The sequence below is a fragment of the Streptomyces sp. NBC_00442 genome, assembly GCF_036014195.1.
In the GTDB taxonomy this organism is placed as follows: domain Bacteria; phylum Actinomycetota; class Actinomycetes; order Streptomycetales; family Streptomycetaceae; genus Streptomyces.
In genome coordinates, this window is sequence record NZ_CP107918.1 from 3,473,870 (window position 1) to 3,531,540 (window position 57,671).

At 68.6% G+C, this 57,671-nt stretch carries 51 protein-coding genes, 4 tRNA genes and 1 other RNA gene (2 of these 56 running past the window's edge); 20 read left to right on the plus strand and 36 right to left on the minus strand.

The genetic code is table 11. The features are described 5' to 3' along the window. Positions 1-742, plus strand: partial view of an MFS transporter gene (locus tag OG432_RS15685; RefSeq protein ID WP_328315122.1) — the end only. Its footprint begins 743 nt before the window's first position; only the last 742 of its 1,485 coding nucleotides appear in the window; its start codon lies beyond the left edge, outside the window; its stop codon occupies positions 740-742. Positions 743-799: 57 nt separating this feature from the next. Here OG432_RS15685 and purL read toward each other — a convergent pair whose 3' ends face one another. The 3 genes from purL to purS are packed head-to-tail and all read right to left on the minus strand — an operon-like array spanning position 800 to position 3,983. Then, a complete protein-coding gene (gene purL / locus OG432_RS15690; RefSeq protein WP_328311554.1) occupies positions 800-3,049 on the minus strand; it encodes a phosphoribosylformylglycinamidine synthase subunit PurL in 2,250 nt (749 codons plus the stop codon). Continuing rightward, positions 3,046-3,726: a phosphoribosylformylglycinamidine synthase subunit PurQ gene (gene purQ, locus OG432_RS15695; RefSeq protein WP_267058456.1), complete on the minus strand. Its 681-nt coding sequence runs from the start codon at positions 3,724-3,726 to the stop codon at positions 3,046-3,048. The genes purL and purQ overlap by 4 nt, the downstream gene beginning before the upstream one ends. Beyond that, complete coding sequence (gene purS / locus OG432_RS15700; protein ID WP_078966365.1) at positions 3,723-3,983, minus strand: phosphoribosylformylglycinamidine synthase subunit PurS; 261 nt, start codon at positions 3,981-3,983, stop codon at positions 3,723-3,725. Before purS ends, purQ begins: the two co-directional genes overlap by 4 nt. A 315-nt stretch (positions 3,984-4,298) precedes the next feature. Between purS and OG432_RS15705 the strand changes: the two genes are divergently transcribed. The 8 genes from OG432_RS15705 to OG432_RS15740 all read left to right on the plus strand — a co-directional run bounded on the left by OG432_RS15705 (position 4,299) and on the right by OG432_RS15740 (position 8,886). Next, positions 4,299-4,616 carry a histone-like nucleoid-structuring protein Lsr2 gene (locus tag OG432_RS15705; protein WP_328311556.1) on the plus strand — a complete coding sequence of 106 codons (318 nt, stop codon included), beginning with the start codon at positions 4,299-4,301 and terminating at the stop codon, positions 4,614-4,616. A 125-nt stretch (positions 4,617-4,741) separates the two neighbouring features. Further along, positions 4,742-4,813: transfer RNA gene (locus tag OG432_RS15710), tRNA-Gly, on the plus strand. Positions 4,814-4,890: 77 nt separating this feature from the next. Beyond that, positions 4,891-4,963 (plus strand) — tRNA-Gly (locus OG432_RS15715). A gap of 172 nt (positions 4,964-5,135) precedes the next feature. Then, complete coding sequence (locus OG432_RS15720) at positions 5,136-6,098, plus strand: ABC transporter ATP-binding protein (protein WP_328311557.1); 963 nt, start codon at positions 5,136-5,138, stop codon at positions 6,096-6,098. Next, positions 6,095-6,916: an ABC transporter permease gene (locus tag OG432_RS15725; RefSeq protein WP_328311558.1), complete on the plus strand. Its 822-nt coding sequence runs from the start codon at positions 6,095-6,097 to the stop codon at positions 6,914-6,916. Before OG432_RS15720 ends, OG432_RS15725 begins: the two co-directional genes overlap by 4 nt. Positions 6,917-6,932: 16 nt before the next feature. Continuing rightward, positions 6,933-8,150, plus strand: a complete 1,218-nt coding sequence (locus OG432_RS15730) for a sensor histidine kinase (protein ID WP_328311559.1) — start codon at positions 6,933-6,935, stop codon at positions 8,148-8,150. Positions 8,151-8,176: 26 nt separating this feature from the next. Further along, on the plus strand, positions 8,177-8,788 hold the full coding sequence (locus OG432_RS15735) for a response regulator transcription factor (RefSeq protein ID WP_328311560.1): 612 nt from the start codon (positions 8,177-8,179) through the stop codon (positions 8,786-8,788). A gap of 22 nt (positions 8,789-8,810) precedes the next feature. After that, positions 8,811-8,886: transfer RNA gene (locus tag OG432_RS15740), tRNA-Gly, on the plus strand. 55 nt (positions 8,887-8,941) lie between these two features. Here OG432_RS15740 and OG432_RS15745 read toward each other — a convergent pair. From OG432_RS15745 to ffs, 6 genes are all read right to left on the minus strand, one after another. Next, positions 8,942-9,841, minus strand: a complete 900-nt coding sequence (locus OG432_RS15745) for a phosphoribosylaminoimidazolesuccinocarboxamide synthase (protein ID WP_328311561.1) — start codon at positions 9,839-9,841, stop codon at positions 8,942-8,944. A 130-nt stretch (positions 9,842-9,971) separates the two neighbouring features. Continuing rightward, positions 9,972-11,474 (minus strand): N,N-dimethylformamidase beta subunit family domain-containing protein, encoded by a 1,503-nt coding sequence (locus OG432_RS15750; protein WP_328311562.1) that lies wholly within the window; start codon positions 11,472-11,474, stop codon positions 9,972-9,974. A 295-nt stretch (positions 11,475-11,769) separates the two neighbouring features. Beyond that, entirely contained in the window at positions 11,770-13,464 is a 1,695-nt protein-coding gene (locus OG432_RS15755) for a hypothetical protein (RefSeq protein ID WP_443058392.1), read from the minus strand. A 287-nt stretch (positions 13,465-13,751) separates the two neighbouring features. Next, the gene (gene purD, locus OG432_RS15760) at positions 13,752-15,008 is read right to left on the minus strand and encodes a phosphoribosylamine--glycine ligase (RefSeq protein WP_328311563.1); all 1,257 of its coding nucleotides are present in this window, start codon (positions 15,006-15,008) and stop codon (positions 13,752-13,754) included. Positions 15,009-15,066: 58 nt separating this feature from the next. After that, positions 15,067-17,622, minus strand: a complete 2,556-nt coding sequence (locus OG432_RS15765; protein WP_328311564.1) for a DNA polymerase III subunit gamma and tau — start codon at positions 17,620-17,622, stop codon at positions 15,067-15,069. 124 nt (positions 17,623-17,746) lie between these two features. Continuing rightward, positions 17,747-17,845, minus strand: an RNA gene (gene ffs, locus OG432_RS15770) — signal recognition particle sRNA small type. A 72-nt stretch (positions 17,846-17,917) separates the two neighbouring features. On the opposite strand from ffs, the gene OG432_RS15775 reads away from it, so the two are divergent. Then, positions 17,918-18,005 (plus strand) — tRNA-Ser (locus OG432_RS15775). 63 nt (positions 18,006-18,068) lie between these two features. On the opposite strand, the gene OG432_RS15780 is transcribed toward OG432_RS15775, so the two are convergent. From OG432_RS15780 to OG432_RS15855, 16 genes are all read right to left on the minus strand, one after another. Beyond that, on the minus strand, positions 18,069-19,352 hold the full coding sequence (locus OG432_RS15780; protein ID WP_328311565.1) for a tyrosine-type recombinase/integrase: 1,284 nt from the start codon (positions 19,350-19,352) through the stop codon (positions 18,069-18,071). A gap of 26 nt (positions 19,353-19,378) precedes the next feature. Beyond that, a complete protein-coding gene (locus tag OG432_RS15785; protein ID WP_328311566.1) occupies positions 19,379-19,603 on the minus strand; it encodes an excisionase family DNA-binding protein in 225 nt (74 codons plus the stop codon). Positions 19,604-19,864: 261 nt separating this feature from the next. After that, complete coding sequence (locus OG432_RS15790; RefSeq protein ID WP_328311567.1) at positions 19,865-21,415, minus strand: YfjI family protein; 1,551 nt, start codon at positions 21,413-21,415, stop codon at positions 19,865-19,867. Next, entirely contained in the window at positions 21,412-22,338 is a 927-nt protein-coding gene (locus tag OG432_RS15795) for a bifunctional DNA primase/polymerase (RefSeq protein ID WP_328311569.1), read from the minus strand. Before OG432_RS15795 ends, OG432_RS15790 begins: the two co-directional genes overlap by 4 nt. 85 nt (positions 22,339-22,423) lie before the next feature. After that, complete coding sequence (locus OG432_RS15800) at positions 22,424-22,714, minus strand: hypothetical protein (RefSeq protein WP_328311570.1); 291 nt, start codon at positions 22,712-22,714, stop codon at positions 22,424-22,426. 12 nt (positions 22,715-22,726) lie between these two features. Then, positions 22,727-23,029 (minus strand): hypothetical protein, encoded by a 303-nt coding sequence (locus OG432_RS15805; protein ID WP_328311571.1) that lies wholly within the window; start codon positions 23,027-23,029, stop codon positions 22,727-22,729. Then, positions 23,026-23,631, minus strand: coding sequence for a hypothetical protein (locus OG432_RS15810; RefSeq protein WP_328311572.1), 606 nt, complete (start codon positions 23,629-23,631; stop codon positions 23,026-23,028). Before OG432_RS15810 ends, OG432_RS15805 begins: the two co-directional genes overlap by 4 nt. Beyond that, entirely contained in the window at positions 23,628-23,828 is a 201-nt protein-coding gene (locus tag OG432_RS15815) for a hypothetical protein (RefSeq protein ID WP_328311573.1), read from the minus strand. Before OG432_RS15815 ends, OG432_RS15810 begins: the two co-directional genes overlap by 4 nt. 3 nt (positions 23,829-23,831) lie before the next feature. Next, complete coding sequence (locus OG432_RS15820) at positions 23,832-24,113, minus strand: hypothetical protein (RefSeq protein ID WP_328311574.1); 282 nt, start codon at positions 24,111-24,113, stop codon at positions 23,832-23,834. Positions 24,114-24,253: 140 nt separating this feature from the next. Continuing rightward, positions 24,254-26,419: a cell division protein FtsK gene (locus tag OG432_RS15825; protein WP_328311575.1), complete on the minus strand. Its 2,166-nt coding sequence runs from the start codon at positions 26,417-26,419 to the stop codon at positions 24,254-24,256. A 106-nt stretch (positions 26,420-26,525) separates the two neighbouring features. Continuing rightward, positions 26,526-26,738, minus strand: coding sequence for a hypothetical protein (locus OG432_RS15830; RefSeq protein ID WP_328311576.1), 213 nt, complete (start codon positions 26,736-26,738; stop codon positions 26,526-26,528). Continuing rightward, the gene (locus OG432_RS15835) at positions 26,735-27,076 is read right to left on the minus strand and encodes an RRQRL motif-containing zinc-binding protein (RefSeq protein ID WP_328311577.1); all 342 of its coding nucleotides are present in this window, start codon (positions 27,074-27,076) and stop codon (positions 26,735-26,737) included. The genes OG432_RS15830 and OG432_RS15835 overlap by 4 nt, the downstream gene beginning before the upstream one ends. Next, complete coding sequence (locus OG432_RS15840) at positions 27,076-28,173, minus strand: conjugal transfer protein (RefSeq protein WP_328311578.1); 1,098 nt, start codon at positions 28,171-28,173, stop codon at positions 27,076-27,078. Before OG432_RS15840 ends, OG432_RS15835 begins: the two co-directional genes overlap by 1 nt. Beyond that, positions 28,173-28,817 carry a GGDEF domain-containing protein gene (locus tag OG432_RS15845; RefSeq protein ID WP_328311579.1) on the minus strand — a complete coding sequence of 215 codons (645 nt, stop codon included), beginning with the start codon at positions 28,815-28,817 and terminating at the stop codon, positions 28,173-28,175. Before OG432_RS15845 ends, OG432_RS15840 begins: the two co-directional genes overlap by 1 nt. Next, positions 28,814-29,002, minus strand: a complete 189-nt coding sequence (locus OG432_RS15850; protein WP_328311580.1) for a hypothetical protein — start codon at positions 29,000-29,002, stop codon at positions 28,814-28,816. Before OG432_RS15850 ends, OG432_RS15845 begins: the two co-directional genes overlap by 4 nt. Continuing rightward, positions 28,999-29,319: a hypothetical protein gene (locus tag OG432_RS15855; protein WP_328311581.1), complete on the minus strand. Its 321-nt coding sequence runs from the start codon at positions 29,317-29,319 to the stop codon at positions 28,999-29,001. The genes OG432_RS15850 and OG432_RS15855 overlap by 4 nt, the downstream gene beginning before the upstream one ends. Before the next feature lie 567 nt (positions 29,320-29,886). Here OG432_RS15855 and OG432_RS15860 point away from each other — a divergent pair. Together OG432_RS15860 and OG432_RS15865 are read left to right on the plus strand one after the other, a co-directional pair. Then, on the plus strand, positions 29,887-30,657 hold the full coding sequence (locus tag OG432_RS15860) for a helix-turn-helix domain-containing protein (protein WP_328311582.1): 771 nt from the start codon (positions 29,887-29,889) through the stop codon (positions 30,655-30,657). Beyond that, on the plus strand, positions 30,654-31,127 hold the full coding sequence (locus tag OG432_RS15865; protein ID WP_328311583.1) for an NUDIX hydrolase: 474 nt from the start codon (positions 30,654-30,656) through the stop codon (positions 31,125-31,127). The genes OG432_RS15860 and OG432_RS15865 overlap by 4 nt, the downstream gene beginning before the upstream one ends. Here OG432_RS15865 and OG432_RS15870 read toward each other — a convergent pair. Both OG432_RS15870 and OG432_RS15875 read right to left on the minus strand, forming a co-directional pair. Beyond that, complete coding sequence (locus tag OG432_RS15870) at positions 31,115-31,684, minus strand: HD domain-containing protein (protein WP_328311584.1); 570 nt, start codon at positions 31,682-31,684, stop codon at positions 31,115-31,117. The two genes, OG432_RS15865 and OG432_RS15870, sit on opposite strands and share 13 nt — an antisense overlap. Before the next feature lie 11 nt (positions 31,685-31,695). Further along, complete coding sequence (locus OG432_RS15875; RefSeq protein ID WP_328311585.1) at positions 31,696-32,142, minus strand: GntR family transcriptional regulator; 447 nt, start codon at positions 32,140-32,142, stop codon at positions 31,696-31,698. A 2,461-nt stretch (positions 32,143-34,603) separates the two neighbouring features. On the opposite strand from OG432_RS15875, the gene OG432_RS15880 reads away from it, so the two are divergent. Beyond that, a complete protein-coding gene (locus OG432_RS15880) occupies positions 34,604-34,801 on the plus strand; it encodes a hypothetical protein (protein WP_328311586.1) in 198 nt (65 codons plus the stop codon). Between the two features lie 893 nt (positions 34,802-35,694). Then, positions 35,695-40,590 (plus strand): DEAD/DEAH box helicase, encoded by a 4,896-nt coding sequence (locus OG432_RS15885; RefSeq protein ID WP_328311587.1) that lies wholly within the window; start codon positions 35,695-35,697, stop codon positions 40,588-40,590. Between the two features lie 281 nt (positions 40,591-40,871). Here the strand turns inward: OG432_RS15885 and OG432_RS15890 are convergent, their stop codons facing one another. The 3 genes from OG432_RS15890 to OG432_RS15900 all read right to left on the minus strand — a co-directional run bounded on the left by OG432_RS15890 (position 40,872) and on the right by OG432_RS15900 (position 43,652). Next, positions 40,872-42,650 carry a tyrosine-type recombinase/integrase gene (locus OG432_RS15890; RefSeq protein WP_328311588.1) on the minus strand — a complete coding sequence of 593 codons (1,779 nt, stop codon included), beginning with the start codon at positions 42,648-42,650 and terminating at the stop codon, positions 40,872-40,874. Next, positions 42,647-42,943, minus strand: coding sequence for a helix-turn-helix domain-containing protein (locus OG432_RS15895; protein WP_328311589.1), 297 nt, complete (start codon positions 42,941-42,943; stop codon positions 42,647-42,649). Before OG432_RS15895 ends, OG432_RS15890 begins: the two co-directional genes overlap by 4 nt. Positions 42,944-43,112: 169 nt before the next feature. Next, positions 43,113-43,652 carry a helix-turn-helix transcriptional regulator gene (locus OG432_RS15900; protein WP_328311590.1) on the minus strand — a complete coding sequence of 180 codons (540 nt, stop codon included), beginning with the start codon at positions 43,650-43,652 and terminating at the stop codon, positions 43,113-43,115. Between the two features lie 276 nt (positions 43,653-43,928). Here OG432_RS15900 and OG432_RS15905 point away from each other — a divergent pair, with 276 nt between their 5' ends. The 5 genes from OG432_RS15905 to OG432_RS15925 all read left to right on the plus strand — a co-directional run bounded on the left by OG432_RS15905 (position 43,929) and on the right by OG432_RS15925 (position 50,208). Continuing rightward, positions 43,929-45,449, plus strand: coding sequence for a DnaB-like helicase N-terminal domain-containing protein (locus tag OG432_RS15905; protein ID WP_328311591.1), 1,521 nt, complete (start codon positions 43,929-43,931; stop codon positions 45,447-45,449). 339 nt (positions 45,450-45,788) lie between these two features. Continuing rightward, positions 45,789-47,078, plus strand: coding sequence for a hypothetical protein (locus OG432_RS15910; protein WP_328311592.1), 1,290 nt, complete (start codon positions 45,789-45,791; stop codon positions 47,076-47,078). Positions 47,079-47,476: 398 nt separating this feature from the next. Next, positions 47,477-48,007: a plasmid mobilization relaxosome protein MobC gene (gene mobC / locus OG432_RS15915; protein WP_328311593.1), complete on the plus strand. Its 531-nt coding sequence runs from the start codon at positions 47,477-47,479 to the stop codon at positions 48,005-48,007. Continuing rightward, positions 48,004-49,716 carry a relaxase/mobilization nuclease domain-containing protein gene (locus OG432_RS15920; protein WP_328311594.1) on the plus strand — a complete coding sequence of 571 codons (1,713 nt, stop codon included), beginning with the start codon at positions 48,004-48,006 and terminating at the stop codon, positions 49,714-49,716. The genes mobC and OG432_RS15920 overlap by 4 nt, the downstream gene beginning before the upstream one ends. Positions 49,717-49,824: 108 nt before the next feature. Next, on the plus strand, positions 49,825-50,208 hold the full coding sequence (locus OG432_RS15925) for a hypothetical protein (RefSeq protein WP_328311595.1): 384 nt from the start codon (positions 49,825-49,827) through the stop codon (positions 50,206-50,208). Positions 50,209-50,439: 231 nt separating this feature from the next. Here the strand turns inward: OG432_RS15925 and OG432_RS15930 are convergent, their stop codons facing one another. From OG432_RS15930 to OG432_RS15940, 3 genes are all read right to left on the minus strand, one after another. Then, on the minus strand, positions 50,440-51,957 hold the full coding sequence (locus OG432_RS15930; protein WP_328311596.1) for an amino acid permease: 1,518 nt from the start codon (positions 51,955-51,957) through the stop codon (positions 50,440-50,442). 50 nt (positions 51,958-52,007) lie between these two features. Continuing rightward, positions 52,008-52,877, minus strand: coding sequence for a hypothetical protein (locus OG432_RS15935; RefSeq protein WP_328311597.1), 870 nt, complete (start codon positions 52,875-52,877; stop codon positions 52,008-52,010). A gap of 74 nt (positions 52,878-52,951) precedes the next feature. Continuing rightward, positions 52,952-53,434 carry a GNAT family N-acetyltransferase gene (locus OG432_RS15940; protein ID WP_328311598.1) on the minus strand — a complete coding sequence of 161 codons (483 nt, stop codon included), beginning with the start codon at positions 53,432-53,434 and terminating at the stop codon, positions 52,952-52,954. A gap of 338 nt (positions 53,435-53,772) precedes the next feature. Between OG432_RS15940 and aspS the strand changes: the two genes are divergently transcribed. After that, positions 53,773-55,083 carry an aspartate--tRNA(Asn) ligase gene (gene aspS / locus OG432_RS15945; RefSeq protein WP_328311599.1) on the plus strand — a complete coding sequence of 437 codons (1,311 nt, stop codon included), beginning with the start codon at positions 53,773-53,775 and terminating at the stop codon, positions 55,081-55,083. 58 nt (positions 55,084-55,141) lie between these two features. On the opposite strand, the gene OG432_RS15950 is transcribed toward aspS, so the two are convergent. The 3 genes in view from OG432_RS15950 to OG432_RS15960 are tightly spaced (at most 37 nt apart) and all read right to left on the minus strand, a layout consistent with a single transcriptional unit that may run on beyond the window. Then, positions 55,142-55,912 (minus strand): hypothetical protein, encoded by a 771-nt coding sequence (locus OG432_RS15950; RefSeq protein ID WP_328311600.1) that lies wholly within the window; start codon positions 55,910-55,912, stop codon positions 55,142-55,144. A gap of 37 nt (positions 55,913-55,949) precedes the next feature. Next, a complete protein-coding gene (locus OG432_RS15955; protein ID WP_328311601.1) occupies positions 55,950-56,858 on the minus strand; it encodes a radical SAM protein in 909 nt (302 codons plus the stop codon). Beyond that, positions 56,855-57,671, minus strand: the 3' portion of a protein-coding gene (locus OG432_RS15960) for a radical SAM protein (protein ID WP_328311602.1). It continues 485 nt past the right edge of the window; only the last 817 of its 1,302 coding nucleotides appear in the window; its start codon lies off the right edge, out of view; its stop codon occupies positions 56,855-56,857. The genes OG432_RS15955 and OG432_RS15960 overlap by 4 nt, the downstream gene beginning before the upstream one ends.

Below are 57,671 nucleotides of genomic sequence, written 5' to 3' on the forward strand. Positions count from 1 at the left end.
CCAGACGACCGCCGCCGAACCGGTGCTTCCGCTCTCCATGTTCAAGGTGCCCCAGCTGCGGTACGGCTTCGCGATCCAGGGGCTGCTCGGCGCCGCGATGATGGGCGCGCTGGTGTACGTCATGGTCTACCTCCAGGCGGTGCGCGGCATCGAGCCGGCCGCCGCCGGGCTCTACCTCATCCCCATGGCGATCGGCATGACCATCGTCGGCCTCGGTGCCGGCAGGCTCTCCGACCGCGGCTGGCGGATGAAGACCTTCGTACTGACCGGCACGATCGCCTCCGCCGTCGGCCTCGCGCTGCTCGCCACCCTCGACACCGACACCTCGCTCTGGCTGATCCGCGCCGCGCTGCTCGTCATGGGCTGCGGGTTCGGCCTGCTCATAGGCCAGCTCATCCCGTACGTCCAGAACGCCGCCCCCGCCCACCAGTTGGGCATCGCCACCACCAGCATCCGGTTCTTCCAGACGCTGGGGAACGCGCTCGGCGCCGCCGTCTTCGGCACGCTGCTCAGCCGGGTGTACGAGGCGAAGGTGCCGGGCGGGTCGACCAGCGCCATCGCCCACCTGACCGGCGCCGCCCACGCCACCGCGGTGCACGGCTTCGTCACCGCGATGGACGTCGTCTTCCTGGTGGCGGCCGGGGTCATGGCCCTCGCCGCTGTCCTTGCCGTGCGACTGCCCGCCGAGACGCAGGCCGCACCGGTACCGGCTCCGCACGAAGCGGAACTCATCGCCGCCTGAACACACTTCGGCCCCGCACCCCTCAACGGGGGTACGGGGCCAAGGCGTTGGCGCGTACTAGGCCAGGAGCGCCGGGATCGTCGCCTCGTGGACCGTGCGCAGTTCCGCGAGGCCGAGGCTGAACTCGCCCTGGATCTCGACGGCTTCGCCGTCCACGACACCGATCCGGGTGGCCGGGAGACCGCGCGCCCCGCACATGTCGGTGAAGCGCAGCTCCTCCGAGCGCGGCACGGACACGACCGCGCGGCCCGCCGACTCCGAGAAGAGGAAGGTGAACGCGTCGAGCCCGTCCGGGACGACCAGGCGTGCGCCCTTGCCGCCCTTGAGGCAGGACTCGGTCACCGCCTGGATCAGACCGCCGTCGGACAGGTCGTGCGCGGCGTCGATCATGCCGTCGCGGGAACCCGAGATCAGGATCTCGCCGAGCAGCTTCTCGCGGTCCAGGTCGACCCGCGGCGGCAGACCGCCGAGGTGCCGGTGGACGACCTCGGACCACGCCGAGCCGCCGAACTCCTCACGGGTGTCACCGAGGAGGTACAGCAGCTGCCCCTCCTCGGCGAACGCGATCGGGGTGCGCCGGTTCACGTCGTCGATCACGCCGAGCACCGCGACCACGGGGGTCGGGTGGATGGCGGTGTCGCCCGTCTGGTTGTAGAGCGAGACGTTGCCGCCGGTCACCGGGGTGCCGAGCTGGAGGCAGCCGTCCGCCAGACCGCGGGTGGCCTCGGCGAACTGCCACATCACGTCCGGGTCCTCGGGGGAACCGAAGTTCAGGCAGTCCGAGATGGCGAGGGGCTTCGCGCCGGAGGCCGCCACATTGCGGTAGGCCTCGGCGAGCGCGAGCTGGGCGCCGGTGTACGGGTCGAGCTTGGCGTAACGGCCGTTGCCGTCGGTCGCCATGGCCACGCCGAGATTGGACTCCTCGTCGATGCGGACCATGCCCGCGTCCTCGGGCATCGCGAGCACCGTGTTGCCCTGCACGAAGCGGTCGTACTGGTCGGTGATCCACGCCTTGGAGGCCTGGTTCGGGGAACCGACGAGCTGGAGGACCTGCTCCTTCAGCTCGTCGCCGGACCGCGGGCGGGCCAGCTTGCCGGCGTCGTCGGCTTGGAGCGCGTCCTGCCAGGAGGGGCGGGCGAACGGGCGGTGGTAGACCGGGCCCTCGTGGGCGACGGTGCGCGGCGGCACGTCCACGATTTGCTCGCCGTGCCAGAAGATCTCCAGCTGGGAGCCCTCGGTCACCTCACCGATGACGGTGGCGATGACGTCCCACTTCTCGCAGATCTCCATGAAGCGCTCGACGTGCTGCGGCTCGACGACCGCGCACATGCGCTCCTGCGACTCGCTCATGAGGATTTCCTCGGGCGAGAGCGAGGAGTCGCGCAGCGGCACGGTGTCCAGCTCGACGCGCATGCCACCGGAACCGGCGCTCGCGAGCTCCGAGGTCGCACAGGAAAGGCCCGCGCCACCGAGGTCCTGGATGCCCGCGACGAGCTTCTCCTTGAAGATCTCAAGGGTGCACTCGATGAGGAGCTTCTCCTGGAACGGGTCTCCGACCTGGACGGCGGGCCGCTTGGCGGGACCCGTCGACTCGAACGTCTCGCTCGCGAGGACCGAGACGCCGCCGATGCCGTCACCGCCGGTACGGGCGCCGTACAGGATGACCTTGTTGCCGGGACCCGACGCCTTGGCGAGGTGGATGTCCTCGTGCTTCATCACGCCGATGCAGCCGGCGTTGACCAGCGGGTTGCCCTGGTAGCAGGCGTCGAAGACGACCTCGCCGCCGATGTTCGGCAGGCCCAGGCAGTTGCCGTAGCCGCCGATGCCGGAGACGACGCCGGGCAGGACGCGCCGGGTGTCGGGGTGGTCGGCCGCGCCGAAACGCAGCGGGTCGACGACCGCGACCGGGCGGGCGCCCATGGCGAGGATGTCGCGCACGATGCCGCCGACGCCGGTGGCCGCGCCCTGGTAGGGCTCGATGTAGCTGGGGTGGTTGTGCGACTCGACCTTGAAGGTGACCGCGTACCCCTGGCCGACGTCGACGACGCCCGCGTTCTCACCGATGCCCACGAGCATGGCGTCGTTCTCGGGGACCTTGTCGCCGAACTGCTTCAGGTGGACCTTGCTGCTCTTGTACGAGCAGTGCTCGGACCACATGACGGAGTACATGGCGAGCTCGGCGCCGGTCGGGCGGCGGCCGAGGATCTCCCGGATGCGCGCGTACTCGTCCTCCTTGAGGCCGAGCTCCTTCCAGGGCTGCTCGACGTCCGGGGTCTCGGCGGCGTGCAGAACAGTGTCGAGGCTCATGCGTTGACCAGCTTCTTCAGGATCGAGGTGAAGAATCCGAGGCCGTCGGTACGCCCCGTACCGATCAGCGGCTCCACGGCGTGCTCGGGGTGCGGCATCAGGCCGACGACGTTGCCGGCGGCGTTGGTGATGCCGGCGATGTCACGGAGCGAGCCGTTCGGATTGCCGTCGAGGTAGCGGAACGCGACCCGGCCCTCGGCCTCCAGCTCGTCGAGCGTGTGCTCGTCGGCGACGTACCGGCCGTCCATGTTCTTCAGCGGAACCTGGATCTCCTGGCCGGCCTCGTAGTCGGCGGTCCAGGCGGTCTCCGCGTTCTCCACCCGCAGCTTCTGCTCGCGGCAGATGAAGTGCAGGTGATTGTTGCGGAGCATGGCGCCCGGCAGCAGGTGCGACTCGGTGAGGATCTGGAAACCGTTGCAGATGCCGAGGACCGGAAGGCCGGCCTTCGCCTGCTCGATGACCGTTTCCATCACCGGCGAGAACCGGGAGATGGCCCCGGCCCGCAGATAGTCCCCGTAACTGAACCCGCCGGCGAGGACGACCGCGTCGACCTGCTTGAGGTCCTTGTCGCGGTGCCAGAGCGAGACCGGTTCGGCACCGGCGATGCGCACGGCCCGCAGGCTGTCGCGGTCGTCGAGCGTGCCGGGGAAGGTGACAACGCCGATACGTGCAGTCACTTGGACTGCTCCTCGACCTTGACGGTGAAGTCTTCGATGACGGTGTTGGCGAGGAAGGTCTCGGCCATCTCGTGGATGCGGGCGAGGGCGGCCTCGTCGACCGGCCCCTCTACTTCCAGCTCGAAACGCTTTCCCTGACGTACGTCGCCGATCCCCTCGAAGCCGAGACGGGGCAGTGCGCGCTGCACCGCCTGTCCCTGCGGGTCGAGGATTTCCGGCTTGAGCATGACGTCGACTACGACGCGTGCCACTGGCACTCCCGGTGTGGTGTGGTGCGAAGGCGGTTCCCTCAGAGTACCCGCCCAAAAAATCTACGCGGGTAGATATCCCGAAGAGCTGATCACGTTCCGGTTTCGGCGGCGACACCGCGTGGCAAAAATCCCGAGAAAAAGTCGCCGAAGTCATTGCGTGGAGACACGCTGATGCAATTGGCTGGGCTTCACATTGCAATGGGCGCCGCTGTACAAAGGAATCCCAGCGAAAGCAACATTGCTCCATAACAGCCGGAAGGCCGGTATCGCAGCACGTCAGGTACGTGCGAGTGGCGACACCGTAGGAAGGATCCGATATCCGTGGCTCAGCGCGTAGTGGTCACACTCTCCGATGACATCGACGGCGGAGAAGCGGCGGAAACGGTCACGTTCGGCCTGGACGGAAAGGCCTACGAGATCGACCTCAATCCCGCCAATGCAAAGAAACTGCGCAAGGCCCTCGCGCCTTACGTGACGGCGGGCCGCAAGCAGTCGAAGTCCGGGAAGACCTACCGGCACACCGCCGTCGCCCCCGACCCGGCGGCGGTCCGCGCCTGGGCACGCTCCAACAGGATGGACGTCCCGGCCCGCGGCCGGATCCCCAAGAAGGTCTACGAGGCCTTCGCCGAGGCGAGCTGACAGACCCCCGTCCGGGGTGGCCTGCGGCCGCCCCGGACACCGGAGTTGCACACCCCCCCTGCTGATCAGCTAGAGTCTGGAGCACGCCGAGGGGCAAGGCCGAAAGGCCCGGTCCACCGGAGCGTGCGGGTGTAGTTCAGTAGTAGAACACCCCCCTTCCAGGGGGGAGGCGCAGTGTGCAATTCCTGTCACCCGCTCTGCATTGCCTGCCAGTGGTCCTTGTGGATCAGGTAGAGTAGTGCTCGCGCCGTCCAGTGAGAGCTGGCGGATGCATGCGGACGTGGCTCAGTTGGTAGAGCATCACCTTGCCAAGGTGAGGGTCGCGAGTTCGAATCTCGTCGTCCGCTCAGGAAGCACGTGAGGCCCCGGTTCATCGAACCGGGGCCTTCGTCATGTCCCGCTCCCTTCCCGGCCCCCGCCATGTCCGGCTCCATGTCCCGGCCCGCTTCTGACATTTGTCATGCGCGGCGATGACAGCGCGCACTGCCCCGGCCCCGCTCGCGGCGCGACGCTGTACCCATGGCAGGCACAGCAGGCACAGCAGGCACAGCAGATGTGATCGAGGTCGAGGAGCTGCGGCGGACCTACGCTGGAGGCTTCGAGGCCGTTTCCGGAATCTCCTTCTCCGTGGCGCGCGGCGAACTCTTCGCGCTGCTCGGCACCAACGGCGCCGGCAAGACCTCCACCGTCGAACTCCTCGAAGGACTCGCCCCGCCCAGCGGCGGCAGCGTCCGGGTGCTCGGGCACGACCCGTACACCGAACGGGCCGCCGTGCGTCCCCGTACCGGCGTGATGCTCCAGGAGGGCGGCTTCCCCGCCGAGTTGACCGTCGCCGAGACGGTACGGATGTGGGCGGGCTGCACCAGCGGGGCCCGGCCGGTGGCCGAGGCGCTCGAACTCGTCGACCTGGGCCGGCGCTCCGAGGTCCGCGTCAAGCAGCTCTCCGGCGGCGAGAAGCGCCGGCTCGACCTGGCGCTCGCGCTGCTCGCCCGCCCCGAGGTGCTCTTCCTCGACGAGCCGACGACGGGCCTCGATGCCGAAGGGCGGCGCGACACCTGGGAGTTGGTGCGCGCGCTGCGCGACGGCGGCACCACCGTGCTCCTGACCACCCACTACCTGGAGGAGGCCGAGGCGCTCGCCGAGCGGCTCGCGATCCTCCACGAGGGCCGCATCGCGGCCACCGGCCGGGTCGACGAGGTCGTCGCCGCCCAGCCCTCGCACATCTCCTTCGAGCTGCCCGACGGCTACCACCTGGGCGACCTTCCGCCGCTCGACCGGCTCGGCGTCACCGGCCACGAGACGGCCGGCCGCACGGTGAGCCTGAAGACCACGCAGCTCCAACACGCCGCCACCGGACTGCTGTTGTGGGCCAGGGACAGCGCGGTCGAGCTGCGGGGGCTCGATGTGCGCTCGGCCTCGCTCGAAGAGGCGTTCTTGAAGATCGCGCAGGACCGGCGCGGAGAGAAGGAGACCGTCCGATGAGCACCACCACCCTGGACGCGGTCGGCAGCCCTGCGCGGCCGAAGGAGCGGCCGACCACCTCGGCGGCGGGCCGCATGAAGGCGCTGGCACGCGCCGAACTCACCCTGCTGGGCCGCAACAAGTCCACGATGTTCACCGTGCTCCTGCTGCCGAGCGTGCTCACCGCCTCGATGTACGGGACGGTCAGCAGCATCGACTTGGCGAAGAACGGGCTGAACGCGGGAACCGTGCTGTTGCCCGGCTCACTCGGCTTCGCCCTGCTGTTCGCCCTGTACTCACCGCTGGTCGGCATCTATGTCGTACGCCGTGAGGAACTCGTCCTGAAACGGCTGCGCACCGGGGAGCTGCGGGACTGGGAGATCCTCGCGGGGGCGGCGCTGCCCGCCGTGCTCATCGCCCTCGCGCAGTCCGCACTGCTCGTGGTGGGCTGCTCGCTGTGGCTGCACGTGCCGCCGCCCGGGTCGTGGTGGCTCGCGGTCGTCGGGCTCCTGCTCGGCATCGCCGTGATGGGCGCGCTCGCCACGGCGACCGCCGCCGTCACCAGGACCGCCGAGGGCGCCCAGGTCGCGGTGATGCCGATGATGCTGCTCTCGACCGCCGGATCGGGCCTGGTCGTCCCCCTCGACATGCTGCCCGACAAGGTGGCCGCGGTGTGCGACGCGTTGCCGCTGACCCCGGTGATCCAGCTGATCAGGGGCGCCTGGACGGGCGGGGCCGGCGCGGGTGACGTACTGCGCGAGCTGCTCGTCATGGTTGTCTGGACGCTCATCGCGGTACTGGTCGTGCGCAAGCGCTTCCGCTGGGAGCCGCGGCGCTGAGACGGGGGGCGGCAAGGTGTTCGGCCGGATACACGCATGGCATCGGCGGCACTGGCGTGACCGCAGCAGGGTCGAGAAGGTCGAGTTCCAGAGCCGGCTGATCTGGCGGTGCACGACCTGGTTCTTCTTCCTCAGCTGGGAGGTGCCGTTCGTGCTGCAGGGCCTGCGGCACGAGCCCCTGCCGCTCGCCCTCGCCGCGGCGGCGCTCGTCACCGGCGCGGCCCAGGCCCACCAGGGCATCCGGTCGCACCGCGCAGCCCTCGACCAGTATCTGGGGCGTGGCACCGCGCCGCGCCGCCCGCTCCTGGTGTCCCTCGGGCTCTGTATGGCCTCGCTCGCGCTGGTCGCCGCTCTGTACGCGGCGCACGGCCTCAACATCACCGACCTCACCCTGATCACGCCCTACCTCGTGATCCCGTTCGGGATGACGTACAGCACGGTCACCGCCCCCTGGACATTCCTCAGGCGGTTCGCCCTGCTCGCCCTGCCGACCGTGGCGGTGTTCGCGGCGGCCGGGGTGCGGGGCGGGCGGCTGCTGGCCCTGGCCCTCGTGGTCGCCCTGTCCGGAGGCTGGATCCTGCTGATGGCGCGCTGCGGGGCGTGGACGCTGTCCGTGATGTGGGAGTCCGACCGGGCCCGCGAGACCGAGGCCCGGCTCGCGGTCGCCGAGGAACGGCTGCGCTTCGGCCGCGACATGCACGACGTGCTCGGCCGCAACCTCGCCGTCATCGCGCTCAAGGCCGAGCTCGCCGTCCAGCTCGCCCAGCGCGGCAGGCCCGAGGCGGTGGCACAGATGGTGGAGGTGCAGCGCATCGCCCAGGAATCGCAGAAGGAGGTACGGGACGTGGTGCGCGGATATCGCGAGGCGGACCTCGGCGTGGAGATCGAGGGCGCCCGGGGCGTGCTCGGAGCGGCCGGGATCGGCTGCGACTACAGCGGGCCCGCCGACGGCCTGACCGTCGAGGCGCAGTCGGCGCTCGGCTGGGTGGTGCGCGAGGCCACCACCAATGTGCTGCGGCACGGCGACGCCCGCAACGTGGCGATCAACCTCGCCGTCACCGAGCACACCGCGACCCTGGTCGTCGAGAACGACGGCGTACCGGAACGGCCGAACACCACCCCCGGCTTCGGCCTCGCCGGCCTGCGCGAGCGGCTCTCCGCGCTCGGCGGCACCCTGGAGGCCGGCCCGGCCGGAGACGGAATGTTCCGGCTGACGGCGGAGGTGCCCCGATGAGACCGGCCGACGAGGAAGGCTCCCCCATGAGGCGCGTGCGGGTGCTGCTCGCCGACGACGAGCACCTGATCCGGGGCGCGCTCGCGGCCCTGCTCGGTCTCGAGGACGACCTGGAGGTCGTCGCGGAGGCCGCTTCCGGGCCCGAGGCGCTCGCGATGGCACGGGCCCACCGGCCCGACGTGGCGGTGCTCGATCTGGAGATGCCGGGCGCCGACGGCGTGACGGTGGCCACACAACTGCGGGCCGAACTGCCGTCCTGCCGCACCATGATCGTGACCGGTCACGGGCGCCCCGGTCACCTCAAGCGGGCCCTTTCGGCAGGGGTGCGGGGCTTCGTGCCGAAGACCGTCAGCGCCCGGCGGCTCGCCGAGATCATCCGTTCCGTGCATGCCGGAAACCGTTATGTGGACCCGGAGTTGGCGGCCGACGCGATCTCCGCGGGGGACTCGCCGCTGACCGTGCGTGAGGCCGAGGTGCTCGCGTTCGCGGCCGACGGGGCGCCCGTCGCGGAGATCGCCGAGCGGGCCGCCCTGTCCCAGGGGACGGTGCGCAACTACCTCTCGTCGGCCGCCGCCAAGCTGGGGGCCGAGAACCGTCATACGGCCGTGCGTCTCGCGCGCGAGCGAGGTTGGGTATAGTGGTCTCCGCGCCACGGCGCATGCGAACGTAGCTCAGCTGGTAGAGCACCACCTTGCCAAGGTGGATGTCGCGAGTTCGAACCTCGTCGTTCGCTCCATATGAGGAGAAGCCCCCCGGTCCTCGACCGGGGGGCTTCTTCGTGTCCGCGCCGGCTACGCCCAGCTGGTGCCGGTGAGCCGCTCGTACGCCTCGACGTACTTGGCCCGGGTCGCGTCCACGACCCGCTGCGGCAGCGCCGGCGGCGGCTGCTCGCTCGTGCGGTCCCAGCCCGACTCCGCCGAGGTCAGCCAGTCACGGACGTACTGCTTGTCGTAGGAGGGCTGGTCGCGGCCCGGCTCCCAGGTCGCGGCCGGCCAGAAGCGCGAGGAGTCCGGGGTGAGCACCTCGTCGGCGATGACCAGCTCCTCGCCCGCGAAGCCGAACTCGAACTTGGTGTCCGCGAGGATGATGCCCCGCTCGCGCGCGACGTCACGGGCCCGGCCGTAGACGGCGAGGGTGGCCTGGCGCAGCTGGGCGGCGGTCTCCGCGCCGACCTGGCGGGCCACCTCCTCGTAGCTCACGTTCTCGTCGTGCTCGCCGACGGCGGCCTTGGTGGCGGGCGTGAAGATCGGCGCGGGCAGCTCGGAGCCGTTGTCCAGGCCCTCGGGCAGCGCCAGGCCGCACACCGTACGGGAGGTGTTGTACTCGGCGAGCCCGGAGCCCGCGAGGTAGCCACGGGCCACGCACTCCACCGGGACCATCGTGAGCGACTTGCACACCAGGGTGCGGCCCGCCCAGTCGGCGGGGGCGCCGGCCGGTACCTCGCTGGAGATCACGTGGTGGGGGACCAGGTCGGCGAGCAGGTCGAACCACCACAGCGACAACTGGGTCAGCACCCGGCCCTTGTCGGGGATCTCGGTGGGCAGCACCCAGTCGTACGCGGACAGCCGGTCGCTGGCGACCATGACGAGGTCGCCGGCCTCGTTCCGATAGAGGTCACGCACCTTGCCCGTGTGGAGGTGGGTCAGGCCCGGAACCTCGGTCGGCTCGGGCTTTTCTACGAATCCGGACACGGTTCCTCCGCGTAGGTTGATCCAGGGAGCGCTTCCGATTCTCTCCCATGCGCGGGGCCACCCCGGTCGCGGGTCCGGCCGGCCGGACCGAAGGGCGGGGCGGGGGCGGCACCCGGGCGGGCGGCCGTGCTCAGTCGCGCTTGCAGATGCGGTCGAGGAGGTTGGCCGTGGCGCGCTGGATGCGGGTGTCCACATGGCCGGGCCGGTCGAGCGCCGGGGACCAGGCGAAGGTGCCCGAAGCGAACACGAGCGCGCCGGAGGGAGCCCGGTACAGGGACGTCTCCTGGTGCCGGGTGTGCTGCTCGCTGTCCTGGTACGGCGAGTGGGCGAGCAGGATGCGGTCCCGGTGCTCGGGGAGCGCGGTGCGCGGGTAGTAGCGGTCCGCCTCGCCGGCGACAAGCCCCTCGATCTCGTCGCCGTCGCCGGCGCCGGTCGCCTCCCACAGCCAGTGGTCCGCGTTGCGCACGACCATGGGGGCCGGCTCGGGGACACGGCCCGCGTACTGGATGCCCAGGAGCTGCTGCTCGGGCTTGGCCACCTCGCGCCACAGCGCGGGGCGGCCGGGGCCGCGGCGCTTGCGGCAGGTCAGCAGACGGTTGGGCACGCCGGACGGGGACGGCCCCAACTCCACCTGCCAGTACATGGTGTTGGCGGACAGGAAGACCAGCGAGGTGCCGCCGTCGCGGGCGAGCTCGACGGCGCGGCGCATCGGGGCCGACCAGTACTCGTCGTGGCCGGGGAAGACGAGGCCGCGGTAGCGGGTCGGGTCCACCCGGCCGGCGTGCAGGTCGCGGGCGTCGGCGTAGGCGAGATCGTAGCCGTAGCGCTCGGCCCAGCGGATGAAGTCGTAGGCGTGGCCCACGTGCAGGGGCAGGCCCGCGCCCGCGTAGGGGCGGTCGAAGGAGACGGTGATCGCCGCGTCCTCCTCGCCGAGCAGCCCGCCCTCGCCGTCCCAGGCGTGGTAGAGGCTGGCGCCGGTGCGGCCGTCCTCCGGGTACAGGTTGTAGGCCTGCCAGGTGATGTCGGGCAGCAGCAGGAGCAGATCGGCCGGGTGGTCGTCGCGGACCGTGAACGGGATGTGCGAGCGGTATCCGTCGGCGGTGGTCAGCACCGCGACATGGGCGCCGATCGAGGCGTGCGTGGGGACCTGGTAGCGCCAGGACTGCCACCAGTGGTGGCAGGAGACCGTACGGTCCGCGGTCAGCGGGGGCGGCTGGACGATCCCGGAGAGCCGGGGGCTGGTGGCGATCTTCGCGGCGCCGTCGCCTCCGTAATGGCCGATCCGGTAGACGTCGACGGTGAACTGCTGCGGGGGGTCCACGGTGATGTGGAAGTCGATGGCCTCACCGGGCGCGACGGCCCCGCTGGAGGCGAACCCCTTGATCTGCTGGCGCACGTCGTCGGCGGTACGCGGGCCGCTGACGCGGGCGGTGCCGCGCGTGCTGCTGCGCGGGGCGCCGTGCTGGGCCGGGAGGTGATCGACGTACCAGGGCACCACGTGCCCGGTGTCGTCGAAGTACGTCTCGCTGCCGCGCAGCCAGGGCAGCGGGCCCTGCCCGAAGGGGTCCGAGACGGCGTGCGCCAGGGCACCGGACTCCCAGCGCCGGATGTGCTCCGACCGTTCCACCCCCATGCCGCTTCCCTCCCTCGGTCCCCCGGGACTCCCCGGGACACCCCGGGCGCCCATGCGGTGTACGCCGCCTGTCAGCTACCGGTCCCCAGCACATCACATAACGCACGCACTCCGTCACCGTTCGTCGCGAATTGACGTCAAGGGGAAGTCGACATTCCGGATGCCTCGGGGCGAACTACGGCAGGGGGTAGGGGCTTTGGGGTGCCCGGGGCTCCGGGAGGGGGCCGGCGGCCGGCCCCGGCGTCGGCGGTCCCGGCGTCGGCGGCCGGGACGGACTCCATCGGACGGGACGCCGTCAGACCAGCCGCACCGGCTTCTCCGGCCGGATGCCGATGGAGGTGAGCCAGTCGCGCAGCGCATCCGCGTCCCCGTCCTCGATCAGGGTCAGCACCGGGGACGTCAGGTCCGAGCGGCGCACCTCGTCGACGAGGAGCGACGGACCGTCCAGCCAGTCGAGCCCCGGCATCGCGCCCGCCGTGTCGACCGCGGCGCAGCACACCATCGCCGTCACATGGTCGGCCAGCAACTCCCGCCCCGTACGCGGGGGTTGGAGCGGGAAGAGCGGCATCGTGTCGAAGCACCAGGATTCGGGGACGGGCGCGGGCGGCGCGGACGCGGCCTCCTCGCCGGCCACCTCCGCCGCGATCCCCGCGGCCAGCAGGTCCGCGACGTCGTCTCCCGACGCGGTCAGATGGTCGATGACGCGGGCGAGGGTGGGCGCCGCGGGCCGCGCGCCGCGCCGCTCGCCGAGCCCGTCGAGCACCCGGTGCAGCCGGGCCGCCTCCATGCGCCATTTGCGGTCGACGACCTCCTCCGGATACGCCGCCCAGTCGAGCGGCGCCCAGTCGGGGCCGGGCTCGGCGGGACCTCCGTGGAACAGCCGGGCCGCGAGCAGCGACGTCGCCTCGTCGGCGATACCGGGCTCCTCCAGGAGGTCGCAGGCCGGCCGCTCGCCGAGCCGGGAGGTGAAGCCTTCCGCGAGACGGTCGCGGCGGGACAGCTCGGTCAGCGCCGAGACCACCCCCGCGTCGAGACGTGAGGGCCAGCGGCCCATCCGCCAGGCGGGCAGCGCCACCCGCGTCAGCAGCCGGTCCCAGCCCGCGTAGGCGAGCCCGACCTGCTCCTGGGCGACGATCCGCACCCCGTAGTCCACCGCCTGTGCGCGCTCGGACGCCGCGGCGGCGACCCCGCGCTCCATTTCGCCCGCGTGCACCCGGCATCCGCGCAGGAGCAGCCGAGCGATCGAGCCGGTGAAGCCGAGCGCGAGCCGCCGCACCGGGCCGAGACCGGGCTTCGCGGCCACGCCGACGGCGGCGTCGAGCCCGCGCACGAAGCGGCGGGCGGCCGCTATGTCCGGGTGCGCGGAGGGGCCCGTACCGGCGACGACGGGGGCGAGGATCGCGCGCAGCTCACCCACGCGCATCCACCACATGAAGGGCGACCCGATGACCAGGACCGGCGCGGCCTGCACCCGCCGGGCGCGACCGCCGCGGACCTCACCGCCCGCCTCGCCGCCCGCCTCGGCTCCTCGCGGGGAGCGGGCGGGACGCGGCGCATGCCCGGCGGCCGCGTGCGCCGGATGCGTGCGGTCCTCCAGCCAGCTGTCGCAGTCCGGCGTGAGGGCTATCGCGGAGGGCGGCGGCACATCGAGGCGCTCCGCCAAGTCCCTGACCAGGCGGTACAGGTCGGGGGCGGCCGATTCCGCGACGTCCACCGTCGGAGAGAGGGCCGGCCTGGCCCGTACGATCACGGCCGCCACCGCGGCCGCGATCGACAGCACGAGCAGCGCGACCGCGATGACCGCCCAGCGCACGGTGTCCCAGCCACTGCCTTCGATACGGCCCTGCGCGGCGGCGACGATCAGCACGACGGCGACAGCCGTCGGCAGCAGGGCCACGGCCAGCGCCCTACTGCGGATGCGCAGCACGGCGAGAGCCCGCGAACGCGCATGCTGCGCGCCCGCCTCTCCACCCATTGCGGTACCGGACACGGCCGGACTTCACCCCCTCTGCCCTGCGGCGACGTTGCTCATGCCCCCACTGTGGCACCCGCCACCGACATCGCAATGCCGGTGGGCCAAGTGCCGGAACGCCTTCGCCGCACCATAGTTGGGCCTCGGGCGGGAGTCATCCGGATGGGCCACTCGTCACCCGATGGAATGGCTTTGGGTAAAGGTGCGGTTGGTGTGGCCCGGCCGGTTCCGGCCGTCGTACGCCGCCGGGCCCAACGCCGCGGGGCCCCGGCGTGAAACCGGGGCCCCGCGGGTGGTGGTGGAGTTCAGCCCTGTGCGCCGGCCGCCTTGCGCGCGATGTCGGTGCGGTGCTGCGAGCCGTCGAGCCGGATCCGGCCGACCGCCGTGTACGCCCGCTCCCGGGCCTGGGCGAGGTCCGCGCCGGTCGCGGTGACCGACAGCACGCGGCCGCCCGCACTCACGACGGCGTCGCCGTCCCTGCGGGTCCCGGCGTGCAGAACGTACGCGGTGGGCTCATCCTGCGCGGCGACCTCGGCGAGACCCTCGATCGGGTCGCCGGTGCGGGGAGCCTCGGGGTAGTTGTGCGAGGCGATGACCACGGTGACGGCCGCGTCGTCGCGCCAGGCCAGCGGCTCCTGTACGTCGAGGGTGCCGTTGGCCGAGCGGAACAGGACGCCCGCGAGCGGCGTGCGGAGGCGGGCGAGCACGACCTGGGTCTCGGGGTCGCCGAAGCGCGCGTTGAACTCGATGACCCGCACCCCGCGCGAGGTGATGGCGAGGCCCGCGTACAGCAGGCCGGAGAACGGGGTGCCGCGGCGGCGCAGTTCGTCGACGGTCGGCTGGAGCACGCTCTGCATGACCTCGTCGACCAGCTTCGGGTCGGCCCACGGCAGCGGCGAATAGGCGCCCATGCCACCGGTGTTGGGGCCCTCGTCGCCGTCGAGCGCGCGCTTGAAGTCCTGCGCGGGCTGGAGCGGCAGGACGGTGACGCCGTCGGTGATCGCGAAGAGCGAGACCTCGGGGCCGTCGAGGAACTCCTCGATGACGACGCGTTCGCAGGCCAGCGCGTGGGCACGGGCGGCGGCGAGGTCGTCGGTCACGACGACGCCCTTGCCGGCGGCGAGGCCGTCGTCCTTCACCACGTACGGAGCGCCGAAGGCGTCGAGCGCCCGGTCGATCTCCTCGGGGGTGGTGCAGAGGTAGGAGCGGGCGGTCGGCACGTTGGCCGCCGCCATCACGTCCTTGGCGAACGCCTTGGAGCCTTCGAGCCGAGCGGCCTCCTTGGAGGGGCCGAAGCAGGGGATGCCCGCGTCCCGTACGGCGTCGGCGACGCCGGCGACGAGCGGCGCCTCGGGCCCGACCACGACGAGCTCGCTGCCGAGCGCGACGGCGAGGCGGGCGACCGCGCCCCCGTCCAGCTGGTCCACGGGGTGGAGTTCGGCGACCTCCGCGATCCCGGCGTTGCCGGGGGCGCAGTGCAGCGCCGTCACGTCGGGGTCGAGGGACAGGGAACGGCACAGGGCGTGCTCGCGGGCACCGCCGCCGATGACAAGGACCTTCACGGCAGCCAGCCTAGCCGCCGCGACGGCTCGCTCTTTGTGCGGGCCACCAGGCGGACGCTCAGCCCTCGTTCGTATATTCCTCCACGACGGTGGCTCCGAGCTCGCGCACGATCAGGTCGTGGCCGGAGAGCGCGTTGTCCACGAGGTCCGGATCGTCGTCCTCCGGAACGTCGTCCTCCGGCCGGACCGGAGGTGGCGGAGGCTCGTCGTGACGCCCCGGCGCGGCGGACTGGGACGACTGCTGTCCGTGCGAGGCCCGCCCCTGGTGGTGGGACTGCGCCCCGGAGGCCCCTGAGGCCCCCGACGTCCCGGACGCCTCGGACGAACCGGGGCCGGAGCCCGCGGCCCCCTGGCCTCCCTGAGCTCCCCCGTGGGTCCCCTGGAATCCCTGGGGCCCCTGAGCCCCTTGCGGCCCGGAGGCCTGCTGAGCGGACTGCGACGACTGGTACTGCTGGGACGCGTGCGGGGCCGGGGGGCGGGGCGCACCGCCCCCGAAGTTGGCAGCGGCAGCCGGGGGCTGGGCGCCGCCCGACGGGTCGATGATCGCCTCGACCTTCCACTGCACCCCGAACCGCTCGGACAGCACACTGCGCAGCACGTCTTCGCTGCCGCTGCTCGCGAAGTTGTCCCGGGCGCCCGCGTTGATGAAGCCGAGCTGGACGGTGGTGCCGTCGAACCCGGCCACCTGCGCGTTCTGGCTGAGCAGGATCCAGGTGAAGCGCCGCTTGTTCTTCACGGCCTCCAGGATGTCCGGCCACATGTTGCGTACTTGCAGGGCGTTGCCCTGGGCGGCAGCGGTCGGAACGGGGGCGGCGGGGGCCGGGGCCGGGCCGGGGGTGGGCTCGGCGGATCCGGCGGACGCGGCAGAGGGCCAGGCGCCGGAGCCCGAGCCTGCGCCGGAACCCGACCCCGATCCGGCCCCCGAGCCGGGAGCCGAGCCGGGAGCCGACGCACCGGGCCAGGCACCGGGACGCTGGCCGCCCCCCTGTCCGGGCGCCGCGGCGGAGGGCCAGGCACCGGCGGCGGGCCCGGCCTGCGCGGCGGGCCGCGCCTGTACGGGCTGGGACTGGGCGGGCTGGGGCTGAGCGGATGGCGCCTGCTGCGGCGCGGGGTCCTGCGGCGCGGGGTCCTGCGGCCCGGGTTGCCGTGCGGCGGGCTGCTGCTGCGGGGTCGATTGCGGCGAGGCCGGAGCCTGCGGCGAGGCCGGTCCTGCGTGGGCGGGCGCGCCCGTCTGCCCCGGAGCACCCGTCTGCCCCGGACCACCCGCACCGCGCGCCGCGGCCCGAGCGGCATCGGGCCCGCCGAAGCCGCCGGATCCACCGGGCCCACCAGGTCCACCAGGTCCACCGAGCCCACCGGGTCCGTCTGCGGAACCGCCCTGCAGGGGGGCATGCGCCTCGGGCCCCGGCACGTACCCCATGGCGGGGCCGCCGGCCGGCGCGGCCTGGAACTGGAGCGCCCCCCGCTCCAGCCGGTCGATGCGGGCCTGGAGCGAGCGCTCGTCGTCGTACGCGGCCGGCAGCAGCACCCGGGCACAGATCAATTCGAGCTGGAGCCGGGGCGAGGTGGCCCCGCGCATCTCGGTGAGCCCCGCGTTGACGAGATCGGCGGCCCGGCTCAGCTCGGCCGCGCCGAACACGGAGGCCTGCGCCTGCATGCGCTCCACGACATCGGCCGGGGCGTCGATGAGCCCCTTCTCCCCCGCGTCGGGAACCGCGGCGAGGATCACGAGGTCCCGCAGGCGCTCCAGGAGGTCGGCGACGAAGCGGCGCGGGTCGTTGCCGCCCTCGATGATGTGGTCGACGACCTCGAACGCGGCCGCGCCGTCGCCGGAGGCGAAGGCGTCGACCACCGAATCGAGCAGCGAGGTGTCCGTGTAACCGAGCAGGGCGGTGGCCATGGCGTACGTCACACCGTCCGCGGCGGCGCCGGCGAGCAGCTGGTCCATGACGGACATCGAGTCACGCACGGACCCGGCGCCGGCGCGCACGACGAGCGGCAGCACGCCGTCCTGGATGGGGATGCCCTCGCGCCCGCAGACCTCTCCGAGGTACTCCCGGAGCGTGCCCGGCGGCACGAGCCGGAACGGATAGTGGTGCGTACGCGACCGGATCGTCCCGATGACCTTCTCGGGCTCGGTGGTGGCGAAGATGAACTTGAGGTGCTCCGGCGGCTCCTCGACGACCTTGAGGAGCGCGTTGAAGCCGGCCGAGGTCACCATGTGGGCCTCGTCGATGATGTAGATCTTGTACCGGCTGGACGCGGGCCCGAAGAAGGCCTTCTCGCGCAGCTCACGGGCGTCGTCCACGCCACCGTGCGAAGCCGCGTCGATCTCGATCACGTCGATGGAACCCGGCCCGTTGCGCGCGAGGTCCTGGCAGGACTGGCACTCGCCGCACGGCGTGGGCGTCGGCCCCTGCTCGCAGTTCAGACACCGGGCCAGGATCCGGGCGCTGGTCGTCTTGCCACAGCCCCGCGGCCCACTGAACAGGTACGCGTGATTGACCCGGTTGTTCCGCAGCGCCTGCTGCAGCGGGTCGGTGACATGCTCCTGCCCGATGACCTCGGCGAACGACTCGGGGCGGTAGCGGCGGTACAGCGCAAGGGACGACACACATACGAGGTTATCGGGGCCCACTGACAACCGGGCCCGCCGACGGATCCGGACGGATCCCCCACCGCCTCCGGCCGGGCGAAAGGGCGCCCACGCAGGGGGAGTAGACCCGCACCCCCGCAAAAAATTAAGCGCCCCCCACGCACCCGCCAGAGCCAACCTACCCTTGCTGCCTTCCGGCCCTGGGGGAGTTCAGTCAGATAGCGCCACGTGAGGGGCTCCGCACAGAGTACCTGATCCCTGAGGGGGGGAACGAGTTCGCGAGCACCCCTCAACGTCTTGTATTGTTTGCCGCGGAGGATTCGCCTAGTGGCCTAGGGCGCACGCTTGGAAAGCGTGTTGGGGGCAACCCCTCACGAGTTCGAATCTCGTATCCTCCGCCATTGCTCTCACCGGGCAATACGTTGAAGGGCTCCGCTGCTTGCAGCGGGGCCCTTCGTCGTTCCTCAGACCTCGTTGTCCTGGTCTTTGTCCACAAGGACCTTCTCCGAGGGTCCCCAGATGGCCTCCCCGATCTTCTGGGCCACGTCCTTCAGCATGGCGTCGGGCACGTGCAGGTACCGCGCGCGCATCCGGGAAGAGGTCCCCGCCTCCCAGCCCATGATCTGGTCGATGACCCTGTCCGGAACCCCGAGCAGCATGAGCACGGTCGCGGCGGTGTGCCGTGCGTCGTGGAGACGCGCGTCCCTCACCCCCGCGTCTCCGATGAGCTTCTTCCAGTCGTGGTAGTCCGTGTTCGGGCTGAGCGGGCCGCCGAGCGGCTTGGTGAAGACGTACTCGGACTCGGTCCACTGGTCACCGGCCGCCTTCCGCTCGCGGGCCTGCACCTCCTTGTGAGCCCGGAGCATCCGGACCAGAGGCCCTGGCAGGGGCACCGCACGGCGCCCAGCGCGCGACTTGGTGTTCTTGGTCTCCCGCCGCACCTGGCTGCGCAGGGGGCAGTACCCGGCCTTCCGGCCGCACGGGGCAGCTTCCTTGCACCCGTGCGCGTACTTCGGCCGCAGCCGGTTCCGGCGGAGCTTCAGGTACTCGTTCTCCAGGTCCACGTCGGCCCACCGGAGCCCGAGCGTCTCCCCCTGCCGCAGGCCGAGCGCGAGGGCGAGCATCCAGCGGGCGCTGTTGCGGCGCTTGTTCACCTCGATCAGCAGGCTTTGGATCTCCTCGACCGAGTAGGGCTCGATCTCGTCTTCGGCCTCCTCGACACGTGGCGGCTTGGCCAGCGCGGCGGCGTTCTTCGCGGCGTGGCCGCGTCGTACTGCCTCTCCCAGGGCCGTACGTGCGGTCCGATGAGCCTGGTGGGCCGTGGCGGGCTTGCTGCCCTTCTCCTTCATCCGGCGGTACAGGCTCTCCAGGTGTTCCGGCTCCAGGCGGTCGATCCGGTGCTTGCCGATACCGGGCACGAGGTGCACCCGGACGGCCACCTCGTAGCCGTCGTAGGTGTTCTCGCTGACGGATTCCTTGGCGATGTTCTCGACCCAGTGCCACAGCCACTTCTCGACCGTCCACAGCTTCCCGGGCTGCTGGGCAGTCCCCTGGTCACGCTGCTTCTCCAGCCGCTTGACCTCCTCCATGAGGAGATCCTCCGTAAGCCGGGTGATGTGCCTCCGGTACGGCTCGCCGTTGTCCCGGTAGCCCATCGGCACTCTGGCGTGCCAACGTCCGTCCTTTCCGAAATAGATCGCGGTTTCGCCGTTGGCGCGGCGGGTGCCCTTCTTGCTTGTCTCTGCCACAGGCAGGCTCCTGTCTCGGGTGGCCGTCAAGCCGCGTGTTGGGTGGTGCGGAGGCGGATCACGTACTCGGCCGGCGCATCGACCGGGACCCTGCGGAGTCCACCGATCAGGACGGACTCCAGCGCGCCGGTGCGGATCAGCGCGAAGCAGGTGGTTCTGCCGACGCGGAGTCGGCGGGCGGCTTCCTCGACGGTCAGCAGCACCAGCGTCGGATCTGCCGCGTGGGACACGGCGTCATGGGCTTCAGGCATGGGCTCGCTCCTTGGCGGGCCGCCACAGAAACCACGAAATACACAGAAACCCGGGGCAGGGGGCCTGACCTGCGAAAACCTCTGTGGGGGTGGTCCGCCACAGAAACCGCAGGAAGTCCCACAGAAATAAGGGCCCGGGGTGGGCGGGTATTTGTGTGGGACTTCCGTGGGTTTCTGTGGCGGACCACCCGAGGCAGCGTTTGTACAGGTCAGAGGCCAGGTGGGGCCATTTCTGTGATTCTGTGGTTTCTGTGGCGGGGGTCAGACGGTCGGGTCGCTGAGCTGGGGGTGGATGAGGTAGCGCGGGGACGGCGGCCGGCCCCTGCCTCCGGTGCGCTGGACGAGCTGGCAGCGGATGAACCCGTGGTCCTCCAGCAGCTCCAGCGCGGGATCCAGATCAGCGACCGTGGGGAACTCGGAGCGGGAGAGCTTCACCATCAGGTCGCGCTTGCTGACCTCGCCCCAGTGCTGGGTGCGCAGCAGCTCCAGCACGGCATGGCCGCGGTTGGCGGTGTGGTCGGCGCCCATGAGGTCGAAGACCACCAGCGCGTGACCGGTGAAGTAGTCGATCAGCTTCACCGCTGCGCGCATGGTGTCTGCGCTGACGGGCTCGGTGTGGCCGTTCGTGGGATGCGCGGCCAGGTGAAGGAGCCCGGCCAGGCGGCAGGTTGCGCCGCCCAGCTTGTTGGCCCAGTTCCCGACGTGAGCGAGGTCGCCCCCACGGGGCCGCAGCCGCGGTTCCTGGCGCTCCTCGAACGCAACGAGGACGTCGCCCGCGTCCGGGGAGAGCTGGAGTACCGCCGGGTCCGTCCAGTCCGCCAGGGACATGGTCAGGGCGGTGATCTTCTCCTCGTAGGTGGTAGCCACCGCGTCCGGGATCGGGTCGGGCAGGATCGTTCGGTGCCCGACGAGCGAGGTCGGCAGGGAGTAAAAGAACCTGGCCAACAGGCCTCGGTCGTTGGCTCCCTTGATGCGGCCGATGTCCTCCAGGACGGAGGGCTGCACGGTCAGGCCCATGGTCAGGGCAGGGGACTCGATGAACTCCTCGCGGCCCCGGCGGTCCACCCTCAGCCGGTCGCCTGCCTGCCCGCGCAGGAAGACGTCCAGGTTCGGGGTGCCGGAGTAGCGGCCGGCGATGATGTCGAAGATGCCGCCCTCGGCGGACATCACGGAGAGCCTGCCGCCCTGTTCGGCCAGGAGTGAGGCGATGACCTCCGGGGTGGCGTCATCGGCCAGCAGACGGGGCTTGGCGGGCACCGTGACCGCCTCGGCGGCCTGCGCGAGGCCGATGGCCTCGGCGACGAGCTGGTCGCGCTTGTCAGCGTCGGCGCGGGCCGCCTTGGCCGCCGCGTTGTCCGCGACCTCCCTGGCGAGCCTGGCGGTGATCTCCGCCTCCACGATCCGCCCGGCGGACTGCGTAACCAGCAGCGCTTCGCAGCGGTACAGCGGGTCGGCCATCAAGTTGAACACGGCTGACTTGCGGTTGCCTGGCGGCAGCGCGACGACCACGAACACGTTCACGGGCTCGCGCCACCGGCTGCGGACGTGGACCACGGCGCGGCCCCCGGCAGCAGTGCCGAGCACGGCGAGCGCGAGGGAGGCGGCCATGTCCACGGGTGTCTGCGTCTCTTCCGCGACCGCGCGCACGTAGTCGCCCAGCCAGGCCGGGAAGACCTCGGTGGGGAACGCCGGCAGTTCCCGGCGGGCGGTGAGTGGGATCGGCTCCTCCCACGGCGCGGCCGCTGCCTCCTGAGCGTCCAGTGCTTCGAAGCCCGCCCACAGCTCCGAGCTGTCCACGGGCTGTGTGGTCATGCCGCCCCTCCCAGGGTGTTGCGGGCGCTGCGCTGGATGCCGTCGCGGATGCTGGCCGCGATACGGGAAGGCGCGAGCCCCTCCGGTGCGGCGGCGGTGAGCGCGTCGGTGACCTCCGTCTCCGTGAGGGTCCCCGTGGCGATGAGGCGGCCGAGGGCGTACGCCGCGTTGTAGAGCGTGGTGTTCTGGGCTCCGGTGACGGCGGCAGCCACCTTGGCGACCTCACCGTTCAGGGCGGCCGACGCGTACCGGTCCGCCTTGCCGATCCGGGAGCGGAGCACGGCTACAGGAACGGGGGCGGGTGCGGGCGGCGTGATGAGGAGGTCACAGAGCCACGTGGGGAGGGGGGCCGGGGGTGCGTCGTGAATGATCTCGTACGAGCCGGTGCCCACCGTGCTGCCGGCCGCGACCACGTATCCACCCCAGGCTCGCGTGTCGACCTTCCACCCAAGGCGTCCTGCGCTCCCACGTAGCTGCTTTTCGGCAGGGGCGGTGAAGTACACGTGCTGTCCGCCACGGCGGGTGCGCACCGTGAACGTCTCGGTCGGCAGTCGCTCACTGGCTCGCTCGCAGAGCATCGCAAACACGTCCAGACCGTCCGTGCCCCCTGCCCATTCCTGGGGTGCGGGTCCGTCGTCGTCCTTGGGGATGTCGAGGTCCACGACCAAGAGTCCAGCCGGGCCGGTAGCGATGCCGACGTTGTAGGGGGCCGCCTTCCAGCACGCGGTGATGCTCCCGGGGTCGAGGGTGGCGCGCTGTTCGGGGGTGCGGTGGCCGTCCGCGCAGCGGCCCGTGCGGGGGCAGTTGCGTTCGGGGTGCCCTGCGGGCCGCTTGTCCCCGGGGCGCAGGGGGAAGACGGGCCAGCCGCGCTCAGCGGCGGCCAGGGCGGCGCGCAGCAGCGTCGGGGCGGGGGTTGGTGTCATGCTGGGGTGCTCCTGTTTCTGCGAAGGGACTGGGCAAGCCGGGGCGGTCGCGGTCTTTGGAGAGAGGCGACCGCCCCGGGCACAGCTACAGGTCGGTGAGCGCGGCGGTGGGGATCTCGTAGACGTCGATGACGTCCTTGACTCCGTGCCAGCGGCCGGGGGTGTGGTGGATGTAGACCACGTGGAGCGGGATTCCGTCGCGGCCGGTGAAGGCGTAGACGTTGACCGTGTCCACGTTCTTGGGGCTCTTGCGGGCGCTGCGGATGTGGGACAGGGCCGCGATCACGCTGACGCGCTCGGGCCTGTAGCTGAGACCGTCGACCTGCGTGTGCATCGTGGGGTGCTGCGTGGTGCTCAGGGCGGGACTGGAGCTCATGGCGATCTCTCTTCAGTGGTGGTGGAGCCAGAGGGCGTATTCCTGGCGGACGTAGCCGCGGGGGTCTTGGGTGCGGGGGCCGTCCGCGTGGTCGATCTCGATCAGCCGGAGGGCTGCTTCGGTGGCGCAGGTCGCGGCGTCGCCGCTGACGGGGTCGTCGTCGGTGAGGGCGATGCGATCCAGGAGCGCGGCCTTGCGGAGCCAGAACTCCCGCACACGGATCCCGCCACGGCAGTCGCGGGCCCCGCGCACGGTCCAGCCGATCTCGCTGATGACGCTCGGCGCAGTGGCGTATGCCGCCTCGGGCCCGGTCACCAGTCCTTCCCTTCGGTGGAAGGCAGTTCGGGCAGTCCGGCGTCCGTGATGGCCTGCGGGTTGTAGCCGGGAAGGCCAGCGCGGGTGATGAGGGCGTTGGCGAGCTGTTCGGCGTAGGCGGCGCCGGAGCGGGCTACCTCGATCTGTGCTCCAGCGCGCAGGGCCTCCACGCGCTCAACGTGGGCGTGGACTTCGCGCTGGCCGAGGGTCTGCCGCTCGTACGTGACTGCTTCTCGGCGGTCGGTGCGCCAGTAGCGGGCGGCGAGTCCGTAGGCGACGGCGGTGGCCAGGGCCCAGAGCAGGATCGGGAGGGAGAGGCCATCGGCGTATCCGGCGACTCCGGCCAGGGCCAGGCCGCCGGATGCGGCGAACGCGGTTCCGGCGATCACGCTGCCGCCGACGTGGTTGCCGGAGGAGAAGGCGCCGGCCGCCGCGGCTCCGGCGGCGAGGACGACCATCAGCGCCGCGTTGCCGACGGAGTGTTCGGCGCCGTTGGCGTTCCAGATCCGGCCCAGGATCAGCACGGTCGTGGTGGCCAGTGCGGGGGCTGCCTTGGGGGCGAGGTCGAGGGCCCAGTGCCGGTAGGTGATGGGCTCGTTCATCCCTGGCCCCCGAGGTCGGACACGGCGCTCAGGACAGCGGTGGTGAGTTCGTTGATGGGGCCGGAGGCTCCGGTGGAGGCGAGGAAGAAGCCGAACATGATGGCGATGAACGCGGAGCCGTAGCCGAGGGTCTTGGAGCGGAGCAGGAAGAACAGGACCAGTCCGAACAGGGCGACGAGCGAGAGGGTGATGGCCATGGGTTATCCCTTCGGGGCGAACGTCTTGCGGGGGGCGGGGTTGGCGTCGCGGTAGAGGTGAAGCCAGAGGTTGTAGAGGTGGCGGCCGATCCGGATGCGCTTGCCGTGGCCGTCGCAGCGGCGGCAGTGCTTGCCGCGCTTGAGGCGGCCCTTGCGGTCGGTCTTCATCGCGTAGCCGAAGCCCTTGCACTTGCGGCAGGTGCCGAACGGGCTGGACGCGCACACGCTGACGTAACCGAGTGTGACGATGAGCAGGCAGGCGCTAGCAAGGAGGATGGGGGTCATGGAGTGCCTTCCGGGCGGGGATTCCGGTGTTTTCGCAGGTCGGCTGCTAGGTGCGAGATCGCTGATGGGGAGCGGTTCGGGGTGCTAGCGGGGGTGCTAGACCTAGCAGCGATGGCCGCTAGGTCTAGCAGCGGTGCGAGTCAGCCCCCGACGCGCTTTCCATCACGGAGGGTGATGACGGCCGTGATGTCGGCGCGGGCGATTCCGCGTCGGGTGGTGCCCTTGCCGGTGGTGGTGGAGCCCCAGACGTCCTGGGCGGTGATGCCGTGCGGCTTGAGGTTCGTGGTGACCGTCTCGGCCTTCCAGCCGCTGTAGACCTCGGGGCGCAGTGCGGCGAGGCGGGCGGCGACCTTCTCGTTCCAGACCTTCTCCTCATCGGCCGGCACGACCCTGAGGATGTCGGCGAGGAGGTCGAAGGAGGCTTCCCCGCTCTCGGGTTCCTGGCCGATGGCGTGGCCCGTGACGTTGCCGTACTCCTCGCGCATCCGGCGGGCCCGCACAACGACCTGTTCGGCGGCCACCGCGTCGACGAACGCTGAGGCGACGATGCGCGGGTCGTCGCCCTCACCAGCCATCCAGCAGATGCCACGGTCGGTCCGGGAGAACATCGTGGCCCGGTACCCCGCCTTGTACATCGAGGTCCCCAGCACCATGTCGTTGGCGGGCTGGCCCATGACCTTCAGGCAGAACCGCAGCACCGCGTTCGCGGAGATGCCGGTAGGCAGCGACTTCGCGTCGGGACGCTGGGTACCGAAGAGCGTCACCATGCCGAGGGCCGGACCGCGCTTGCACAGGTCGGTGCAGATCTCTTCGAGTTCCTTGCCGTACTTCTCGTGCTCGAAGGGGACCTGGCACTCATCGAATCCGGCAACGATCGGGTGCAGGCCCAGGCTCTTGTCGTTGGCCAGCTCGGCAGTCACCTTCGACTCCGGGCAACGCGAGCGCGGCAGCGACTTGATGACCTTCGCCCGGCGCCGCAGCTCGGCCCGCAGCTCCCGCAGCGATTCGAGGACGTAGAGGATGTCCTCATCCTCATCCCCCGCCCGGTAGCGGTGACAGACAGGCTCCAGCGCACCGAAGTCGCCAGTGCCCTTGAAGTCGAACGCGTAGAGCTGAGCGCGCGGGTCCAGAGCGGCGATCAGCAGGAACAGACGCATCAAGAACGTCTTGCCCATACGCGGGATAGAACCGACGACCACACTGGCGAACATCAGGGTCACGGCCACATCGGCCATGCGCTGGTCGTTGCCGAAGACCACCGGCTTGAACAGGTCCACGCTGCCCGACTTCAGCAGCGGCCAGGCAGGCTTCTTGGTCTCGTTCATGGGCTTGTCGCCCACCCACAGGACCAGACGCCCCTCATGCTCGGTCGGGTCGGAGGACGGCCACACCGATCCGACCTTTCGGCGCAGGCCGGAAGCGAGCGGCTTACGAGCCTCCATGATGTCCTCCGGGGTGACACCCCACGGGAGATCGAGATCGGCGCGGTAGCCGGGCCCGTCCCGGGTGATCTCCGAGGTGAACCGCAGGCCGTTCATGTCGCCGCCCTTCTTGATGGCGGCCGACAGCTTCGCGTTGCCGATGTTGTCCAGCGCCCGGAGCACGAGCATCCCGGTGAGCTTCTGCAGCTCCGTCTTCAGCACGGCCGGGCCGATCACCGGCTGATCCTTCGGGGCACCCCAGAAACCGGCGGCGAGCACGGCGGCCGACGCGAACACGGCGAGCCAGCCGGGCGCCATGACGTACATGGTCAGCGCGAAGCCGGTACCGAAGATCAGCGCCACCACGGTGACCAGCGTCCGCAGCCGCACCCGACTGTCACGCTGCCGCGACAGCTTCAGGTACTCGGCGGTGTTCTCCTTGTAGACCTCGTACGCGCGGAGCGGGGCCGCCTCGGCGTCCCACACCCACGCGTTGGTGTCGCGGACCAGGCGGGCCACGCCGCGCGGGGCATTCAGCCCGAGCTGGTACGCGTACCAGGGGGTGCGGATCCCGTGGAAGGCGGTGGCGTAGAACGCGTTGCTCGTGGCGCGCTGGGTGGTGGAGACGAACCCCGGCTTCGACTTCAACCAGGAAGGGACGATCGGCAACCGCTTGTAGGTGGTGATCCCCGGGGGCGGCAGGTCCGGGGAGTCGACCGGCCGCAGCCGCGGCGACTCCGCTTCCTCGTCGTCGTACCGATCGGCCGGCAGGGCGGCCGGGGCGGCCGGGGCCGGGATGGTGGGGCGCTTGGTGGTGATGTCGAAGACCTCGGCGCCGGGGCGCTCGGACTCTTCGCTCTCGCCTGCGATGTAGACATCAGACATGGTTGGGTCTGCTCCTTCACGGGAGTGAGTGAGCCCGGGGCGGCCTCGTTTCCTTGGCCGGGACGGCCGCCCCGGAGCCCAGCTATTTGCGGTGCTTGCTGGTGCGTCAGAGCCGGTTGGGCTGGATGTCGAAGTAGAGGACGGTGAGCTGCTCGGTTCCCATCTGCTGCGCGACGTTGGCCTTGACGGCGTCGTAGATGGCGCTTCGGGTGATGCCGGGGCTGGACGTGTCGAGATCACACGTGGCCGTGAAAGTGCCCTGCTCACCGTGGGGGGACTGGACGGTCATGACGTAGTGGAAAGCCGTGGTGTTGCTCATGGCTGACCTCCTTCGGGGTAGGCGCAGGGGATGCACATGCCGAGCGAGGCCGGGATGACGTATCCGGCGTCGGTGGAGCACTCGGGGCAGGTTCGGCGGGCGAGCATCGCCAGGGCGAGCGCGTCCCACTTGGCCGGGGTCATGGGCCGGACGGGCTTGGCCCGGTCAACGCGGTAGAGGTAGGCGGTCAGCGGCTCTCGCCGGTAGCGCGGTCGCTCCAGTTGGGCGACGACGTCCTGGCCGCCGGGGCGCAGGCCGGCCGCGCGGAGTTGACGGCGCGTGGCCAGCCCGTCCGGGGCGAGCCTCCAGGAGTAGACGGGTATGCCGTGCCCGGCCATCACGCGGCCGTCGCTTCAGCGGCAGTGGCGCGCTCGGCCTTCAGCGTGTCGCGCAGCAGACGGCCCCTGGCGGATGACGTCCGGACTGCCTTGCGGATCGCCTCGGCGGTCAGCTCGCTATCGGACCAGTTGGCCGTGACCGACCGGGCCTCATCCAGCAGCTCATCCGAATCGCGCGTCAGTCGGGGCGTACGGGCCGACTTCGGCACCCGACCGGTCGCCCGACGCGGAGGCGACTCCACAGCGGCGACCGCCTTGACCGGAGCCGACTGGGGAAGCTCGACCGGCTCGACTACCGAAACCGACTCCAGCAGAGCAACCGGCTCGATGACCGGTGCCGAGTCGACCGACTCAGGGGCCGGGAGTTCGGCCGCTACGGGGGTCGTCTCGGGGGCCGACTCATGCAGGTCAGACCCCAACCGATTTACGGTGAACTCAGCTGTTTCATGCTGGTTTGTGGGGCCGGTGAACATCGCGGCCAGGGCAGCGTCCGCACCGCTGCTGAGCCGGTCCCGCTGGACGTCCAGGAGCCGAGCACCCAACGACGCGTCGCCCAACCCGACCTTCCGGGCCAGCTTCCACGATGTCCGGTCGGACGACTTCCGCACCCTCGACTGCGGGTGGTTCGCCGCGCGGGCCCGGTGGTAGGCCAGGGCCCGCACCACGGCGGCAGCCTTCGCTTCCGCCTCGACGTCGCGTCCGTCCTGGTGGACGACGATCCGCCGGGCGAGGAACGCCATGCCCTCTGCCGCCACGCACATGCCCATCGGGGTCACGGCGTAGATGACGGTGCGGCCCGGGTCATCGGCCGCCATCGCGGCCATGACCGATGCGGCGGCCGGCAGGGCCCACAAGCCCACCCGGATGATCCCCGGGGAGGACTGTCCGAGCATCGTCAGCCCGAGCAGCACCAGCGCCAGAACGGCGGTCGCACCCTCACCGGCCGCCACCGCACCCAGCGCCGTACCCGAGCCGTACGCGCGGCTGATGTTGCTGTACGTGCCCACCCCACCGGCGACGCCGGTGGCGAGCATGGGCACGAACGCGGCCGTCAATACGATCTTCTGTGCCCTGCTCAGTGCGTTGCGGGTTGCCATCACGCCGCCACCCCGCTCGTGCCACGGCGGCCATCGCGGCGGCCGTTGACCGTGCCCACCTGGGGGACGGCCAGCCGGTGCGCGATGCGCCAGCCCCCGCCGCGCTGCTTGGCCCGGTACATCTGCTCATCAGCACGGCGCAGCAAGGTGGAGAGGTCACCGTTTCCGGTGCGGTAGTAGGCGGCCCCGATCGAGGAGCTCACCTCGATCGGGCGCCCGTCGAACGGCATGGGCTGGCCGAGTCGACCGGTCAGCATGAACAGGTCGGCGCGTAGCTTGTCGATGCCGTAGCCGGGGATCAGGGCGGCGAACTCGTCTCCACCCAGGCGCCCAGCAATGCCGGCGTGTTCCTCGGCCCACCGGCCCAGGCGCTGCCCGGTCTCGCGGAGGACCGCGTCTCCGGCCGCGTGGCCGAGGGTGTCGTTGATCGCCTTGAACCGGTTGAGGTCCAAGACGAGTACGGCGCGCTGGCACCCTCGGGCCAGACTCTTGCGGGCCCGCTCCTCGAAGGGGTCCCGCGTCCACAGCCCGGTGAGCGGGTCGCGGCGGGCGGTCTCGATCCGGCGCCGCATCCACAGGCTGTGTACGGACCAGCCGGACGCCAGGGGAAGCGCGGCGGACAGGGCCGCCAAGGTGTGGCTCATGCCGCACCGCCGATCCGGCGCCGGTAAAGCGACCAGCCGATGTGCTGGACACCGAAACCGAGCGCGGCCACCCCGAGGAGCCAGCCCTCGTGCACCGCCACGGCGCTCACGGTGCAGCTCACGACAACCAGCGAACCGAGCCAGATCAGCACCCGGTGCAGGTCCTGCATCGATCGGGCGCTCATGCCGCTGCCCCCATCCAGGAGGAGCGGCCGGCGTCACGGGCAGCGCCCCGCAAGAAGGGGACCGTGCGGGTCAGCGCGTCGGCGTAGAGCGCGTCCCACGCGGCGATCTCGTCGCCGCCCTCACCCATCGCGGCCAGCTCCGCGATGACCTCGCGGGCCACCGCCTCACGGGCCGCACGCTCCTGGGCCGTCTCCGGGGTCAGCGGGCCCCGGAACAGGTCCCGGTCCAGCCCCAGGGGCAGTTCATCGAAGCCGAGCGCCAGCTCTTCGAACTCGGCAGGGTTCACGATCTGGTGGTTACCGATGTACGAACGCATGTGGATCTCTCCTGATCAGCGAAGGGAGCCGGGGCGGTCGCGGTCTTTGGAGAGAGGCGACAGCCGGGGCTGGTTGCACGGAGAGCCCCCAAAGACGGGGCCCGCGCTCCGGCCAGGAGTCGAACCTGACCTACGACCATCGGAGCAACACGGAGGGCAAAGCCCTCCGATCAAGCAATGCCGGATCCACCGAGAAGGCGGATCCGGGCAGGCACCTGGCCCGACATGGGCGGTCGGGGTGGTGGCCTGCACCCATCACCACACCTGTGCATGTGGCTGGGTCGGCACGCTCTTCAGTTCTCAAGCAACGGACGCGGCCTTCGTACTCACCCCTGCGGGCTTTCCTCCGGGCATTCCATGAGGAACATGTGTTACCTGTTCCTCATCTTGCAGAGAAGGATTCGCTCCGTCAAGCCCTGCGGCTTTTTTGGGTTCTGCGAGTCCCTCGCTCGATCTACTTACAGATTGGCCTCAGGACCGAAGACGATCGACCTCGCACATGTACGACTTGTGGACGACTTCGCTAGGGTGAAGTCGCACCAAGTCGTCCCAGGGGGAGAGCACGGCATGGCCAACGAACGACTGCGCGGCGCGATCATTGAGAGCGGTCTGACGCTCGATCAAGTCGGGGCACGCCTAGGGGTGTCGGCGAAGACGGTGGAGCGCTGGATCGGTGACCCAAAGCGCAAGCCCTACCGGCGATTCCAGTACGCCGCTGCCTCACTGCTTCAGTGCGAGATGTCCTACCTCTGGCCGGAGGAACGGACATCTGCGGAGGTCACAGAGGCAGGGAATGCAGAGCTGATCAAGCTGTATCCGCACCGCTCCGTCGTACCGAACCGCTTGTGGCTGCAGCTCTACGCGAAGGCGAAGGAGCACTTCGACGTGCTCGTCTACTCCGGCTTCTGGCTGACCGAAGACTCCGCGTTCCACCAGGTCGTGAAGGAGAAGTCAGCGGCCGGCGTCTCCATCCGCTTCATGCTCGGCGAACCGGAGAGCCCAGCCGTCGCGGTGCGCGGTGCTGATGAGGGCATCGGATCCGCCATGGCCAGCAAGGTTCGGAACGCCCTCGTCAACTACGGGCCTCTCTTCGGACTCCCGGGGGTCGAGTTCAGGCTGCACGCCACGACCCTCTACAACTCGATCTACCGGGCTGATGACGAGATGCTGGCCAACGGCCACCTGTACGGAGTCGGCGCGTACATGGCCCCGGTCCTGCACATCCAGCGGGTGCCAGGGGGCGAACTGTTCGATGCGTACGCTGAGAGCATCGAACGGGTCTGGGAAACGGCCAGGCCCATCGCATCACCCGTCGACTTCGGAGGTCCGCACGCATGAGCCGAATCGACTACTTCCGCGACCCCAACGCGCCGGCCGCCAACTCCGTGGTCCCCTCGGTCACCGCAGTCGTCCGTGACGATGCCGGACGGCTGCTCATCATCCACAAGACCGACAACGACCTGTGGGCACTCCCCGGGGGCGGCCACGACATCGGCGAGAGCATCGGCGACACGGTCGTGCGGGAGGTGGAGGAGGAAACGGGGATCACGGTCGAGATCGACGGGATCTCGGGGCTCTACACCGACCCTCAGCACGTGCTCGCGTACGACGACGGGGAGGTGCGGCAGCAGTTCTCAATCTGCTTCCGCGCCCACCCGACCGGCGGTTCACTTCGGACGAGCAGCGAGTCGAAAGAGGTCCGCTGGATGGATCCGGCAGACCTCGACGACCTGGACATCCACCCGTCCATGAGACTGCGCATCCAGCACGGCCTGGACGACTCGCGGACCGAGCCCTACATCGGCTGATCTCCGGCACCCACCTTGGCAATACGGGATTCCACGCGCTCTGCGGCTGCGTGGATCTCGGGCGCTGCCCGCTGGATGAAGCGACCGACGATCGTGTCCGGCCCGTACCGCTCCAGGATCTCGGCCAGCCGACGCGCCGGCGTGGTGTGGAGCCCGTCCGGCGTAGTCGTCATGTCGCAGAACAGCAGCGCGTCCACGAGGTCGGGGCGCTCCAGCTCGAATTCGCTCTCCAGCTCATGCCGGAGTCCTCGCTCCTCGGCCTCCAGGAGAGCGCAGGAGTGATGGGCCACTAGGCGGACAACCCGTTTGTCCGCGCCCTCCTGGTCGCGGAGGAACCGGGCCCCGTCCAGCGGGTGGAATCCGGTGGTGGCGAGGCTCGGCGAGTAGCCGATGTCGTGCAGCACCGCGGCTGCTTCCAGCAGCTCCGCATCGGCGCTGAGGATCGGGCCCAGAGAGCGGGCGCGCTCTGCGACCCCGAGGGAGTGCACCCAGCGACGCGGCAGCGGATCGGACAGCAGCGATTCGGAGAGCGAGTACGCCCACGTAGTCAGTCCCATGGCGGCCAAGGCTACGGCCGGCCGCTCTGAGTGGGGAGGGCGCGTACGGTGCGCCCCTTGCCGTGGACAGTGTCAAGCAAGCCTGTTCCCTCCATCTGGGCAATGGCACGGCGCACGGCCGTGCGGGAGACGTCGAAGCGCTCGCAGAGCTTGCCCTCGGACGGGTAGACATCACCGATCGCCAGCGAATCCTCTGCGATCACGTCAGTCATCCGCTCCACGAGGGATCGCCGGTCGCCACCCCGTGCAACACTCCAGCCCTTGCCGGGCGCGGACTGAAGCACCCCCTCGGCTTCTAGAACCTTCAGCGCGCGGCGGATCGTGTTGCGGGAGACCCCGTGCAGGCTGACGAGTTCAGCCTCAGACGGCAGTGCGTCAACGATCTCGCCCTCTTCGATTCCCCTGCGCAGTGCCTCCGAAATACCCAGATAAGTTCCGCGCGGACTGGCCTCCGACACGTGGGCTCCTCTCGCTCTCACCGTTGCTCGCTGCCAAGGGTGCCACGGGGCTAAGCACCCGGGGTGTTCCTCTGCCCGGCACTCGTTGTCCTGCGTCTTCCCCAGCCTTGAGCGCCCCGTTCTGGGGGACGTGGCGGTCGAGTTGCGGGTTCCATCAAGCCTCGTGGTGTACGAGCTGAGCCACCGATTCAGGGAGATCTTGGATGATATGAGTCCGCCCATTCGCCTTCCGCCGCAATAGGGAAACCGTCCAATCATGGCCTACCTGAAATGGCATCGGAGACGTGACGATCGTCTGGAACGATCGGGCTGGCGAGCTAAGTAGGTCGAACATCTTCTTCCTTGTATCGAAATCCACGGCCGCTGTCGCGGCATCAAGAAGAAGAATCGTAGGTTCGCTGCGCGCTTGCACCTCTCCGATTGTCGCGATCAATTGCACGGTGAACGCATTCTGACGCCCACCAGAGTGGTATTCAAATGGCCGCGAAGTCGAGTCGCCGGCTGCGCGAAAAGCTACCTGATCCCCGCGTATCGTGGTCTCCGTCACAACGTCCGCCAGGACGTCCGGCATTCGTTCCACTGCGTTACGCACTACCCATTTAGGTATTCCTAGACTCCGGGCAATGCTTGTCAAGTTTCCACTTCGGGTAGATCCCGGCTCACATACAGATATTGTTCGGAATGGCCGCGGCGGGAAAAAGGCCTCAACGCCATCAACTCGATAAACGAGCGAGTACCCTTCCGCCACAATTTCGGCGATCCTCGGCTGGGGGTCGTACCAGTTCACTCTAGCGCTTACGCGCGGTGAAGGCTCAAGCCCCCTCCTCCCCATAAGGGCCTCGGGGTCCGAAATTGACTGTAGCAGCGATAAGAGAACCGTCTTTCCCGACCCATTGTTTCCTATGATGAGATTGCAGCGCGAGAACCGCACAACTGACGGCGTCAAAAGGAAGTGATCGATCACATGAAGTGATTGGATCCACCCTATCGGTCTGGCATACCCTCCCATTTCGAGTCTAATTCTCGCCTCGTGCCAGTCTTTCCAGCTTCTTAGCAGAGGGGCAGGATATGCGTTCCCCTCATTTGTATCGACTAGCCTTCCACATGTAGCGCAGAGCCATATGCCGTTAGTTAGAGCGCTCCTTTCGGCAGGCTGCAAACCACCTGTTCCGCGCGGGCCGCCGACTGCTGCCGCGTAGATATGCGCGCCCGTTCCGCTAATGGCAACATCGTCACTCTTTTCGCCGGGTCCGATTGTTAGCGCTCCGCAATTCGGGTTGGAGCATCGGTACGCGGCTCGTTGGGCAAGGATGGTACGGCTCTTTGCGCTGAACTCGGCACGCACTCTGGCTCCTTCTGGCTCACGTGGAGAATGCAGAACATTCAACTAGGACCCTATAGAACCGTGGACCCCGGAGGAAGGACAGAACCCGGTGGGTCTAGAAACCTGCCTTCGTCTACCCAGTACGAATTTCGCAACCTTCGATAGTCGAAATCGCTCCCTTGTGGAGTCTGCTTGACCGTCAGGAACCCGTGATGTTCAAGTTCTTTCCTAGCTCCGGTCCACGTATTGTGAGAAAGGCCATAGGAATCACGCCGCTCTTTGGTGACGTAACGTGGTTTTTTGTAGCCGCCCAGGGCTTCCGTTAGAGCAAACAGTAGTGCGATTCCAGTTGCACTCAGATGAAGAATCCAGCCGTTTCGCCAGAACTCGATAGGGATGCCCACGTATCGCCCTTGGGTACTTGCGCGGACGTATGCACCTCCTGGCTGCTCAGTGGAGATCAATTTGATGGCTGGGGTATTTCCACGCCTAGGCTCTAATTCAATGAAGCCGTTTTGGCTCAACCACTTGAGATTACTATTAACTCGTCTTGGCCCTGTATCGGGCGGTAAGGCGAGCATGCGCGCCCATGCGTGCGGAGCCGGTGGCTGCCGAAGGTCGTACGGTTTAGCCGTAGCCATCATTGTGATGCAGAGATAAAGCTTTAGGCGGACCTCTCCTCCCCGGCCGCCCTGGATGAGTTGGGCAAGGGGCGGCAGTACTCCGTCGATCTGGGACCTGATGAACGTTGGTGGAAATGGGACCTTCCCTCGCCTAGCAGCCCGGTCGGCCGCCTTCTGGAGCTTCCTGACTGCAGAGGGGTGGAGGGGGTTAGGCAAAGCCATCGACCTTCCTGAAGGAGAAACGGGGGGTACAGGGGTCCCAGGGGTACCAGGGGTCCTGGAGGTCCTTCCTATTACCTTCCCCTGAGAACGGACAGGCACTTCTGCTAAGAGGTCGTTCTTCCACTCTGCAGGCGCTCATGTGGTACAGCAGGGGAGTAGCTAGTCTCCTTTAGGAGCGCTCATCATGCCCTTTGACCTGCGGTTTTACCTCTGCCACCTTGGAACTGCCCGCCAGGGGAGGCGTTGGCGAACGAGCTCTCTCGGCCCAGAAGCGCCGAGGGAAGGAGAGCAGATGAACGGGAACAACCCTTCGCAGAAGGCCGTCTGGCTGGCGATCATTCTTCTGGCCAGCGTGGTTGGAGCTGCCGCCGCAGGTGTGCTGTTTGAGATGGCCGGGGCCGCAGGACCTGCGGTAGTGGGAGCCGGCGGTGCAGGGTTCATGGGCACGGCCAGTCTCGGCCTGGCTGCGCATCGCTTCATGACGGAATGAGCCGGTAGAGCCTCGGTAGGGGACGATGACACATCATCGGGATCACTCGACGAGCATCATCTGAGGTCAGAGGCTATGCAGCGTGTTGGACGTGATGAGACTGTGAATCTGCCGACTCACCTCTCGCGCAAGCCGCTCGTTGTCCTGGTCTTTGTCCAGTACGCCCGCGGTCGCGACCGTTCAGCGCCGTACGCCCGGCCTGCCTGGCCTGCCCCACGAACCCACCTGAACGCCCCCGGATGGCCGTGCGGACAGTTGGAAAGCGTGTTGGGGGCAACCCCTCACGAGTTCGAATCTCGTATCCTCCGCCAGTGCCTCACCGGGCACGATGTTGAAGGGCCCCACCGTTCGCGGTGGGGCCCTTCGACGTGTGTGGTCTCAGTTTTGGTCTCAGTTGTGCGGGGCGGACAGCCGTGGACACCCACGGACAGACTTCCACCTCCCGCCAACGATCAGGTCATTTGGAGACGAGCCCAGATCAAGATCACAGGGGCAGCAGCCCCTGCCCCCGTTCCGTCTCCTGGGCGCCGACAACGATTTGTCGGCGTCCGTTCGCGGCCATGTCCTCGTCCACGACTTCGGTTACGACCGGCCGATGATCCCAGGGCTCAGCAATCCACATGGCCCGCAAACGTGACTGGCCCGGGGCCCGCCCCCTCCCCGGACACGACACTCAAGGCCAGCACCGGCTCCCGGATCGACGCCGACGGACTCTGTGCACGTCCTGTCGGCGAGATGTCGGGTGCCCGCGGGCGCTCTGGGCCCCACCGCCGGGGCCGTACGTTTCTCCGGATCACGACGCCCATGGCAGATAGGCTCTCCGGGGTTGATGCGCAGGCGAGCGTGGAACGCGAATTACCGCCGCCCATGGAGTGGCGAAGGAAGCAGGGGCTGTGACGACGACGGTGCACGACGTCCTGAAGGTGATCCGGGAGACATCGAAGGACAACCATGAACGTGGAACACGCTTCGAGCGGCTCATGGTCAAGTTCCTGCACACCGATCCGCAGTGGAACGAGCAGTTCAGTCAGGTCTGGCTGTGGGCCGACTGGCCAGGCGCCGCGGCAAACAAGAAGGACACTGGAATCGACCTGGTGGCTCAGGATCGGGAGACGGGCGGTTTCTGTGCCATCCAGTGCAAGTTTTACGAGCCCACGCACACGGTGCAGAAGCCGGACATAGACTCCTTCCTGGCCGCCTCGGGCAAGGGCGGGTTCACCCGCCGCATGATCATCTCCACAACGGAGAAGTGGGGTCCGAACGCGGAGGACACCATGGCTGGCCAGCAGCCACCGGTGACCCGCCTTGGCCTGTCCGACATCGCCGCGAGCCCGATCGCATGGCATCTGCCGCCACAATCCGGGGCGGCCTTTGACGTCGACTTGAAACTGCACGAGAAGAAGTCGCCGCGACCGCACCAGCGCGAGGCGATCGACGACGTGTTTGCTGGCTTCGCCGAGAACGATCGCGGCAAGCTGATCATGGCCTGCGGCACTGGCAAGACCTTCACCGGTCTGAAGATCGCCGAGCGCCTACAGAAAGAGCGCGCCCAGGCCGGCCAGGGAGAACACACCACAGTGCTGTTCCTGGTGCCCTCGATCGCCCTGCTCTCGCAGACGTTGCGGGAGTGGTCCTCAGAGACTCAGGTCACGCTGCGCCCGTTCGCCGTCTGCTCCGATGTGAAGGTCGGGAAGCAACAGGCCGTGAACGACAGCCAGGACATGGCGGCACATGACCTGGCGCTGCCAGCCACGACCGACCCGGACAAACTGATCAAGCAGATCGCGAGCGTGGCGGCGGGTCCGGGCCTGACCGTGGTCTTCTCGACCTATCAGTCGATCGACACTGTGGCTGCTGCGCAGAAGAAGGGCCTGAACCGATTCGACCTGGTCCTGTGCGACGAGGCCCACCGTACGACCGGCGTCACCATCGCTGGCGCCGACGAGTCAGCGTTCGTTCGCGTCCACGATGACGACTACCTCGGCAGCGACCGTCGGCTGTACATGACGGCCACTCCGCGCATCTACAACGAGGACACCCAGCAACAGGCCAAAGACTCCAGCGCCGCGGTCGCCTCGATGGACAGCGAGGAACTGTACGGGCCGGAGTTCCACCGCCTCGGCTTCGGCAAGGCCGTCGAGGAGGGCCTCCTTGCCGACTACAAGGTCCTGATCCTCACCGTGGACGAAGGCGTGGTCGCCAAGACTCTCCAACAGGGCTTCGCAGGAGGTGGCTCTGAGCTAAACCTCGACGACGCAGCGAAGATCATCGGCTGTTGGAACGCCATGGCCAAGAGAACAGGCACGTTCGCGGGCGGCGACGGCTTCGGCAAGGACGAAGCCCCAATGAAGCGCGCTGTCGCTTTCTCCCGTTCCATCGCCGACTCCCAGGCCATCGCCGACAACTTCAACGCCATCGTCGACGCCTACGACGAAGGCGATGACGAAGTGTTGCACTGCGAGGTCGAGCACGTCGACGGCACCTTCAACACCCTGCGCCGCAACCAGCGGTTGGATTGGCTCAAGCAGGACCCGGGGCCAGCAAACGCGCGCATCCTGTCCAACGCTCGCTGCCTGTCCGAGGGCGTCGATGTCCCCAGCTTGGACGCGGTGCTCTTCCTGCACCCTCGCAAGTCCGTGGTCGACGTCGTCCAGTCGGTCGGCCGGGTTATGCGCCGCGCCGAAGGAAAGTCGTACGGCTACATCATCCTGCCGGTTGCCGTTCCCGCCGGCATGCCACCCGTGCAGGCGCTCGCTAACAACGACCGCTTCCGTACCGTCTGGCAGGTCCTGCAGGCGCTGCGTTCCCACGACGACCGCTTCAACGCCACCGTCAACCAGATCTCTCTGAACCAGCAGGCACCGCAGAACATCGGCATCGGCCACGTCGCCCCGGGCGACGAGGCCCTCGGTGACCAGGACGGCTCTACTACGTCGGCCGAGGCCCAGAGCGCGCAAGATCAGGAAGCCCAGGGTGCGCAGTACATCCAGGAGGCCCTACTCAAGCTTGAGGACTGGCGCGAGGCAATCTATGCCCGCATCGTCGACAAGGTTGGGCAGCGCCAGTACTGGGAGCTGTGGGCGAAGGACGTGGCCGCCATCGCCCAGGCGCACGTAACCCGCATCAAGGCCGCACTGCAGCTGAGCGACAAGCGGGCCGCATTCGAGGAGTTCCTCGACGAACTCCGGGCGACCATAAACCCGGGCGTCACCGAGCCCGATGCCATCGACATGCTCGCACAGCACATCGTCACCAAGCCCGTATTCGACGCCCTCTTCAACAGCTACGCGTTCACCGAGCACAACCCGGTGTCCCATGCCATGCAGAAGATGCTGGATGTCCTCGACGATCAGGGCCTGGAGACCGAGAACAAGACCCTGGAGGACTTCTACAACTCGGTCCGAGTCCGGGCCAAGGGCATCGACAACCACACCGGCCGCCAGCAGGTCATCGTCGAGCTGTACGACAAATTCTTCAAGACCGCGCTCCCGAAGACTGCCGAGGCACTCGGCATCGTCTACACCCCGGTTGAAGTCGTGGACTTCATTATCCGCTCCACCGAACAGGCGCTTAACAAGCACTTCGGCCGTTCGCTGACCGACAAAGGCGTCCATGTCATCGATCCCTTTGTCGGCACCGGCACCTTCCCAGTCCGACTGCTTCAGTCTGGGCTGATCAAACCCGATGACTTGCTGCGCAAGTACACCAGCGAGCTGCACTCCAACGAGATCGTGCTGCTCGCCTACTACATCGCTGCCGTCAACATCGAAGCCGCCTACCACGAACTCGCCGACGAGGGTGGCGAGTACCAACCATTCGAGGGCATCGTACTGGCCGACACCTTCCAGCTAGCGGAAGGTGGGTCCGCCAAACTCGACGGCATGGACGTGCTAGAGGGCAACAGCGAGCGCGCGAAAAAGCAGAAGGCTCAGCCCATCACAGTCGTAATCGGCAACCCCCCTTACTCGGTCGGCCAGGACAGCGTCAACGACAACAACCAGAACCTCAAGTACGAGGCACTGGACGGCCGTATCGCGGAGACGTACGTAGCCAAGTCGGCCGTGGGTAACAAGAACAAGCTCTACGACTCTTACATTCGTGCCATCCGCTGGGCATCAGACCGCATCCAGGACGAGGGTGTCGTGGCCTTCGTCTCCAACGGTGGCTATATCGACGGCACCAGCGCAGACGGCCTCCGAAACTCGCTCGTCGAAGAATTCGATGCCATCTACTGTTACAACCTCCGCGGGAACCAGCGCACCGCTGGAGAGCAGTCCCAGAAGGAAGGCGGAAAGATCTTTGGTTCTGGAAGCCGCAACACCGTCGCCATCCTGCTCCTAGTCAAGGGCAGCAAAGCATCCACAGCCGAATCTGGATGCATGCTGCGCTACCGTGACATCGGCGACTACCTCAGCCGCGACGACAAGCTCCGCATCCTGAACTCCCAGGGCCTCGATACGATCGAGTGGGAAGAGATCACGCCGAATGCCGACGGCGACTGGATCAACCAGCGCTCCGAGGACTACGCCACCTTCCAGGCAATCGGCGACAAAGACAAGAAGCTTGCCACCAAGGTTGTTTTCTCTATGTACTCCAGCGGTCTCAATACAGCTCGCGACGCCTGGGTATACAACTTCTCTGCCGAGAAGGTGCGCACCAGCATGGAGTCGATGATTGACTTCTACAACAAACAGGTCGACGGATTCCGGAGCTACTGCGCTAACCACGGACTCACGGCTCCCGGCATTCGGGACGCTGAAAAATGGATCGACACTGACCCGAAGAAAATCAGCTGGAATCGTGCCGACAAGACCCGGCTGACTAAGGAGCAGAAGTACGTCTTCGATGCGGCCTGTGTTGTCACGTCAACATACCGCCCGTTCGCGAAGCAGAAGGTCTACTTCAACTCGCGCCTGAATGACATGACGTACCAGTTGCCTAGACTCTTCCCTTCTCCGGAGCATGGCAACCAGGGGTTCTACATTGTCGGAAGTGGCTCAGCTGTCCCCTTCTCTGTCCTGGTGTTGGACACTCTGCCTAATCTGCACGTAACAGGTGCTGGCAGTGGCGGAACCTTCTTCCCCCGTTACACCTACCGAGAGCTCGGCCAAGGCGATGACCTCTTCGCCGCCGCCGAACTGAATTCCGGCGGCTTTGAGCGCGTCACTAACATCACTACGGCCGCCGTCACTGCATATCGCGAAACCTACGCCGACCCTGACATCACCGGCGACGACATCTTCTTCTACACGTACGGCCTGCTCCACTCCCCGGCCTATCGTGAGCAGTTCGCTGCTGACTTGAAGAAGTCCCTCCCCCGCATCCCCCAGGTGCAGGATTTCCAAGGTTTCGCAGAGGCCGGCCGCGCCCTCTCCAAGCTTCACCTTGGCTACGAGCAGGCGGAGCCGTACGCGGGGATCGTCGAGCAGGTTTCTGGCGCAACATCGTCGACCCCACCTAGCGAGCTGTTCCGGGTCGGCAAGAAGATGAAGTTCCGCCGGGTGAAAGGCCAGGTCGACCGCACCGCCATTGTCTACAACCCCCGGGTCACGCTCACCAACATCCCGGAGGAGGCGTTCCGCTACCAGCTGGGTGCCCGCTCCGCGATCGAATGGATCATCGACCGGTACTGGGTGAAGACGGATAAGGACTCGGGGATTGTTAACGACCCCAACGACTGGTCCGAGGATCCTCGCTACATCATCGACTTGCTCAAGCGCATCGTCACGGTCAGCCTGGATACGATGAAGATCGTCGATGCACTACCCCCGCTCGACATCATCGAGTGACCCGAGTGCCTGCCGCTAGCTGAACGGGGCAAGGAGGGCGAATAACGAGTCGCTCTCCTTGCCCCGGGCCCCGCACCAGCAACTCTTCGTCAGAGTCGACAGAGTGCCGCCACCCGTCGTGCGCCTGGGTGTAAGCGGCGACGGCACCAGCATCACCGCACCGCTCAAGGTGCCATCTACCGTTGGCTCGTGGAAGCTAAGGGCCGACGCCGACGCGCTCAAAGACGTGGTCTGCCGGTCTGGTCCGCGGGTTGCGCTGCGGGCCAGACCGGCAGCCGGAGTCACAGCAGCGCCATCGTGTCGCCGTAATTCCCAGGATTTCTGGCTCGGTCCACAGCCTGTGCGCAAGCCTCGGCGAATGCGGCAGCAACGGCCTGCTGGTCCGTGCCACGGACCTGGGCCTCGACCTCCTGGCCTGGACGGCGAGTGGTGTGCCAGCGCACCAACAGATCGGTGTAGAGGTCGGCCTCGAACTCCCAGGCTGTGACGGACCATTGGGCATCGCGGCCGATATTGAGCCGCTCGCCACCGGCCAGGAACACGGCGTGGGCGTGGTGGACGATCCGGCGGTCGGGCAGGCAGTCGCGGATGGCCCGTGCGCCGCCTGGGCCCTTGTGCTCCCACTTCTCCCGGTCCCATTCCTCGACCTCTGCCGAGTAGTCGGGATGGTCAGCACCCCACTGCGAGGCCACCGCTTCCGCGTGCTCGTGGCGCAGGAACGGGATGCGACGATCGCCAAGGACAGCTACGTACACCGTCGGCTCGGCCAGAACGGAGGTCTGGCTCGGGCCAGGCACTGGACCTCCAGGCGCTGGTTCGAGCATGTGCGGTTTCGGGCCCCACAGGAGGCCGCCCACCTTCGCCGCTGTCTGCTGGAGCACCTGGCCCGTGAGGTGCTGATAGCGGCGGCGCATCCGGGCGGATTTTCCGGGTTCCCAGCCCATGATGCGGTCGACCACCGCTTCCGGGACACCAAGGATGAGCAAGACGGTCGCGGCCGTGTGGCGGGCGTCGTGGAGACGGCCATCACGGACCTTCGCCGCCTTGAGCAGATCCTTCCACCGGTGGAAGTCGGTGTTGGGGTTGAGGGGTTCGCCGGTCGGTGAGGTGAACACGTACCCCTTCTCCACCCACAGGTCCCGGGCGAGGGCGCGCTCGCGCTCTTGCTCTTCCTTGTGCCGCTTCAGAAGCTGCAGCAGCTCCTCGGGCATGCCGATCGGACGCTTGCCGGCGCGGGTTTTGGTGTCCTTCGTCTCGCGACGAATGTTGATCTTCTGCGGGCAGTAGCCAGGCTTGCGGCCGCACTTGTCGCCGCAGCCGTGTTGGTATCGGGGCCGCAGGCGGCCTCGGCGTACGAGGATGACGCCCACTTCGAAGTCGACGTCCTCCCACTTCAGGCCGAGGACCTCGCCCTGGCGCAGGCCGAGTGCGAGGGCGATGACCCAGCGGGCGGTATTGCGCACCTTGGTGGCCTCGGCGAGGAGGCGCTGGACCTCTTCGAGCGTGTACGGCTCGACCTCCTCCTCTTCTACCCTGGGCGCCTTGGCGACGGAGGCCGGATTGATGGTGAGGTGGCGGCGGCGCACGGCCTCGTTGAGCGCAGTCTTGACCGTCCGGTGTACCTGGTGGGCGGTGCCGGCGGAGCTGCCGTTCGCCTGCATCTTCCGGTAGAGACGCTCCAGGTGCTCGGGTTCCAGCTTCTCCAGGCGGTGCGCGCCCAAGCCGGGGATGAGGTGGTGGTAAACCGCCACGCGGTAGCCGTCGATGGTGTTCTCACCGACGTTCGGCGCGGCGATGTTCTCCACCCAGTGACTCAGCCAGGTCTCGACCGTCCAGGTCTGGCCAGCCTTGCGGACACCGGTGGAGTCGCGCTGCTTCTCCAGCTCTCGGACGACCTTGGTTACCTCAGCGCGGGTCTTGCGGCTGATGTGGCGCCGGTCCGGGGTGCCGTCGTCCTTGACGCCGACGGTGACACGGCCGTGCCAACGGCCGTCCTTGCCGAGGTAGATGGACGAGGCGCCGTTGGGCTGGCGGGACTTCGGTGCGGAGGATCGCGTCACGCGGCGGCCCCGAAGTCGGTCGCCGACAGGCGGCGGGCCAGGAAGTCGTTCACCGCCTCCGCTGGGATGCGGCGCAAGCTGCCGATCTTGACTGAGGCGATCTCGCCGGAGGACACGTACTCGTAGAGCTTGGTGCGGCCGATGCCGATCCGGCGAGCTGCCTCGGCAACGGTGAGGGCGACCAGAGTCGCGTCGCCGACGGATCGTCGCTCGACCACCAAGGTACGCAGGGCGTCTTCGGGGACGCCCAGGAGCTGGGCTATCTGGGAAATGGGCAGCGCAGGCTGCGGCATGGGGTACTCCTCCCGCCGGCGTCGCGGCGAGGCGGGAGCGGCAACTCCCGCCGGCCTGGCCGGTGGCGTCGTTCAGGGATGGATGGGTCGACGGATGATCGTCGGCGACAGATATCGCCGTGTGTGGAGGTTCTCGGCGTTCGTAGCGCCGTGAGGGGGCAGCAGCCGACTATTCGCCCGTGGGTGGCTGCTCCTGGTTTCGCAGGTGCGCCCGAGAAGGGTGCAGGCTCCTCTGCAGGGCCCGTTCTTCGAGCCGGAGGAGTTCGTCGACCTGCCCCCTCTGCTCGGGTCCCTTGTCCCCGTAGGCGTTGAGTTCCATGTCGATCTCGTGCAGGTGCATCTGGTTCCGGTCGATCGCCGCTCGCAGTTGGTGGTACTCCCGCGTCATCTGGACGTACTCACGGGCAAGCTCGCGGATGCGGGGCGTGGCCAGCTCTCCTGGCGGCCCCGTCAGGTCCTGCATGGTGATGTCGAAGACCTTGCAGAAGCCGAGCGCCTCGTCGAGGTTGACCCTGCGACGGGGTTTGCCACTCTCGATGCGCCAGATCGCCGACTGGTTGATCGGATGGCCGACAGCGGCCATCTCCTCGGCGAGCTTCACCGTGCTCCAACCGCGGACCTCGCGCTCCAGCTTGATGCGTGCGGCGACATGGTCCTCCGGCACCGGACGACCGGGACCGGCGCGCTCCGCACCTTCCTCACCGCTCACTCGCACCTCCCTTCACGCGACAGCGGGTCCACTGGGGCCAACGTCCACAACTAAACATCGTTGCGGAGTGAAATGCAAGGCGTTGCGCTGCCGAAAATCTCGGCTATGGTCGTAGTCCGCCGTACAGCGGTGGACAGATCCGCACACGCAAGCGGCCCCGGTGCTACGAACACCGGGGCCGAAGTAGAGGCTCACCGCACAACCATCCATCCCTGAACGATCGAAACCGGAGGCCGGGGTTGCCGCCCCGTAGTGGCCTGCCGGATGAGGAGCTCCATGCCCCAGGGTACGACCCTGCCTTCCCAGACGCCATCTCGCCTCGACGCGGATCTCGCCCCGACGGAGCCTCCGCACAACGTGGACGCCGAGCGCGCGGTGCTCGGCGCCTGCATGCACAACGGCGCAATCATCGACGCAGTCCGCCCAGTCCTGGGCGACGACACGTTCTACCGGCCCGCGCACGAGACCATCTGGCGCGCGCTGCTCACCCAGCGCCGCGAGGACAAGCCGACCGACCCGATCGTCCTCACCGAGCTCCTTGAGGAGCAGGGCGATCTGCAGCGAGTCGGTGGGCGCTCCTACGTCTTCCAGGTCTCCGACGTGCTCTACGGCACCGGCAATGCCGCGTACCACGCGGAGATCGTCCGCAAGAAGGCCGACCTGCGCCGCCTGCGCGCCTCTGCCGTACGCACCCTCCAACGCGCGCAGGAACCGGGTGCCGATCCCGAGGCGATACGCAGCGAGGTCGAAACGGAAGTACGCACCGAACGAGAGCGCGCCCTCGCCTCGGGCCAGGGGCGCCTGAACCGCTTCGCCAAAGACGGGTGGTCCTTCGTCAAGGAGACCGGAGCGGATGCCGAACCGCTGTGGGGGACCCGCGAGAAGACGGTCTGGGCCTCCGGCGAGAGCCTGATGATCGTCGGCGCGCCCGGCGTCGGCAAGACCACCCTGGCCCACCAGGTGATCTTCGCCCGCCTCGGCCTCCAGGAGACCGTCCTGGAGATGCCTGTCGCGCCCGCCAGGCGGGTGCTCTACCTGGCCATGGACCGCCCCAAGCAAATCGCCAGGGCCATGGACCGCCGTGTCTTCCCCAGCGACGAGAAGATCCTGCGCGAGCAGCTCGTGGTCTGGGAGGGCCCGCTGCCCGCCACCCTCGACAAGGAGCCCGACCTCCTTGCCGACCTCGCCGCCGCGCACCAGGCCGACACCATTGTGATCGACAGCCTCAAGGACGCCGTCAGCACCATGGTCGACGACAGCCTCGCCGTCGCCTTCCACAACGCCCGCATGCGCGCCCTGCGCAACGGCGTGGAGATCATGGAGCTGCACCACCAACGCAAGGCCACCGCCGACGCCCCGCGCGGCCAGCGTCCCGGCCTGGACCAGGTCTACGGCTCCACCTGGATCACCGCCGGCGCGGGCAGCGTCCTCTTCGTCACCGGGAAAGCCGGCGATCCCGCCGTCACCCTGCACCACCTCAAGACCCCCACCGGGGAGGTCGGCCCGTTGGACGTCACCCATGACCACAGGCGCGGCACCACCACCCTTGACCCGACGAAGGACCCCGCCGTCCTGCTGCGCAATGTCCCGAACGGGATGAGCGCCCGCGAGCTGGCGACTGTCCTGATCGGCGGGGGCGACCCCGAGCGTGCCGACCTGGAGAAGGCACGGCGCCGCCTGGAGAACCTCGTGGCCACCGGCCTGGCGACCAAGGTCGAGGGTGTCGCCGGGGGAGCCGGTGGCGGCCAGCAGACGCGTTATTACGCCTCAGCACGCCACCTCACCGCCGTCGGCTGACCTCCCCGCCGGGCCGCACGAAGCGATCACGGAACCGTACACGCGGCCCTCACGCCTGCACGTCGCCGCGGACCGCTCACAGCGTCCACGCTCACCGAGAAACCGCAGGTCAAGCGTTCACGCGAGCGTCCACGCCGTACACGCGACCAGGCGTACACGCGCGGGCCCCCCTTTAGAAGGGGGCCCGCGTGAACGCCCCCTCCGTGAACGCCCCTCGCTCCCACCTCGTAGGCCCCACTTTCGTGCCCTGGAGACCACCCCTTGCGCTCCCCCGCCCCCATAGCTCACACCGTCCAGAGCAGCGGCCCACTCCTGCCGGGCTGGGTCACCCCTTCCCCAATGACAGCGGTACTGGTCGTGCTGCTCGCCGTGTCCGCCGCATGGCTGGTCTGGCGGCAGCGCCGGCAGCCGCCGGTCCGCAGCCGGTGGCGCTCGACCGTCGCCGTGCGGGTGGCTGCCGTGGCCGCGGTCGGCTGCACCGCCTACAGCGCGGACACCGGCTGGCGGTTCGCCGCCGACTACCTGAAGATGGCCAGCACCGTCGAGCGCGCCTTCATGTTCGCCATCGCTGAACTGGCCCTGTTCGCCACCGCGCTGATGGCACGCCAGAACCTGAACGGCCCCCGCCAGGCTCCCGGTCTGCCCGGCGTCCTGGTGTGGGTGGTCACCACAGGTCAGCTCATCCCCGCCTACGCCGTGTTCGGGCCCGTCGGCGGCACCGTGCGGGCCCTGATCGGGCCCGTCATGGCGGCGATGCTGTGGCACCTGGCCATGGGCATCGAACTGCGCCACCGCACCCCCGACGCCGCCTCGCGCAGCCTGGCAGCCGTCCTGCTTCGTCAGGCACGCGAACGCCTGCTGGCCCGCCTCGGCATCGCCGACCAGGACGCCGATGCCGCCCGCCTCATCCGCGAGCGCGCACTGAGCGAGGCCGTCGCCCTGATCCTGCTCGCCGAGACGATGCCCGGAAAGAAGCGGGGCAAGCGGCGAGCACGGCGCCTGGCCGACCGCCTTCACCAGGCCCTGGAACGGGCCGACGTCGACGGCAACCCGCGCCAGGACGAGCTGCTGCTGCGCAAGCTCGCCACTCGCCAGCAGGCCCTCGGCCTCGCCTCCCTCACCCTGCCGCCGCGGTGGCACATCCCTGCCTCATCCACCCCCCGCAACGCAGAGCACAACCCCCGGGACGCCGACGCGCCCAGGCAGGGCAGGGGGACGGACCGCCCGAACCCGGGGGGTGCGGGTACCGAAGGCGCTGACCGGGCCGCCCACCCACAAGCAGCACCGCGCGACGAGGACCTTGCACGACCGCACCCGTCGGTACCGGACGCCGGCGCTACGCCCTCCGCCACGGCCGACTCCCCTGCGCCTGAGACGAAGGCCGCCTCCGTCGCAGCGCCACCGATCAAGGAGAAGCCCGAGAAGGGAGGGCGCAAGACCACCGTCCCCGATGCGGTGCTGTGGGCAACCGCCCGCGCAATCGGCGCTGAGCTCGGCACCGTCCCTCGCACCCAGCTGGAGGACGCGGTCAGGGCCAAGGAGTACACGATCCAAAAGGACCGCGCCAAAAAGGTCGCCGATGCCGTCATGGCGGAACTCGCCTCCGACAGCACCGCCACCGCCGCGTAAGCGCCACGGCGGAACTCCCGGCGCTGGCGGCCATGGCGGAATACCCGGCCTTGGCGGAACTCCGCCCGCCGCCGGCCGCCGCCAACGGAACGTCGCCAGCGACCCCCTCGTAACGCCGAGGCCATTCAACTCGGTTCCGCCAACCGCCAAGCCGACTACGCCGAGACGCTCATCCGCGACATCGCCCGCACGGTGAACAGCGCCTCCTTCGCCGGCAACCCCGCCGCACGTACGACCGCGCCACGCACAACCTCACGGAGACACATCCCATGCACGACGAGCACCACGAACTCCCCAGCCCTCAGCAGCAGATGACCACCACTCCAGCCACCGCGTCAGCAAGGTATCCCGCTGGACCGTCCACAGGCCGGTCTTACGGGGAAGCCTCCGCCCCGGGGGTGGCGGAGGCAGGCGGGCACCAGGGGGTGCCCGAGGAGAACCAGCCCGCCGACGCCGATCCCGCCGCTGCTGTCGCGCTGCCGCGTGCCGCCGACCAAGCCGCCCTGCACCGCGTCGCCCAGCGCCGCAAGCCCGACCAGAACGGCCGACGCAAGGAGCGCGTCGACGCCCGTTACAGCGTCGAGGAGAAGGCCGCCATCCTCACCAAAGCCAGGTCGCTGAACGTCAGTGGCGCCTACTACGTCGCCGCCCTCGCCTTGGGCCACGTCCAAGGCGACTTCACCCTGTCCGGTCAGCGCACCGCGCTCGACGACTACATCGACGAGCTCAACGCCCTGCGCCATCAGGTCGCGGCGATCGGGCACAACGTCAACCAGATCGCCAAGAAACTCAACTCCGGCGGCCATCCACACTCTGGGGACGGCGGCCTGCTGGCCCAGACCGACCGCACCCTGGACGCCGTCGGCACCGCCGTCAGGCAGATCGCGGCAGCCGCGAACCAGGCCGTCAGCCACAAGGCGCCCAGGTGATCGCGAAGATCAGCAGCGGCAAGAGCACCGCCGGCCTCATCCGCTACCTGTACGACACGAAGAAGGCCAAGGACCACACCGACCCCCACCTCGTCGCATCCTTCGACGGATTCGCCCCCGACCCCGGCCGCTCAGGCGACGACTTCGACGCCGTCAAGAAGCTCCTCGTGGCCGACCTCGACCTGCACGTCAAGCAGGCCCAGCGCCTCGGCCGAGCCTCCGAACGCCACGTGTGGCACTGCTCGATCCGCGCCGCCAAAACCGACCGCCATCTCAGCGACGAGGAGTGGGGCGCCATAGCGCGCCGCGTCGTCGCTGCCACCGGCATTGCCCCTGACGGCGATCCGGACGGCTGCCGCTGGGTCGCCGTCCGCCACGCCCCGGACCACATCCACATCGCCGCCACCAAGGTCCGCGCCGACCTGCGCACCGCCCGCCACTGGAACGACTACCTCACCGCCGACCGCGAACTCGCCGCCATCGAGAAGGAATACGGACTCCACCAAGTCGTACGCGGCGACCGCACCGCCGCCAAACGCCCCACCCGCGCCGAACAGGAGAAAGCGAACCGCGCCGGCCACGACCGGAGTGCCCGTGAACGTCTGCGCACGACGGTGCGCACCGTCGTGGCTGTCGCCACCAGCACCGAGGAGTTCATCCGCCTGCTGGAGCACACCGACGGCGTCCTCGTTGACGTCAAGCACTTCCCCTCCGGCGACGTGCGCGGTTACACCGTCGCCCTCGCCGGCGACACCAACGGCAAGCAGGAGCCCATCTGGTTCTCCGGATCCGAACTCTCCCCCGACCTGTCCCTCCCCAAGATCCGAAAGCGCCTCGACGCCACCGACCAGCCGCAGGGCGGCCCGCGCCGGGCGAACCCGTGGCATCAGGCCACCGCAGCGGCGGAACGCATCCCCCACCACCTCGATCAGGCATACGACGGGGCTGCCCAGGCCCACCTGGCCGCCTTCGGTGAAGCCCTCGACGTTCTCCCCCTCCTCGCACCCCAGGATGTTCGTCCCCAACTCTGTGAGGCAGCCGAGGCGTTCGAGCGAGCCACCCGCTCCCGCACCCAGGCCGAGCACCAGCATGCCCGCGCGCTGCGCGGCGCCGTGCGGGCCATGGTCCGCGAGAGCGCCCCCAGGGACGGTGCCCTGCTGGCGATGTTCCTCGACGCCGCGATCCTCGTCGTCATCGCCGCCGCCCACTGGCACCAGCTCCACCACCACGACCAACAGGTCGCCGCGGCCCGCCAGAGCCTGCTCCACCTCCAAGCCGCCTACGAGCAGACGGCTACCGCGCCGCTGATCGTTCTCGCCCAGCGCCGGCCTCCCCAACCGGTAGTGGAGCGGCACATCCTCCTCATCCGGCAGACCGTGCGCGACTACGCGGAACAGGTCCTTGAGGACCCTGCCGTCGACGCACTCACCGCCGTACTCGCCGACGCCGAGAAGGCAGGCCATAACCCGGAGCAGCTTCTTCGGCAGGCTGCGGATCAGCGTGCCCTGGCCGATGCCCGCCAGCCCGCGCGGGTCCTGACCTGGCGCATCGAACGCCTCGCTGCACGGCCGGCACCCAGCGCCCGCGCACGTGCAGCACAGGCCCGGAGCACGGCTCAGCGCCCAAGTGCACCGGGGCGGACGTCGCCCGTCTCCTCACCCCTGGCTCCCACCGCGCAGCCCGAGAAGGGCTCCGCCCGCCGGCGCTGACCAGGCATGCGCCGGCGAAAGGTAGCCGACGATCCCCGGTTACCGAAACCGGGAATCCTCCGGACCCTTGACGCATCAACCCCGCCCGCCCCTCGAAAGGAACCCCGTATGCCCCGCAACACCGAAATCCGACCCCACGTCGTCACCCTGCTCTGCGACACGGACTTCAAGGACAGGCCCGACACCAACACCTGGACCCACCGCGACGGACAGCCCTTCACCAAGGAGGAACAGGAAACCGCCCTCTCGGCCACCCGAGCCGAATTCGAAGAGTTCCACGCACAGCACAAGCGCTACATGGAGTACCTGCACGATAAGGACGCAGCCCCCGACGCCCTGCACCTCTTCCTCGCCCCCTTCATGGAACAGCTCACCACGAAGACCCTCGGCAACGCAGTCGAGCTCATGACCAAGGACGACCGGACCGAACTCGACCGTCTCCTCACGTCCATAGACGAGCCCGGTCGCCCCTTCACCCCGTACGCCCTCTGACAAACGCCACTGCACCGCACTTCACGCCGCTGATCGCTCGACCCGACAGCGGGCGCTGCCCGGCAGAGCACCCCGACACCACGGCCACCGCACAAGGCACCCTCGAATTCGGCGCCATGTACGGCGAGAGCTGACGATCAATGGCTGACGGCGGCCCGCACTGCGGGCCGCCGTCGCACTCGCACTACCGGCAGAGAAACAGGCCCTTGCCGGGGGCCTGCCGACGGCGAGCTACGAGCGGGCCGCTTCTCGCACTCCTTCATGGCTGGTGGCGCGGGGGTGGGTGGGGTTGAGGAACCACTTGCGGGCCGAGGCGAGCCACCAGGTGCCGCAGAAGGCGATGACGACACCTACCGCAACAGGCGCGTAGTTGAACGTCTTCACTGTGATGGGCGTGGTCTGCGGCAGCATGAACAGCACCGTGATCACCAGGACCCAGGCGACGGCGATCGTTCCGACGAGAGTGGACCAGGAGCCGAGGTGCCAAGGGCCGCGCTCGAACCGGCCCCCCAGGCGAAGCCGCAGGAAGGTCGGGATCACGTAGGCGATGTACAGGCCGATGGTCGCAATCGACGTGACAGCCGCGTATGCGGTGCTGTTCCACAGGTAGGGCAGCCCAAGGACGAAGGCACCGCCGGTGGCCAGCCAGACGGCGTTGGCGGGGGTGCGGGTCGCGGGGCTGAGCTTGTGCCACGTCCGGGAGAACGGCAGGGCGCCGTCACGCGAGAAGGCGTAGATCATGCGGGAGTTGGCCGTCACGGAGGCCATGCCGCAGAAGAGCTGGGCGACGATGACGACGACCAACAACCACTTGCCGGCCGCCGCACCGAGTGCGTCCATAAGGACCTGCGCCGGGGGTACCCCAGTCGCAGAGTCGAGGGCGCCGTCGTAGGACTGGACGGCGTACGTGAAGCCGAAGAGAAGGATGAACCCGGCCGCCAGCGATACGAGGATCGAGCGGACGATGCCCCTGGGGCCGGCGGTGGAGGCATCGATGGTCTCCTCCGTCATGTGGGCAGAGGCGTCGTAGCCGGTGAAGGTGTACTGCGCCATCAGCAGCCCGATCAGCACCACGTAGACACTGGAGGAGAAGCCGGTGTTGTTGACGAACTCGCCGAACACGAAGTGGATCGACTGATGGTGTTCGGGGACGAGCACCAGGGCGCCGCAGATGACCACCACACCGAGGATGTGCCACCAGATGGAGACCTCGTTGAGGAAGGCGACGATCCGTACGCCGAAGGTGTTCAGCACGCCGTGCAGGGCAAGGATGCCCCCGAACAGGATGATGGTGTGACCCGGTGTGGCCGGAAAGCCGAACTGGAGATCCAGTAAGGCGTTGAGGAAGGTGGCCGCGCCGAAGTCGATCCCGGCGGTCACGGCTATCTGCCCCAGAGTGTTCAACCAGCCGGTGAACCACGCCCACGCCGCCGCCGACCGCTGGGGAGCCATGCGATGGGCCCAGAAATACAGGCCCGCGCTGGTCGGGTACGCAGAGCAGACCTCGGCCATGGACAGTCCGACGAAGAGTGTCATGAGGCCGACGAACAGCCAGCCCCACATGATCACCGCTGGGCCGCCGGTGTTCATGCCGTAGCCGTACATCGTCATGCATCCGGACAGGATGGAGATGATCGTGAAGCTGACGCCGAAGTTCGCGCGGCCGGACATCGAGCGCGAGAGGGTCTGCTGATAGCCGAGTTGCTTCAGCCGATCCTCGTCAGAGACGCGGGAGACATCGAGAGGCACAGGTTCCGTCCTTCGTATGAGAGATGCGGGAGAGGGATGGGGCTGAGGGCTCAGTAGCGCCGACGCCGCGGAGGGCTGTAGGCCCAGGCACGGTGGCGCAGGAACAGGTCACGGGCCTGACCGCAGTACGCCCAGGGGAGCTGGGTGGCGTACGGTCCGAGCGCTTCGAAGACCTCCAGGGCCTCGCTGTGGCGGTTCGCGAACGACAGGGCGTGGGCTAGGTAGTTGGCGTCGTCGGCGAAACAGGCGTGCGGGTGCGGAGCGCGGTAGCGCCACCACCGCTCCAGCACGGGGTCGATCTGCGGGCACTCGACCCAGGGATGGATCGTCAGCCCGTAGGTGCGCTGGTTCAGCTCCTGACGCGAACGGTGCGCCTCTGCCAGAACGACCAGCGGAAGGACGGCGATGGGCAGCCCTTGGGGAGCGGTGGATGCCTGCTCGTCAGCCCACCACGCCGCCTCTCCTGGCCGGCCGTGGTGGCGAGCGAAGAGATAGGTGACGACCTCGTGGTGTGCTTCGCGGTTCCACGGGTCGCGCTGCTTGATCTCCTGCCACACCCGGCCGAGCGTGTCCCGGTTGGGGGCGTGGGTACGCAGCAGCGCGAGCATGACGACCAGCGGCGCCACGTCCTGGGGCCATGCGTCCAGCGTGGCGTGGCATGTGGACCAGGCTTCCTCCATCATCGGTCGTCCGGCCTTACGGCCAGCGATCATGGCGCGTAGGGCCTGCACGTTCGCGAGGAGAGCGAGAGCGTGCGGAGAGCGGGGCTCGGCCTTGGCCCAGGTGTCGGCGAACCTGAGCCGCGCCCCCGCTTCGGCGAGGATCTGTAGGCGGAAGATCCTCCGGTCCCAGTCCGGTCCAGTCGCCGCGAGCAGATCCCGGGCGCTCTCCCAGCGGCCCATCGCGGCGTCCTCCACCACTGGCCGTAGCGCCGCGTCATCGCGAGTCGGATGCTGGTCGAGCGGGGGACTGAGGTCGTGGCCGCTTCGCGCTCTCAACGGACCCGCCAGGACATCCGCGGGGCGTCGCGACTGAACCCGAGCGATGTGTACAGCGGCTCGCCCTCCGGGCTGGAGGCGAGGCTGAGGCGTTTGCAGCCGCAGGCCGCCATCCAGTCCATGAGCGCCGTTACCGTGGCTCGCGCATAGCCCCGCCTGCGGAATTCCGGATCGGTGGCAACGGTGCTGATGTCGCCGTTGAACGGCTTGCCGCTGTCGGGGCCAGGGAGCCGGGGCAGCAGCAGACCCATCGCACAGGCCGCCATGCGGCCAGCTCCGGCATCGACCACGAACGCGGCAGCCTTGTTCGGGTCGCGAAGCAGAGAAGCGATGGCCTCCTCGCACTCCTTGACCCAAGGCCCGGTCGGCACTGCCCGCGGCTTGGTCCAGGGCGTCACCGGGCAGGTCAGCGAAAGATGACGAAGACGGGCCAGCTCCCCGGCGTCCGCGGCCACCGCCCGTCGCACAGATACGGTCACAACAGATCCTCTCGATCAACGGCGCGTTCTTGATTGCGGCGGTGCCAGGTGGGTCCGTATCCTGCTGAGCAACGCGCTGACGGAGACGAGTAGCCAGGGTTCACGCGAGCAGAGAGAGCCGCCGGTAGCTGGGAAGGCGGCCTTGCGCCCCCAGGTGAAGACCCTCCCGAGCGCGGGGAGGAACGACCACGCCGTGGTCCAATGCCCCGCCGGCCGGCCCCCGTCACCGGGCCCGAATGAGGCCGCCACCTCGTGGCGGCGAAAGTGCGGTGGTACCGCGAGTTCCCTTCTCGCCCGCACTCCCAAGGGATCATGACGATGTCCTTCGGAGGACCGCAATGATCCAAAGCCGCGTACACGTCTCCGACCTGCGAGAACACGTCGGCCGTACCGTTTCCGTCTGCGGGTGGGTAAACACGCTCCGCCTGCAACGCAAGATGCAGTTCATCGTCGTCCGGGACAGCACCGGTATGGCGCAGGTGACCCACAAGCGCGACGACGGGCCGCTGGAAGCCCAGCTCGAAGCACTCACCCCCGAATCCGCCGTACGGATCACCGGACGTGTCGTCGACGCCGCCCAGGTAAAGCTCGGCGGTCTGGAGATCGTCCCCGAACGGGTGGAGGTCCTGAACCGGGCCGCGACGCCATTGCCGATCGACGAACACACCGGCTTGGAGCAGCGCCTCGACTGGCGCTTCCTGGATGTACGGCGCCGGCCCGCCAGCCAGCTGCTGTTCGCCGTGCAGACCACCCTGGAACAGGGGATGCGCGAGTACGCCTACGCGCAAGGCGCCACCGAAATGCACACGCCCAAGCTCATGGGCACCGCCTCCGAGTCCGGCGCGGAAGTCTTCAAGCTCGGCTACTTCGACCGCTCCGCCTATCTGGCGCAGTCGCCGCAGTTCTACAAGCAGATGGCGATCTCGGCCGGGATCGAGAAAGTCTTCGAGATCGGTCCTGTCTTCCGCGCCGAGCCGTCGTTCACTTCCCGCCACGCCACCGAGTTCACCGGTGTCGACGTCGAGCTGGCCTGGATTGACGGCGTCGAGGACGTCATGGCCTTCGAGGAGCAGATGCTCGCCCACGCCATCGGCAAGGTCGCCGAAGCACACGGTGAGGCGATCGCGGAGCACTTCGGAGTCGAAGTGGCCGTCCCCACCACGCCGTTCCCTCGGATCACCATGGCCGAGGCGCACGAGATCCTGCGCAAGGGCGGCTGGGACCCCGAGGGGTCCAAGGTGGACTTGGACCCGGAGGGCGAGCGGAGCATCTCGGCGCACATCAAGCAGGCCACCGGGCACGAGTTCGTGTTCATCACGCACTACCCGGTCGGCATCCGGCCCTTCTACCACATGCGCCCGGCCGACGACCCGGACGTGACGCTGAGCTTCGACCTGCTGTGGAAGGGGCTGGAGGTCACCACCGGCGCCCAGCGCGAGCACCGCTACGACATCCTGCTCAAGCAGGCCGCCGAAAAGGGCATGAGCACCGAACCGCTCCAGGACTACCTGAACGCCTTCCGATTTGGCTGTCCGCCGCATGGCGGGCTCGGCATGGGCCTCGGTCGGGTGCTGATGGTGATGCTCGGCCTTGACTCGATCCGTGAGGCCACGTTCCTCTTCCGCGGACCGAACCGGCTCACGCCGTAGCCGACAATGGGTGGCGTCCCACGGCACGGGCAAGCGCCTCGTGCCGTGGGACGCGGTCTCAGTAGCGGACATTGCGCAGGTCATGCGTCCAAGCCTCATCCGGGTACTTGTCCCAGTAGGTCCGTAGCGCCAACTCCCGTTCGGCGAAATGGCCTTGGCGGCACAGGCCGCCATGGGAGAGCGTCACGCTCATGGCGAGTGCCGACTCGGTAGTGACCCAGTGGGGCGTCAGAGCATGGCTCCAGAGCTGGTCGCCGGGGTGCATGGTGACGGACTGGCGGCCGGCCGGATCATGTGTAGGCGGGTCCTCGCCGGTTGTTTCACCGAGTACCGCTGCCTCGGCCGACAGGTGCTGGTCCGGGTCGAGGTAGCTGTGGAAGGTCTTTGTGCCGTGGACCTGCCAGACCAGACCGTGTGAGTTGTCGTTGTGGTAGGTCGAGGCGGCGCCCTTGGTCGACAGGAACAGGATGGGCGCCAGCCGCTGCCAGGTGAACCCCTGGCCGGACAGATGGGCGCGCCAGGGGATCATGACCTCCTCCTGGAAACCGTTCAGGAGGTCGTCGTAGAAGCGGCTGAGGTTGAAGTGCACCAGCCGGAACGGCCAGGTGACGATCTCCTCGATCGGCGCGGTGCGAAAGCCGGCCGTGCGGTCCATACGCACCTGCCAGTCGTCGTCCCCGAGGATCGTGAACCGGACCTCCTCGTCCCGGCGCACGTGGTCGAGGACGTCGATGGCTGGCTGGAACATGTAGTCGAAGGGCACCTCCAGTGGGAAGTTCGGCGGCTGCCTCCACCGGAGGCCGAAGTCGTCGGGCGTCGTAAGAGTCATAGAGCGGTCCGTGGAGTCGGTTTGCATCGAGGCGGCCCTACGCCACAGCGCAGGACGCACTGTCGTCGGCGCACGTGCTGGCGGGGCGGCAAATAGCGGCACAGTCAGGCGACACGCGGTCCTGCGCCGGCGAGGTCAGAAACTGCGCGATCACAGCCCGGGGAGCATGGGCGCTGGTCGATGCCTGGCCGTAGGGGCAGCGCCGGATGTCGCCTTCCGCAGAGACATACGCGGTCGCTGAACGGCATGACCGCCGCTCGCCCCCGCCCCCGTCCCCTCGGAATTGCAGGTCCCGCAGCTCGTCGAGGTAGGCCCGGTACCGGGCGGACAGATGGAAGTAGCGTCCCAGGACGTCGGCATCGAGCCTCTGCTGCACCAGGTAGTCCTGAACCGAGTTGCCGGCCCGACGTAGGGCGCGCTCGTCGAGAACGACAGGACTGAACTGGACCTCCACCCCTGCTTTGGAAACGAGGTCAGCCAAGTCTCGGCACTCCTCATCGCGCATGTCCCAGCAGGTGACGTGCAGGATCCTCGTTTCGGTGCTGATGGCGCGCAAGGCGTCGAGGCCGGACGCGGCGGTGCGGGTGGTGCGACCCAACAGCATCGCGCCCTGCGAGTCGGCGGAGACCGTCACATTGGTCAGCAGGTGAGCGACCTTGGAGAGGGTGATGACCTCGGCCACGGTTCGGGCGGAGGTCACGATCGATACCGCCATGCCGAACTGGCGCGACAGGCGTACCAGTTGGCGGAGTTGGGGATGGTGCGTTGGTTCGCCACCGCTCAGGCACACGCCTTCCACGCCTGCCTCCTTCAGCCGCGACAGGGTGCGGGTGTAGGTCGCGGTGTCGAGGAAGCCATGGGCACGGTCGGCGCGGAAGCAGAACCCGCAGGCCACCTTGCAGTGCCCAGCCGTGGAGATCATTGCGGTACGGACTTGGGTGGTCATTGCACCCCCGTGTTGTCCCACACCGCGATCTCCACGGTGCTCGTGTAGAACGCGCACATCTCCGGGTCTGGCCTGCTGCCGCCGATGAGCGCCTGCTCATTGCGGGAAGGGCCGCCGCAGATCGCGAGTGCCGGGCAGTCGCCGCACTCGGGGATCGGTGCGACCTTCTTCGCCACGCCGGCCAGCAGACTGGGCTCGGCCCGCAGCTCGTCGAGGGTGTGCAGGAACGACGGCTCGGTGAAGTTGATGTCGCACAGGCTGACCCGGTTGCCGGGCAGCAGGGCGGCGTTCAGGCTGCGGTCGCCCTGCATGTGGTCGAACAGCATCGGCCGGCGGGTGTCGAGTGCCTGGAAAGCGCGGTCGAGGACGGAGAACAGCATCCCGCCCCGCCCCAGAGCGGCGGCGCGCGCCGCGTACAGCTCGCGGGCCAGGTCGGCGCCGTCGACTCGCCAGCGGCCGGCGGTCGGGATGGGCGTGTTGACGTAGATGAACTTCAAGCCGAGGTCGTCGATGATCCACCGGACGGTTTCGGCGAGGCGTCCGATGTTCGCGGCCGTCGGGGTGAGGTTGCAGCCCACGTGCAGGCCGTTCGCGTCGATGTACCGGGCTACGTTGCGGCGTATCCGGTCGTCTGCGGGCTGACCGCCGAGCAGCAGGCGATTAGCCGAATTGATTCCCGGCGGTCCGTCGATGGAGATGCCGACCCCGTACTCGTAGGCGACGAGGTGGTCGAGTGCCTCGTCTGTCAGACGGGCGCCATTGGTGACGACTGTGCGCCGCACCCTGCGGACGTCGTAGCGATCGGCGAGGGTG

Coding starts and splice junctions, on each gene's coding strand:
- OG432_RS15735 (WP_328311560.1), top strand. CDS start 8,177: ATGAGGCGCGTGCGGGTGCTGCTCGCCGACGACGAGCACCTGATCCGG.
- OG432_RS15955 (WP_328311601.1), bottom strand. CDS start 56,858: ATGACCACCCAAGTCCGTACCGCAATGATCTCCACGGCTGGGCACTGC.
- OG432_RS15830 (WP_328311576.1), bottom strand. CDS start 26,738: ATGAGCAACACCACGGCTTTCCACTACGTCATGACCGTCCAGTCCCCC.
- OG432_RS15880 (WP_328311586.1), top strand. CDS start 34,604: ATGAACGGGAACAACCCTTCGCAGAAGGCCGTCTGGCTGGCGATCATT.
- OG432_RS15925 (WP_328311595.1), top strand. CDS start 49,825: ATGCCCCGCAACACCGAAATCCGACCCCACGTCGTCACCCTGCTCTGC.
- OG432_RS15725 (WP_328311558.1), top strand. CDS start 6,095: ATGAGCACCACCACCCTGGACGCGGTCGGCAGCCCTGCGCGGCCGAAG.
- OG432_RS15815 (WP_328311573.1), bottom strand. CDS start 23,828: ATGGCCATCACCCTCTCGCTCGTCGCCCTGTTCGGACTGGTCCTGTTC.
- OG432_RS15810 (WP_328311572.1), bottom strand. CDS start 23,631: ATGAACGAGCCCATCACCTACCGGCACTGGGCCCTCGACCTCGCCCCC.
- OG432_RS15840 (WP_328311578.1), bottom strand. CDS start 28,173: ATGGCAACCCGCAACGCACTGAGCAGGGCACAGAAGATCGTATTGACG.
- OG432_RS15950 (WP_328311600.1), bottom strand. CDS start 55,912: ATGACTCTTACGACGCCCGACGACTTCGGCCTCCGGTGGAGGCAGCCG.
- OG432_RS15905 (WP_328311591.1), top strand. CDS start 43,929: ATGCCCCAGGGTACGACCCTGCCTTCCCAGACGCCATCTCGCCTCGAC.
- OG432_RS15910 (WP_328311592.1), top strand. CDS start 45,789: ATGACAGCGGTACTGGTCGTGCTGCTCGCCGTGTCCGCCGCATGGCTG.
- OG432_RS15790 (WP_328311567.1), bottom strand. CDS start 21,415: ATGACCACACAGCCCGTGGACAGCTCGGAGCTGTGGGCGGGCTTCGAA.
- OG432_RS15850 (WP_328311580.1), bottom strand. CDS start 29,002: ATGAGCGCCCGATCGATGCAGGACCTGCACCGGGTGCTGATCTGGCTC.
- OG432_RS15865 (WP_328311583.1), top strand. CDS start 30,654: ATGAGCCGAATCGACTACTTCCGCGACCCCAACGCGCCGGCCGCCAAC.
- OG432_RS15795 (WP_328311569.1), bottom strand. CDS start 22,338: ATGACACCAACCCCCGCCCCGACGCTGCTGCGCGCCGCCCTGGCCGCC.
- OG432_RS15800 (WP_328311570.1), bottom strand. CDS start 22,714: ATGAGCTCCAGTCCCGCCCTGAGCACCACGCAGCACCCCACGATGCAC.
- OG432_RS15750 (WP_328311562.1), bottom strand. CDS start 11,474: ATGGGGGTGGAACGGTCGGAGCACATCCGGCGCTGGGAGTCCGGTGCC.
- OG432_RS15895 (WP_328311589.1), bottom strand. CDS start 42,943: ATGCCGCAGCCTGCGCTGCCCATTTCCCAGATAGCCCAGCTCCTGGGC.
- OG432_RS15855 (WP_328311581.1), bottom strand. CDS start 29,319: ATGCGTTCGTACATCGGTAACCACCAGATCGTGAACCCTGCCGAGTTC.
- OG432_RS15860 (WP_328311582.1), top strand. CDS start 29,887: ATGGCCAACGAACGACTGCGCGGCGCGATCATTGAGAGCGGTCTGACG.
- purL (WP_328311554.1), bottom strand. CDS start 3,049: ATGAGCCTCGACACTGTTCTGCACGCCGCCGAGACCCCGGACGTCGAG.
- OG432_RS15820 (WP_328311574.1), bottom strand. CDS start 24,113: ATGACCCCCATCCTCCTTGCTAGCGCCTGCCTGCTCATCGTCACACTC.
- OG432_RS15785 (WP_328311566.1), bottom strand. CDS start 19,603: ATGCCTGAAGCCCATGACGCCGTGTCCCACGCGGCAGATCCGACGCTG.
- OG432_RS15870 (WP_328311584.1), bottom strand. CDS start 31,684: ATGGGACTGACTACGTGGGCGTACTCGCTCTCCGAATCGCTGCTGTCC.
- OG432_RS15720 (WP_328311557.1), top strand. CDS start 5,136: ATGGCAGGCACAGCAGGCACAGCAGGCACAGCAGATGTGATCGAGGTC.
- OG432_RS15825 (WP_328311575.1), bottom strand. CDS start 26,419: ATGTCTGATGTCTACATCGCAGGCGAGAGCGAAGAGTCCGAGCGCCCC.
- OG432_RS15845 (WP_328311579.1), bottom strand. CDS start 28,817: ATGAGCCACACCTTGGCGGCCCTGTCCGCCGCGCTTCCCCTGGCGTCC.
- aspS (WP_328311599.1), top strand. CDS start 53,773: ATGATCCAAAGCCGCGTACACGTCTCCGACCTGCGAGAACACGTCGGC.
- OG432_RS15835 (WP_328311577.1), bottom strand. CDS start 27,076: ATGGCCGGGCACGGCATACCCGTCTACTCCTGGAGGCTCGCCCCGGAC.